Genomic DNA, 57,671 nt, shown 5'->3' with positions numbered 1-57,671 from the left:
AGCTCAAGAGCTCGGTGTCTACATGCCAATTACCCAGGCTATTTACAAGGTTATCTATGACGGCCATGATATCAAAGATGCCATTCATGATATGATGAGCAATGAATTCAAAGCTGAAAATGAGTGGTCTTAAGTTACAGTATTTTTTATAAAGGAGAAAATTATGTCAAAAGTCAGAAAAGCAGTCATCCCTGCAGCCGGTCTCGGTACCCGCTTTTTACCAGCCACTAAGGCACTAGCCAAGGAAATGCTGCCGATCGTTGACAAACCAACTATTCAGTTTATCGTCGAGGAAGCTCTTAAGTCTGGAATCAAAGACATTCTGGTTGTCACAGGAAAGTCAAAACGCTCCATAGAAGACCACTTTGATTCCAACTTTGAACTAGAATACAACCTCAAGGAAAAGGGCAAGAACGACCTGCTCAAGCTGGTGGACGAAACCACTGGTATTGGCTTGCATTTCATCCGTCAGAGCCATCCACGTGGGCTAGGAGATGCCGTCCTTCAAGCTAAGGCTTTCGTCGGAAATGAACCTTTTGTGGTCATGCTAGGTGATGATTTGATGGATATTACCAATGACAAGGCAGTGCCACTCACCAAGCAACTCATGGATGACTATGCGGCAACCCACGCATCTACAATTGCAGTTATGCAGGTTCCTCACGAAGAAGTCTCTGCTTATGGTGTTATTGCACCGCAAGGCGAAGGCGTCAATGGCCTTTACAGCGTTGAAAAATTTGTTGAAAAACCAGCACCAGAAGATGCACCAAGTGATTTGGCAATTATCGGACGCTATCTGCTTACACCAGAAATTTTTGAAATCCTAGAAAAACAAACTCCTGGCGCTGGCAATGAAATTCAACTGACTGATGCCATTGATACCCTCAACAAGACTCAGCGCGTTTTTGCCCGCGAATTTAAAGGCGACCGCTATGATGTCGGCGACAAGTTTGGCTTCATGAAAACTTCTATTGATTATGCCCTCAAACACCCTCAAGTTAAGGATGATTTGAAGCAATACATTATTGATTTGGGCAAAAAATTAGATAAGAAAACAAAAAATAAATAAAGCGCTCGAACAATAGATTAGCTGATGCATCAGCTTTTAACATCGTACAAAAAACACCTAGATTTACTAGGTGTTTTCTTATAAGTTATTCAATTACTTATTGTCTTGGTTGGAAGAGTAGTTAGTGTTAGGGAATGATTCTACATTCTTGAAATTTTTTCCATTATCAGAATTAGCCGCATAACCAAAGCGGTTATTTGGATTGCCTGCTGTATTGACAACTGTGGTTTGTGGAGTTTTTTCTGGCTCTGGACTAGGAGCTTCGCCGTATGATTTTGGTTGCTCAAAGACTTGGACACTTGTTATCTTACCTTTTGTAGCCGCATAGCCAAAGCGGTTATTTGGATTGCCTGCTGCATTTGCAACTGTGGATTCTGGAGTTTTTTCTGGCTCTGGACTAGGAGCTGGATCTTCTGGCTTCTTCTCTGGTTCTTGACCAGGAGCTGGTTTCTCTGATTCCTTTTCAGGTTCTTTTTCTGGAGTAGATGGTTCCTTATAATCATCAGGAAGAGACGCTCTATATGGATCATCTTTACGTCCAGCTGCTGCTAATTGAGCCTGCATTTGAGCCTCATAGTTTTTGAAATATCCAAATAGACGCTCAGATCTAGCTAAAGCTTCATTGGTTACTTCTGATTCTGCAGCCTTCGCAGCTTCTTCATTTCCTTTCAAAGCAGCATATTTATCATCTCTTGCTTTTTGCTCAATAATCCATTGTTTTTCCAACTCTTTCCAATGGTCCTGAACACTTTTTCCAAAGATATCTTGGTTCTTGATAGCCATTTGGTCAATGTGCCATACTGTCCAGTACCATGAGTTTGGATCATAAGTAGCTGTCTGTGGTTTAAAGGCCTTGTAAGTATCCTGAACGTTACCATAGAAAGGTACATATGGTGTGTTGCGTGATGGTCCTAAACCGAGCCAAACTTTACCACCGAAAGATTTTGGTAGTTTCGGATCAATTTGATAGACATGGGCATCGATAACATTTTCATTACCTAAAGCGTATTTGTACTGATCTTTCCGAACAGCATCATTTGCTCCATCATCACCTTGTTTCTTAACGCCAATTTGATCATCTGGTACGAAACGGCCATTCAAATGTTCAAAGCGGTTCCGTTGCATCGCAAAGGCATCTTCAAGAGTGAATTTCTTGTTTGGATCTGTTGGAGAGCGGAAAAGCTCGTACTCCTCATCTTCGTAAGTAATTTTAGATTTTGGATCAAGTAGTGTGATTCCTGCATATGTACGAGAACGGTCGCCTTCTGCATATTTTTCAGGGCCGTATGATTTAGCAATATGGAAATTACCATCTTTATCTGTCTTGTAGTTTCCTGCTTCTTTGGCTACTTTCTCTACATCTTCAGAAGCAATAACATTTTCTTTGTCCTTCAAATCTACATGGCCAAGGTAATAAGTATTAGCAAATACCGCGTATTTATCTTCTGGCACTTTCACGGCTACGTATTGGTGGCCAGACAAGATTTCCATGTACCAAGTCTCTTTTTGATCGGCAACAACCACTGTATTCCCTTCAGCAGAGCCCTTTTCTTGGATGACTTTTCCAAGCAATTCGATTGCTTCACGAGCTGTTTTGGCACGAGGCAAAATCACATCTAGCATAGCAGCTTCTGCCAAGCCATCTGCTTTTAAAGGATCTTTTTCAAGGACCTTTTTATTTGGGATTGCTGTGACTGTGGATGACATAGAAACACCTGCTTCATTAAAGCCATGTTCTCCAAAAGCACCGTTACTACCATCACCACGCGCAGAATCATAGGTTGCAGTATATTTCATTTCGCTGGCTGCACGTGGATAGGTGAAACCATTGGACTCATCCACAATCTGGTCGCCTTCCTTATATTTTTTGGCTTCCACAACAACATAGTTTTTGTTGTGCTTGCCACCATTCGGGTAGTAAGGATAGTCTTCTGTACGACCAAAAAGTGTTGATCCATCCTTGGTCAAATGCCGACCAATAATGAAACCACAGCAAGCTTGCACAGCTTGGACAGGTAAGAGCATGATTGCCATTAATGAAATAGCAATTTTAAAGATTGTCTTCTTCATTATGAACTCCTTTTTATTTTTTGGGGATACCCTTGATGTTTATAGTTCTAGTATAGTCCTTTTTAGATCTTTTTGCAAGCGCTTACAAAAATGTTTTTTTATACCTTTTACAGATAGAAAATAGAGAAAACATACATTGATGAAAAAGTAGAGATAGAAACATTCCCAGTTTATTCCTGATTTATGACTTATTATGAGCCTTTAAAGTAAAATCCCTTACTTCATAAACATCATATTTATAAAAAGAATGAGAGTGGGATAGAAATCGGTAATTCGTTAGAATTCGATTTCGTCGTCCCACCTCCGCACAGTTGAGTAGGGCTGTAAAAGCCGATGAAATCAGCGTAGTAGGGCCCACTCAACCACTGCGTCTTGCTCGACAATCCAAAGACAATTGAGAGGCTAGGACTTTTGTCCCAGACTCTGAGTTCATTTCTTAAAAAATTGGTCGTTGAAAAGTCAGAAAAATCAGGATAGCTGCTAATCCAAGGTAGGCCGCTAATGCTAAAAAACGTTGAGACTTGCTAAAAGCGTAGCGCTCTCCTGAAACTGGTAAGATCACAGCTCCTAAAGCTCCACCGACTAGACCGCCCAAGTGGCCTGCAAGACTAATTCCCGGTAAAAAACTCATGATCAGATTGACAGCCAGCAGGCTCATATAGGACTGACCCAGCTGCTGCAGATAGTAGTTTCGCGTAGCATAACGAAGCACAACAACGGAAGTAAAAAGACCGAAAAGAGCAGTAGAAGCCCCAGCTGCCAAGCTGTCGGGTGAAAAATAGACAACAAATAAGTTCCCCATCACTCCTGACATCAGGTAGAGTATCAAAAATTTCCAAGAGCCGAAGATAGCTTCAATCTGTCGACCAAGAAAGTAGAGCGTCAGCATATTAACCACAAAATGCTCTAAACCAATATGGACAAAAATAGCGGCAAAAACTCGCCAAAATTCTATAGGCATCTCTTGGATTGTATAGCCACGTACTGCCCCAAAGCGATACAAGGCATCCGTACTGCTGTATTGAAAACCGTAGGAAAGAAACATCAAGGCGAAAACAAGGCTCGTTAGGATAAGCAAAATGCTTGTCACGGGATAGTCTCTATCAAAGATTTGTTTCATAAATGAGTAACTCCTTTACTGCAACATCATGTTGAGCTGGTGTAAAATCTGCCTGCTGGGCTGCATAAATAGTGCTGATGGATGCTCCTGCATAATCAGCCAGATAACGGTCATAGTAGCCACCGCCGTAACCGATCCGAAAGCCTTGAGAATTGAAGACCACACCCGGCACATGAATCAGATCAATTTCTGTCTTATCAACAGCCTCTTCACTTATCGGCTCCATAAGTCCAAAAGAGCTTTTTTGCAGGCAACTTTCATCATAATCTACAAATATCATCCGACCCTGGCCATAGGTTTTGGGCACTAAAACACGCTTGCCATCTAACTGAGCCTGCTTGATAAAGGCTGCAGTTGAGACTTCATGCGGCATGGAAAGATAAGTAGCGATGACCTGAGCGTTTTGATAAGCTGCTGAACTGAGCAAGTGCTGGGTCAGCCAGCTATCTGCCAGCTCTTTTTCTTTTCCCGACAGTTTCTTCATTTGCTTTAGTACAGTTTGTCGTAGTTCTTTTTTCATGCGGCTCACCCCACCTTTTTTATCTTTCGTTGATTTTATAATCTAGGAATTTCCCAATCTTTTCAATCGCAAAGGGCAGTGCTGCCTCGTCCGGTGTCATCTTGGGATGATGGAGAGCATAGGGGCTGTCCACTCCCAGCCAGAACATGACGCCCTTGACCTTGCTGAGCAGATAGCCGAAATCCTCGCCTGTCATAGCCGGCGCAATATCAATCAGCTGAACCCCTTCTTCCTTCTGGAAAAAGTCCATCAATTCGTCTGCTAAGCCAGGATGATTTTCTACAGGCAGATAACCGCCTTGCTTGAGTTCCAAGTCCAATTCCAGACCGAAACTTTGAGCCACACCCTCTGCTATTTCCCGTAAGCGCTTCTGAGTCAAGATGTTCATCTCCTGAGTCAGAGTCCGAATGGTGCCATGCAAAAAGGCCGTTTCTGCGATGACATTGTTGGTCGTGCCAGCATGGAGCGAACCAAAGGTCACAACCGCCCCCTCGATAGGATCGACATTGCGGCTGACAATAGTCTGCACCTGGGTGATAAAGTAGCTAGCCGCCACCAAAGCATCATTGGCTTCATGAGGAAAAGCCGCATGCCCCCCCTTCCCCTTAAAAGTCAGCTTGACTTCGCAGGTGCCAGCAAAAAGCGTTCCTCTATTAGTGGCAATATCGCCAACTTTGAGATCTGGCCGCACATGGAGGCCGTAAAATTCATCCGGCAACCAGTCGCCAAAGGCACCGTCTTCGTACATGAGCATACCGCCAGCTTCATTTTCCTCAGCAGGCTGAAAGAGAAAGAGCAAATTGTGGGTAGGCTGAGCCCTCACAGCTTGCTCCAGCAGGCCTAGAGCCACCGTCATGTGCATATCGTGTCCGCAGGCATGCATGCGACCCTCATGAGTGCTGGCAAAGTCCAGACCTGTATCCTCCACAATCGGCAAACCATCAATATCTGTCCGCCAGCCAATCGTCTTATCGGGTGAACTTCCCTTGATAAAGACCAAAATACCAGTCCGCCAAGTTCGGATTTCCACAAAGTCTAGACCTGCTGTCAGGCCATCAATGACCTGCATCAGGTAGGCATGAGTCTTGTATTCTTCCAGACCGATTTCTGGTATCTGGTGTAAATCACGGCGAATGTTCAGATAATCAAGCATTTTTCTTTCCTTTAAAATCTTGTCAGTACAAACAAAGAGTCAGACCGCCCCGATGAAGTTCAAGGGCGGCTATTTTTAACCAATATTAAAGAGTACGCAGAGCGTCTTCCAGAGCTGTCTTCTGCTGGGTCTTCTCGTCAATGGTCTTGATAACTCGTGCTGGAACGCCAGCAACTACTACGTTTTCCGGAACATCCTGGGTCACAATCGCACCAGCCGCAACAACGGAACCACTGCCAATTTGTACACCTTCAATCACAACTGCATTGGCACCAATCAGCACATTGTCTCCAACCCGAACTGGCTCTGCGCTAGCTGGCTCAATGACTCCCGCCAGAACAGCACCAGCACCGACATGACTGTTTTTGCCGACAATCGCTCGGCCACCCAGAATAGCACCCATATCAATCATGGTTCCAGCACCGATTTCTGCACCGATATTGATGACTGCTCCCATCATGATGACAGCATTATCACCAATTTCAACTTGGTCACGGATAATAGCGCCCGGCTCAATACGGGCATTGATATCGCGCTTGTCCAAAAGCGGCACTGCAGAGTTGCGGGCATCCTGCTCTACGACATAGGTCTTATTTTCCTCTAAGTTCACTAGGAGCGGCTTGATTTCTTCCCAGTCTCCAAAAAGAACATTGCCTAATTTCACAACAGACCAAGGAATCGCTCCGTGCAATTCTCCATCGAAGGTTACCTTGACAGGAGTTTTTTTCTTGGCATCAGCGATGAATTTGATAATTTCTTGAGCATTCATTTTCGTAGCAGACATGGTGTCACCTCTTTGTTCTTTCTATTCTTTGTTTGGAGAGGAAAGTCCCCTCTCCTATCTCTTTTATTTCTCTATTATAACATAATTCGACTATGCAGTTGTGACTTTATTAGCAGCTAGTAGCTATTTGGACTCTTGGAGTTTATTCAGATGAAATTGGCCTTCCTTATCTCTTTTTCCCATCCTTCTATCCTTGTCTATTTAAGAAAAAATCCGTGCTCTCAGTCTAGGCTCTCAGACCGTACTTGTCATTATACTGGTGAGGCGGTAAGTCCCATTCACTTCGTCAAAATACAACGAAACAGACATCTTTTCCTTAGTTGGATAGCTCATACTAAAAAAATCAACTTGTTGTTTAAACGGTTTATGAGCATAAATACTCTTAGGCATCCCCAGTTCTTCTATGGCTTGCTTGACTTCCATTCCTTCTCGATCACTTTTGGGAATGAGCGACCGATAATCATCAACTGTCTTCGTAATTGATTCCCCAGCATTCTGGAAGAAAGCTGCAGATACCGTATAGAGCTCCATTCCTCCTCCAGTACTCCTAAGACGCATATTAACAACTCCTTTTCTTCCTGTTAGCTTGTATGAAAGCAGTACCAGTTGACTATTCTCCACACGATTATCCACACTCCCAGAGCTGGCTTTCCCATACTTCTCAACGATATCCTCTGGAGACACATTAGGTTGGTTCATAGTTTTAATCAACTCGAATATCTCTTCGAATGGAAAATCTACCTCTCGATTATCTTCAATAAAAGGTGAACTACTCTCCGTCAGGATCTCTATCTTATTTTCTGATTCTGTCGGAACAGTATTAACAGACGATATAGCCGATTGATTTCCTTCTGACTTAAAAGTTGGTCGCATATACATCATAAAGAAGCTAATCAGTCCCACTAGAACTGCGGCAATCACTAAGAGTGAGGCATAACGAGATAGCACAGACTTTGCTAAAAGCTGGCCATTAGGATTGCCTGCTGACTCTGTTCGCTGCTTTTCTTTCCTTTCTTCTTCCTTTGTCTGTTCGAGGGTGACTCCTCGTTCCCGCTGATTCTTGACCGACGAAGTGTTTCTGGCTTTAAACTTGGATTTATGCTCCCGCCTCAATGCTTCTAAATTTCTATCTTTCACCTTTTCACCTATCAACTAAAAACTTGATTGCTCATTCCCTTTCTACAAACGGCTGATTTTCCTGCTAGGCAAGCACTACTGAGCACTTGCTTCTCCTGCTTCGCTTGCCAAACCTGAGCTGTCTTTCAGTCGATAGCTTTGAGTGTCATCTTTTTCAAAAGAAAAACTAACCTCTTGACCATCCTCCAAACGATAAGAAATCGATAAAGTCGTATAGCTCAAGATTCCCCCATGCCAATCGAGGCGCTCTGGAAGTCCCAACTGACTGACAATCTCTTGATAGGTCTTTCCTTTCTCTATACCAGAAAGATCTTGACGAGTGAGCTGAGCATTTCGGTTAGGCAGTTGCGCACTACTGAGATGCGTACATTTTAGGGATTCCAACTTAAGAGTTTCAGAAGGACCAAGATAGCTCTTAAAAGAGAGCTTAACTTTCGCCTCTGTCCCTGCTTGTGAATAGTTTAAATCTATTGTCTTGATTAGATTATCTTGGTTCGTTTCCCTACCAGACTCAGCTTTCCCTAACTTTGCAACCACCTCGTCGACCTTTGTCAGATTTGGAACCGATGAAGTGAAGTCTGAGAATAAAGAAGTGATATCATCATAGGTGATATGAAACTGGTACTCCTCTTTCTTAGCAATCCATTCTGGACGATTATCAGATTTTAAATCTTGATCCTTTCCATATGAGTCTAACATACGAGAAATAGCTGCGGCTTCTTCCATGCGTTTTAAATCAGCATTCTTTTTCCACTGCTCTACTATGCTATACATTGAGGCTATAATCCCTAAAACGAAAAGTATCACCATCCATATCTTAGAAAAGATTCCTAGTTTTTTCTTCTTAAACTCTACTTTATCTATCTCTCTAGCAAGCTCATTAGAAGATATTCGCGGAGAAAGCTTGGTCTGTTTTGCTTCAGTTATAAGGCCTGACATCGACTGGCTAACTTGATTTCCACGAAAAACTTGATTTTGTTTTTTAGCTTTCAGTGATTCTAAACTAGAAATGAGACGCTTCAGCTCCCTCTGCTTTAATTCCAACAAATTCTGTGATAGAAGCGACAGAGGCTCCTTTACCTGCTGAACTCCTTCTAACTGCTCAGAAAACACCGGCTGGTCTTGAGAACTTGTTTTAGCCCCATAGCCGTTTTTGTCCTCTATCGAAGAGACGGCAGACGGCTCATTGCTTGAGCTCTCTATTGGAAATGCCACTTTTGATGGAGACGAAACGGAAGGACGAGCTTGATTTTCTTCCGGGCTCCCCTGCGCTTCTTGCAATCCAGTAGATGATTTGATATGTTGGTCTCCCTTGGTTTTCCATTTAGATAGAAAGAATGGTTGGCTATTTGCTGGCTTTTTCGTTTGAGACTTCTTGAATTTCGATTGATGCTTCTGCCTCAAAGCTTCCAGATTTCTCTTTCCCATAACTCCTCCTCTATTGGCTCTTCTATCATTGAAAAGACGATTCGTCTAATAGTTAACAATTCTTGCTCGCTGAATACTGCTATTCTATTTTCTATAACCATACCGGTCAAATAGCTGCACAAACTGTCAGGATGGCTACCTTTTATAAAATAACTATTTGAAGACAGTAGCCTAGCGTGAAACTTGTCATGCTAATATAACTTTATTCCAGTATATCATATTTTGAACTGGCTTAGCTTGAAAGCACACAAGCAAAAAGGCACGAACTCTCTTCCGTGCCCACAAAACCAACTATATATGACTATTTTTGTTTCACTTTTTCAGCCAAAAATAACTTCATCCGAACTCCTTTCCGATCTTGGTCCTCTGCTTTTCTAGAACCGTCCAAATAGCAGCCAGCTCAACTTTCTGGATAAAAGCCTATCCCATTGCTCCTGCATCTTCTCTGACTGTAACATATAATCAGGGAAAGGAAAACTGCTGCTGAATAGAGCTGAATAGATAAGTAAGTAAAAGACAAGCTAGATAGCGAGCTAACTAACAAAACATGATAAAATCTATTTTTTAAAATAGCAAAAAACCTCCTAGAAGGGAGGTTGTACCTAGTTTTAGACTTTTATTTTTCTAAATTGCTTGATTTGAAATTTTATTATGGTCAAGCAGTTTCGAAAATCTGAATGGTAGAGCTCTTTTCAATTACTACTGCTTGGTCTGCTGCAACATGGAGAGTGCCCGGCAGGCTGCCCTCTTTTGAACCATCAAAAGAAATCGTGATATGGCCCAGTCCAGTTAGATTTTTTTCTACTACATTTCCTACGGCAGTAATCGAATATTCCTGACTATCTACGACTAGCTTTCCACCTTCTAGTATTGCACCTAGAAGATTTTTGTTATCGATTTTAAAACAATACTCTGCTAAGTCTTCCGGAGCTTCTTCTCCAAACAAAATGAGCATATTGGCATCTTGAATCATATTCTGAGCTTCAGGCCCCACTTGAATTACTTTAGCTTCAAAAATTTTCTTCATCTAATTCCTATTCATCCTTTCTCAAATCTGTCATAAACTTATGCTTATAGATAAGTTTAACATAATAGTTGCTATGTTTACGTGCATCTATCAAAGGTCTACTGATAAAGACCAATACTAGCTATCCAAGCTACTAGCACCCGCGGAACACCATTGAGGAAGCGTGAATAAAGCACAGAAGGGACACCAACCTCAACTGTTTCAGACTTGGCTTCAGATAGACCGAGTGCTACAGGAATGAAATCACAACCGTTTTGAGTGTTGATAGCAAATATAGCTGGCAGAGCCATTTGGGGCGGAATATTCCCTTTGCCGATTTCAACTCCAATTAAGGTTCCAATAATCTGACTGATAACAGCTCCGGGGCCTAACAAAGGAGAAAGGAATGGCAAGGAACAGATAAAGCCAATCAAAATGAGTCCCCAGATGTTCCCTGCTAGGGGAACCATTAATTTTGCCAGCCAATTTCCAACACCGGAACCTTGAATAACCCCAATCAGCAAGGAAACAAAGGCCATGAAAGGAATGATTGTGTTGAGCATTGTTTGGATGGCTTCACGAGCAGCCTGGTTGAAAGTCGCAACGACCTTCCCAGCGCCCATCCCAATTCGTGCTACAATACTTGTTTCAGCTTTTTGCTCTGTAATTTTTTTAGTAGTATCGTAAGTTGGCTTTTCTGTTACCACAGTTGTCTCTTTTTCATCTTCATTAGCAGCAGAAATTTGATTAAGGCCAACTGCTGACACATAGATTTCCTCAGTGATATATTGAGCTAGAGGGCCACTTTTCCCTGTAGCGACAATATTGATTGTAGGGATCCCCTTTTTAGGATAAATACCGCAGCGAAGAGTACCGCCACAATCCACGATTGCTAAAGCAATTTCCTCATCAGGGATAGAAGTTTTAAACCCGTTAACAGCTTCCATACCGGTCAAATCAGCAATTTTATCTACAATATCTGGCTTTTCTCCGCCGCCAGTGATATAGATAAATTTGTGCTTAGCCTCACTAGGTGTAATGACCAAAGGTCCTCCGAAGCCGCCATTTCCTTTAACAACTTTTATACTCTTATATGACATAATTTCACTCTTTCTATCAATCAAATGTTTTACTCAAGGTAACACCTTGCTGTTTTGCTACATAAGCAGTTGTAAAATCGGTCACCCAACCGCCTACAAAGTTCATGACAAGCCCAACAAGCATGTAACGAATGGCTAAGTCCATTTGACTTAAACCTAAAGTTTGAATTCCTGTTGCAATTCCCATCCATACAAACAATTCCCCAGGATTGATATGCGGAAATACACCATTTGAAGTGTGGCAGAACTGCATCTGAGCTGCTACAAAACTAGGTTTATAATATTCTGGTAAGAAACGTCCCATACTGATTGCCATCGGATTCCCCAGCATAAAGGCTGAAATGAAAGGTAAAATCATATACCGGCTAATAGGATTTTTGGCAGAAATCTTAGCCAGAGAATTGACCTTCTCTTCTCCCAAGAAAGCGATAAGTGTATTCATTGCAATCAATAGCATTAAGACAAGCGGCACAATATTTGTCATCCAGCTAATAAAGGTTTCTCCACCTAATTGGAAGAGTTTCATAAAACTCTCTGCAAAATTTGTAATGTGATTCATAAGGAACTCCCTTTCTTATTTTTTTTAAATAACTGTTTAATAGATAATTGTAAGTAATTCGCATAAAAGCCGAATCCCAGAAAAGAATCAGATGAACCTGTCTCTTTCTCAATACCTGCCTCATGCCAAAGATAGACTTTTCTAGCATCTTCTATGGCTGATTGCATCAACTTATTTTCTTTTCTCACAAGAGGATTATACTTGTCAAAATAATGGATGTCTTCTCCAACATAATCGTCCATATTTTGAAAACGTGCTAAGATTGTGACTCCTTGCATTTTGCTAGCTTTAAGAACCCGACCGTTTTCATCAACCGCGAACATGACAATCGTACCGGATTTGATTCTTCCGGACTCCCTGCCAATCGCTACGCGCCCCAGTTTTCGGAGCATCGTGTAGGTCTTATTGAAGTCTTTAAGTTGCTGCCAGCCGAGGAACATTTGAAATACATAAGCTGCCATGACAAATACAGCGAAAATTATTAGCGAACTCATTAAAATACTCCTTTACTCTTAGAAAATGATAGAAACTCTGTCTCTGTTTCTACAGCCCTCAATGCTTCTTTTAGAGAAGGCTCTCCTGCAATTCGAAAAATGTCGTCATACAATTCCAGCAATTCACTTTCCATTTTTCTTTCAATTTCTGAGGGAATGGCGACTAGAAAGATAAATTCAATCCATTCATCTTCTTTTTGATAAGGCTCTTCTAGTTTTCCGAACATTAAAATAGTCTTTGCATAACCCTGGTTAATTGTATGGGGGAAGGCAATTCCTCCACCAAAAATGGTTGATTGCTTTTTCTCCCTATCAATTATCCGATTTCTAAACCCTTCATCAATCATCTGAAGTTTCTCTAACTCTGCAACCATATTTAGCAAGTATTGCTGATAGGTTTTTTGGGGGCTCAACCGAAGAAAGCGTAAGCTGACTGTTTCTAGATTTTTTTGATGAAAAGCATTGGCCCTCTGCCATTCTTCCTGCAGCCATTGATCATCAAAAAGATGATTAACTTGAATGACTGGAGATTTGGAATTTTTATATTTCAGAGGCACCGTCGTAAAAATTGCAAAATATTCCTGGTTCAGCTCTACATTAAAATCCTCTTCAGAATGTTGGGTAATGTCTATATCATTTCCAAGGACTCGCCTGAGTTGCTGAATAATCATCGCAGCAGTTCCTCTTCCTGTTGTGCAAACTACAGCTATCTGCTTGCGAGAACCCTTAACAGCAGAATTTTGCTTTCTTAAAATCATTTCAAAATACAAAGCCAGATATCCGATTTCAGATAATTCCAATTCAGAACCAAAAATTACAGATAGTTCTTCTCCAGCTATTTTTGCCATTTCAAAAGCAAAAGGATATTGAGTTTGAACCTCGCCATGAAATATATCATTAGCTTGCACATGGAAAATCAGTCGATTGATTAAGGGGCCTAGATGAGATTTGATTTCTTCAAATAACTCTTCATCATCAAAGTGAACCAACATTGTTTCTTTGACTTTCTTGACAATCCCTTGAAAAATGTTTGAAAGCTGTTCAGATTGATAAGACGGCTTGCTTAAAGTGTCAATAAAACGGACATTAAACGGAAAACACAAAAAGTCTATCTCAAACTGACTGAGGGAAATCTTATAAGTCATCTCAATATGATAGATTAATTTCTCAGCCAAATGTGTCTCTGTTAAATCATTCCTATAGTAAGGAATAGGACAATTCAACACTCTAGATGTATGAATACGCTCCACCATAATTGAAATGGTCTTTCGAAGGAGTTCCTGTGTTTCTTTAGGGATTTTATAGTCCTGAACTAGCGTCTCCAGAAAAGAAGATGTTGCCTCAGTGAGTGTCCTTCCTTCAAAGTAAGGAGCCACTTGGTGAATATAGAGTAAGCGCAAATTCAGCTCGCTCCCCAAGACCTCCAGCCCACGGTTGGGCTTTCCTGAAATAGTGATAGAGTAACTCTCTGCCAAAGATTTTACTTGTTTCAAATCCTTATTAAGGGTACTTCTACTAACACCTACTTCCTCAGCCAAGTCGTCAATAAGAAGAGGGGAGGTTGACTCAATTAAACGTTTTAGCAAATAGGCAATTCTTTTACTGGAAGAATTGAAGTCACTCTCCTGTTTTAAACTACCAGATAAAATCCTTTCCAACTCTGTATAGTCATACACTTCTAACATTAACTGATCATCTTGTGTGATAATCTGGATATTAGGAGCCAAAACATCATTTAATTGTTGGATACTCTTTTGCAAGGTTTGCAAGCTAATATCCAGTTCTGAGCGCATATCTACCAAGGAATAAGTTGGCTGCGAGACCATTTTATCTAAAATATTATACCACCGATTTACTAAGGTCAACTCTCTTCCCCACCTTCATTGTTTTAACCGCGAGTTTTACCTCCGGCAATATTTGTAGTGACACCTGTTATATAGCTAGAACGGTCTGAAATATAGAACGCTACAAGATCAGCTACTTCCCGTAGTTTCCCACTCCGTCCCAATGGAGTCGTTGAAGTTGAAGCATAACCAGCTCGAATATCTTCTACCGTCTTTCCACGAGTATAAGCAAGAGCTTCCTCATAAGAAAGAGTTCGAAGTCCCGTAGCTTCCATAATTCCTGGAGCAATTCCAACCACACGTACACCATGTTTACCAAGCTCTTTCGCCCATGAACGAGTGTAACTATAGACTGCCGCTTTCGTTGCAGCATAGGCACTTTGTCCTTCAGAACCTTCCAAGCCTGCTTCTGAAGCCATATTCACAATTACACCTTTTCCGTTTTGAACCAGAATCCGGCCTACTGCCTGACTAACCAAATACAGACCTTTTTGGTTAATCATTGTTACTTTTTCAAACGTTTCATCGTCTAACTCGTAAGGACCTTTAGGATTTTCTGCATCAATTAATAATCTAGGAACATTAATCCCTGCATTATTGACTACCGCATCAATATTGCCAAATCTTTCAACTATTTTGGCAACACCCTCTTCTACTTCAGAGCGAGAAGTTACATCAACTTTTACAAATAATAGATTCGGGTGACGTAAATCGTTGTCGCTAAGATCAAAATTCGCTACATTGACTCCTAATTCCAACAATTCTTCGACGATTGCCTTACCAATCCCAGATGACGCACCCGTCACAAGAACTGTTTTGCCTTTAATGTCTAACCAATCATTCATTTTGATACCTCTCAAATTTTATTTACAAGGCAATTATACAGCGCTTTCATAAAAGAATTAAGACACTCTTTTTTACACTGTTCAAAAAAATAATAAACTAATTAAGAGGCTTGTACTAAAAAATCCACAAGAAATGAACCTGTGGATCTTTTTATATCCTGAATGAACTCAAAGCATATGAGAATCAAAGGCGTGCATTCAACTCAGCACCCAGCTCTTCAAAGCCTGGTTTCCCAAGAAGAGCAAACATGTTTTTCTTATAAGCCTCAACTCCAGGCTGATCAAATGGATTGATACCATTCAGGTAGCCAGAAAGAGCAATAGCTAACTCAAAGAAGTAAATAGTATAGCCCAAAGTGAACTCATCTTGCTCAGGCAGGGTCACAAACATATTTGGCACTCCGCCGTCTGTGTGAGCTAACAGCACTCCATCTGTTGCTTTCTTATTGACAAAGTCAACATCTTTTCCTTGCAGATAACCAAGGCCATCCAAGTCTTCTGCTAATTCAGGAATCAACACATTTTTGCGAGGCTTATCTACACGAATAACTGTTTCAAAGAGGATACGAGTTCCTTCTTGAATAAATTGCCCCAAAGAGTGCAGGTCTGTTGAGAAGTTGGCTGAAGTTGGGTAGATACCTTTTTGGTCTTTACCTTCTGACTCACCAGCCAGTTGCTTCCACCATTCTGAGAAGTATTGCAAAGATGGTTCGTAGTTAGCTAGAACTTCTGTCAGATAACCTTTACGGTACAAGATATTGCGTACAACTGCATATTGATATGCTTCATTTTCAGCCAACTTATCAGAAGCATAAGCCTTGCGAGCAGCATTTGCTCCTTCCATCAACTTGCTGATATCAGCCCCTGCAGCTGCGATTGGCAAGAGTCCCACTGCTGTCAATACTGTAAAACGACCACCAACACTATCAGGCACTACAAAAGTATCCCAGCCATTAGCATCTGCTTCAACCTTAACTGCACCTTTAGCGCGGTCTGTAGTTGCATAAATCCGTTTATTTGCTTCTTCCTGACCATACTTCTTAACCAAGAGTTCTTTGAAGACACGGAAAGCAATAGCAGGCTCTGTAGTTGTTCCTGACTTAGAAATAACGTTGACAGAGAAATCTTTGTCTGATACATAATCTATCAAATCAGCCAAATAGCTTGAAGAGATAGAATTACCAGCATAGAGGATTTGAGGTGCCTTACGTTCTTCCTTGCTTTGTAGATTTACAAAAGAATTATTCAAGAAATCAATCGCTGCACGTGCCCCTAAATAAGATCCTCCAATACCGATGACGATTAACACTTCACTATCAGATTGGATTTTAGCAGCCACCTTTTGAATACGAGCAAATTCATCTTTATCATATTCTTCAGGCAAATTCAACCAGCCTGTCATTTCTGCTCCAGGACCTGTTCCGTTTCGTAGAGCATTATCTGCTGCAGTCACTTGAGGCTGCATATAATCTAATTCATGTGGTGCTACAAACTTATCCAGTACCTTTGAATAGTCAAATTTAATATGTGTCATGTTTATCCTCCAATTGTTCTTTTCTTTTATGATAACGCTTTAAGAAAAAATAAGCAAGTACTTTTACTATTTTAAAACGTTTACATTTTTATTCTATACTATTTTTCTAAATAAGCTAACCCTAGGGCATAACTGAGAGCAATCGTTTGCGCAAGTCAACAAATCTTAGGCCTATTGAGAAGAACAGTTTTGATTGACAAGAAAACCAATATGCTTCTTAAGATTGGATGTCAGCTGAATTCATTTCAGGTCCGTTCAAACTAGATTCACTGCTCCAATATTCATCTGCGCCTTACACAGGCTTGATTCTTAAATATCGGAACCTAGTTCTCACTTTGCTCAAACTGCGTCAATGTCTCTAAACTCATCTTCCTCCTTCGGAGTTGATTTGTTAAGAGGCATAGAAAAAGAGCACACAGTTCAAATCGCTTAGGGCTGCTGGATTCCTCCCCTGACCCGCTTCACGCAGAACTGTTGCTCCACTAATTAGTATAACACAAACTTTCTTTTTTGGCTAATTTTCTCTACTTTTTCCTGCGATTTCTGAAAAAGTTCTGCATAATCGCCGCACATTCTTCTTCTAAAAGGCCGCTTTCAACCTCTACGCGGTGATTCAAGCGCTCATCCGTCAGGATATCGTAGAGACTGCCCCCAGCCCCGAATTTCTGGTTTTTCGCTCCATAGATCACCTTTGGAATCCGAGCCAGACCGATAGCCCCGCTACACATGACACAGGGCTCAATGGTGACAAAAAGCGTCGTATCCAGCAGGCGCCAGCTATTTTCACGCTGATTGGCCTCTTCAATCGCCATGATTTCCGCATGCATGACCGCCCGCTGCAGCTCCTCACGTGCATTATGCCCGCGTCCGATAATCTGACCATCCTTGACCAAAACACAGCCAATCGGTATTTCATCATTGGCGAGGGCAATCTCTGCCTCCTTCAAAGCTTCCCGCATAAATATCTCTTTTTCCTCTATCGTGTAGTCCATCTCTTCCCTCTTCCTTTTAGTTTCTTTGTTCATTATACCACAGGCAACTTATGACTCACAAAAAAGCCGCCGATTGGGCGACTCTTATGGGAGATTATTATGAAAAAGTTTAGGAGGTTTAAACAAAGTTAGGAGGTCTTTGTTTATGTTTCTAGTATAGCTGGCCTATCTTAAATAAAACTTAAGCTTTTTGAATATTGATAATTTTAGCAATATCGCTAACTTTTTGGGCAATATAAGTGGCTCCGGCTTCTTCCAATTCTTCCCTGCTACCAAAGCCATAAAGGACGCCGATAGAATCAAGCTTTTGCGCTTGAGCGCCAAGCACATCGTGCTCCCTGTCTCCAATCATGATGGTATGCGCCAAATCTGTAATCCCATTTTGCTCTAAGGCATACTGGATAACATCGCATTTTTTACTACGTTTTCTATCCATGGTTGCACCAGCGACAAAATCAAAATAGTCATACAAACCAAAATGCTTGAGAATTTGAATGGAAAATTCTTCAGGTTTTGACGTAGCTACAATCAACTGTTTTCCAGCCTGCTTCAAAGACGCCAACAAGTCAGGGATACCTGGATAGACCTCATTTTCATAAAGACCTTTTTCAGAAAAATACTCATGATAGTAGTCAATGGCCTTTAAACATTCTTCCTTAGAAAATCCATAAAAGCGCTCAAAAGACTCCTGCAAGGGCGGACCGATGAAGACTCTTAAGGCTTTCTTGTCTGGCACTTGGATCCCATATTTTCCTAAGGCATAGGCCACCGAGTTGGTAATCCCTAGTTCTGAATTGGTCAAGGTACCGTCTAGGTCAAATAAAATCGTTTGATACATTTTTTCCTCTTTCTGCTTTCAAAAAGAGGCTGGGACAAAAGTCCTAGCCTCTCAATTGTCTTTGGATTGTCGAGCAAGACGCAGTGGTTGAGTGGGCTCTACTAGGCTGATTCCATCAGCTTTTACAGCCCTACTCAACTGTGCGGAGGTGGGACGACGAAATCGAATTCTAACGAATTACCGATTTCTGTCCCACTCTCTTGTCTTCATTTGCTTATAAACTTGACCAAACACTTTCCAAGATATTGGTTTGCTCGCGACCTGGTCCGACTGAGAAGGTCGAAATGCGGACTCCAACCAGTTCGCTGACACGGCGAACATAATTGCGGGCATTTTCTGGGAGGTCTTCTAGACTGCGGACACCAGTGATGTCTTCTGACCAACCTGGCAATTCTTCATAGATTGGCTTGCAGCGCTTGAGCTGCTCCAGACTTGCTGGATAATGGTCGATTCTCTCCCCATCCAAATCGTAGGCTACACAGATTTTGACTGTATCCAGACCACTCAAAACGTCAATGGAGTTGAGAGAAAGGTTGGTAATTCCTGATACACGGCGGCTGTGGCGCATCACAACGGAGTCAAACCAGCCCACTCGACGCGGACGGCCCGTCGTTGTACCGTATTCATGGCCCACTTCGCGGATACGTTCGCCCACTTCATCAAACAATTCAGTTGGGAATGGTCCATCACCGACACGGCTCGTATAGGCCTTGCAGACACCAACTACCTTGTCAATCTTGCTTGGACCAACACCTGAACCAATCGTCACCCCACCAGCAACTGGGTTAGATGACGTTACAAATGGATAGGTACCTTGGTCAATATCCAGCATGACGCCTTGAGCCCCTTCAAAGAGGACACGCTTGCCTTGATCCAGCGCATCGTTAAGGATGACAGATGTGTCAGTCACATACTGCTTGATTTGCTGACCGTATTCATAATATTCTTCAAAAATATCGTCAACGCTCATCGCTTGGCTATCGTACAATTTCTCAAAGAGGCGGTTTTTCTCAGTAAGATTCCGTTCCAAGCGCTCTCTGAAAATGTCTTTATCCAAGAGGTCAGCGATACGGATACCAACACGCGCAGCCTTGTCCATGTAGGCAGGACCGATTCCCTTGATCGTCGTTCCGATTTTATTGTCGCCTTTAGCTTCCTCTTGCAGACGATCCAGCTCGATATGGTAAGGCAGAATGACATGGGCACGGTCTGAAATGCGTAAATTATCTGTGGTAACACCTTCTTGGTGCAGATAAGCCAACTCCTTGACCAGAGATTTAGGATTGACCACCATCCCATTTCCGATCACTGAGATCTTTTCTGGGAAGAAAATTCCTGACGGAATCAAGTGCAATTTATATTTTTTCCCGTCAATCACAATCGTATGTCCAGCATTGTCACCGCCTTGGTAGCGGGCAATCACTTCAGCATTGGCCGAAAGGAAATCCGTAATTTTCCCTTTTCCTTCATCTCCCCATTGGGTTCCTACAACAACAACTGATGTCATAATTTCGTCTGAGCCACAAGAGCTCTTCCTTTCTTAATCTACAAGGCAGGAGTTTCACCTGCAAACGTATCTTACACTTTATTATAAGAAAATTTTGAATTTTTTTCAAGATCAGGTATCTTTTAAATTTGGATTTTCACTTTTGAAAGCGAATAATTCTTTTTGGATTTTTCTATTTTAACGAAATATATCCAACAAATGGCGATAAAAGTTCGGAAATTCATTAAAAACGTAGTGAATAGTTGTTTTCTGGCCTTTTTTATAATAAACTGAAAGTACTATACTAAGGACGGAAAAAATAATGACTATTGATCGTTTACTCGAAAAGCTAGACCCTGCCAGCCCGATCTTACAGGCGACTTTTGGACTGGAGAGAGAATCCCTACGCGTGACAGAGGCTGGGACACTGGCATCAACTCCCCATCCCAGCTCTCTGGGTTCTCGGAGTTTTCATCCCTATATCCAGACAGATTTTAGCGAGCAACAGCTCGAATTGATTACGCCCATTTCCTCTTCAACTCAGGAGGCTCGTCGCCTGCTGGGTGCCATCACCGATGTAGCTGGACGCTCCATTCCCAAAGATGAACTCATGTGGCCCTTGTCCATGCCTCCCCAACTCCGAGAAGACGAGATTGAAATTGCCCACCTCGAAAATACCTACGAACTCCATTATCGGCAAGGTTTAGCGGAAAAATATGGCAAACGCCTCCAGACCATTTCCGGCATTCATTACAATATCGAGTTAGGAAAAGATTTGATGACGGCTCTCTTTGAGGCTAGTGGCTTCGCATCGCTCAAAGATTTCAAAAATGCCCTCTATCTCAAATTGGCTCGTAATTTCCTCCGTTTCCGCTGGTTCTTGACCTATCTTTATGGTGCGGCTCCACTGGCAGAAGCTGGCTTTTACGATGAGCCAGTTGAGGCTCCTGTTCGCTCACTCCGCAATAGCCATCACGGCTACGTCAATGACGAGCATATCCATGTATCATTTCGCTCGCTGGAAAGCTATGTTTCGGACATCGAATCCTATGTCAAGTCTGGCGACCTAAGTGCGGAAAAGGAATTCTACTCGCCCGTGCGCTTTCGCGGTCAAAAACGAAATCGAGATTACCTAGAACAAGGCATTACTTACTTGGAACTGCGCTGTTTCGACCTCAATCCTTTCGACGTTTTGGGCATCAGTCAAGAAACCTTGGACACGGTCCATCTCTTTCTCTTGGCTCTATTGTGGCTGGATGATGTGACAGATAGCGATACACAGCTACAAGCGGCTCATGCTCTCAACGATGCCGTTGCTCTGGCTCACCCCTTGACGCCTCTACCTGCAGAGGCCGACAGCTCTGCTATTCTCCAAGCTATGGAAAATGTGATTCAGCATTTCAATCTCCCTGAGGCCTACCGCCAATTGCTAGCGCAAGTCAGAGCTACGCTGGCTGAGCCCAAGCTGACTCTGGCAGGGCAATTATTGCCCCATATTGAAAAGAATTCCCTATCAGCATTTGGACTGGCAAAAGCACGGAAATATCGAGATTACGCCTGGACTGCACCCTACGCCCTCAAGGGCTACGAAAAGATGGAGCTGTCCACTCAAATGCTGATGTTTGACGCTCTCCAGAAAGGACTCCACCTCGAAATTTTAGATGAAAACGATCAATTTCTCAAGCTCTGGCATGGTCAGCATGTGGAGTATGTCAAAAACGGAAACATGACCTCTAAGGATAACTATGTCATCCCTCTGGCCATGGCCAATAAAACAGTCACCAAAAAGATTTTGGCAGCAGCTGATTTTCCTGTTCCGGCTGGGGCAGAGTTTTCTTCTCTTGAAGAAGGACTGGCCTACTATCCTTTGATTAAAAACCGACAAATTGTTGTCAAACCTAAGTCAACTAACTTCGGACTGGGCATCTCTATCTTCCAAGAACCAGCTAGCCTGGAAGCCTATCGCAAGGCTTTGGAGATTGCTTTTTCAGAAGACGCTGCCGTCTTGGTGGAGGAATTCATCTCTGGAACGGAATACCGCTTCTTTGTCTTAGACGGTCAATGTGAGGCAGTCCTCTTGCGCGTGGCAGCTAATGTCGTTGGAGACGGTCAACACACCGTGAGAGAATTGGTTGCCATCAAAAACGACAATCCCCTGCGCGGTCGAGACCATCGATCACCGCTCGAAATCATTGAACTGGGAGACATTGAGTTGCTCATGCTGGACCAGCAAGGCTATGGAGCAGATGGTATCTTGCCTGCTGGAGTTAAAGTTAACTTGCGGCGCAATTCCAATATTTCTACTGGCGGAGACTCGATTGACGTCACAGACAGCATGCACCCATCTTATAAAGAACTAGCTGCGGACATGGCAAAGGCTATGGGAGCTTGGGCTTGTGGCGTTGACCTAATCATCCCTGACAGCTCTGCTATTTCCACAAAGGAAAATCCCAACTGTACCTGCATCGAGCTCAACTTCAACCCCTCTATGTATATGCACACCTATTGCGCTGAGGGGCCGGGGCAAAGTATCACACCTAAAATACTGGCCAAACTTTTCCCAGAAATGGACTGATAAAACAAGAATCGCAGGGGATTCCTTGCGATTCTTGTTTGCCCACTTGTGATAAAAAAGAACTCTTGCGCTTGCTTGCAGGAAAGGAAGCAAAGCTCTTTCTTGATGAGGCAAACATTCTCATCAAATCTAAAAGTGCGATTGAATATATCAATCTTTCTCCTTCAAAAACCAGCTTTTATGTTAAAATAGAGATATCATATTGAGAAGAAAGAGAAAGGTTCATGTCAAGAAGAAAGAATTATTCTAACCAGCAGCCGGAATGGTTTAGCTGGATTTGGATACTTGCAATTATTTTTGGTTCTGGAGTGGTAGCCAGCTATCTGATCCCCATTGCTATTTTGGGAGGTATTGGCTACGGAATCTATCGCTACCAAAGGCAGAAAAGAGTTCGTATTGAAGCTAAACAAGCCAGCATTGGCCGTATTGAAGATTTAAAAGCAGAGATTGGGCAGGCTGACCGCCGTATTAAAGAATTAGAAAGCTACCAAGAATACGGCAAGAAGGAAGATTACCAGGATTTAGCTCTGCAAATTCTTCCCCAACTCACCTATATCAAAAACGTTGCTAAAGAATTGCGAGATGAAATCCCTGCCTCTGTCTACCAGCGCATTCAGACTAAAATTGCTACTGTAACCGAAGAAATTGATAAACAACTGCAAAAGATTGAACGTGAGAAAAGGCAAAAAGAAGCGCAGCCTAAGAAAACTAGTCTAGAAGAGCTAGCCCCAGAATTGGTCGCTACGGTTCACAATATTCAGATTGACCACGAGGCCATTCTGCAAAAAATCTCTCAATCCGAAAGCAACAACAAGGAAGAACTGACTGCCATCCATCAGTCCCAGATGGAGCACTACGAAGATATTTTAGAAGGCTACCTCAAAATCAAAGCTTCTCCCAAAGATTTTTACAATGCAGAGGAGCGACTAGCCAAAGCCAAAGCAGCTATCGAGCAGTTTGACTTGGACCTAGACGAGGCGCTGCGCCAATTAAATGAAGCTGATTTGAGAGATTTTGACATTAGCCTGCGTATCTTAGACAAAGAAAAGCAAACAGACACTGGCTTTTAAGCTAGATAAACCAAAGGAGAAACTATGAGCCAAGAATTTAATTTTGACATTGATAAAATTGCCAACAATGCCATTAGCAAAAGCGACAAAACAACAGAAATCATCGAAGCCAACACAATCCAAGAAAACGGACAGCTCACTTTTCTGGAAAAGCTGACTCCTGAGCAACAGAGCGCGATTACGGCTAAAGCGCCTCAGCTTGTGGATAATTTCGTGTCAGACCAAAATGCCTTGCTGGACTTTGGCCAATCTGCTGTAGAAGAGGTCAACGGTACTGTCAATCGTATCTTAGCCGAACAGAAAAAATTACAAATTCCTCAGGTAGATGAGCTCTTAAAAAACACTAACAAAGAACTCAATGGCTTTGTCGCAAAATACAAGGACGCTCAAGTAGCAGAACTAGACAAGAAGCCTAATTTCCTGGAAAAACTTTTCAAACAGAGCAAAAACACCCTTCAAGAATTCTATTTCGACTCACAAAATATTGAGCAGAAAATGGACGGCATGGCTGCAACGGTCGTCAAGCAAGAGGACGTTCTGGCTCGCAATATTGTTTCTGCTGAAATGCTGATTGAGGACAATACCAAATCAATTGAAAACCTCGTCGGAGTCATTTCCTTTATCGAAGCTGCTCAGCAAGAAGCTGGCAATCGAGCACTCAAGCTGCAGGCTGAAGTCGCTCAGCTAGATATGACAACCGTTGATTACCAAGTCAAATCGCAAGAATTAGCCCGAATGACAGAGGTGGTCAATACCCTAGAGCAGCAACACACTGAATATGTCAGCCGTCTCTATGTGGCTTGGGCAACCACGCCTCAAATGCGCAATCTGGTCAAGGTTTCTTCTGATATGCGACAAAAGCTTGGAATGCTCCGCCGCAATACCATTCCAACGATGAAGCTGTCTATCGCCCAGTTAGGCATTCTCCAGCAATCCATGAAGTCTGGTCAGGTGGCTGACGCCATCTCTAATGCCAATAACGCTGCCCTGCAAATGCTCGCTGAGACCAGCAAGGAAGTTATCCCTCAGCTGGAGCGGATTTCCCAAAGCCCTACTATCGCTGTCGAGTCTGTCACCAAGCTAGCAGAAAGCCTCGTCGCACAAAACCAAGGCATTATCGAAGCCATTGATAAGGGACGGGAAAAACGCGCTCTGCTAGAAGCGGCCGTCATCCAATCCGCAGAGACTATCAACAACTCTGTCAAACTGCGTGATCAAAAGATTATCCAAGCCCTGCTGGATCAAGGCAAGGAAGCCCAGAAAGAATTAACTTTAGAATAAGTAAAAGAGCCATCCAAGCTCTTTCAACTCGTAGACAAACGTCAAAATTGATGTTTGTCTTTTTATATTCTCCAAATTTTTTAGTCAAGAAGACAAAAATACACTCAACTCTTATGAAGAATTAAGTGCATTTTTTGGAAAAGTATAATTCTTTACAGACTTTTGACTGCCGCAATGGCTGCATCATAATCTGGCTCGGTGTTGATGTTATCCACATATTCAGCGTAAGTCACAGTGTTGTTTTCGTCCAAGACAAGGACTGCACGGGCTAAAAGGTGCCATTCATTGATGAGGACAGCATAGTCACGGCCGAAAGAATGGTCGAAGTAGTCAGATAACATGACAGCATTTTCGATGCCTTCAGCAGCACACCATTTGCCTTGGGCGAAAGGTAGGTCAACTGAAACCGTGATAACAACGGTATTATCCAAGTCAGAGAGTTCTTGATTGAAACGACGAGTCTGAGTTGAGCAGACACCAGTATCGATAGACGGTACGATGCTGAGGACTTTCTTTTTACCAGCAAAATCAGCCAGAGTTTTCTTTGAAAGGTCAGTAGCTGTCAGGCTAAAATCGTGGGCTGTGTCGCCGACTTGAAGTTGCTGACCCGTAAAGGTTACAGGATTTCCGAGAAAAGTTGTCATAGGAAGTCTCCATTCATGTTTGATAGCTCCATTGTACTGCGAATTGTGATTTTTTTCGAATAATTTGACCGAAAATTTGAGAGCGACTCCATGTGAAACTTGTTCTTCAGAAATAAAGAGGTTAGGATTTTATCTTCCCAACCTCTTATTATTATTTAGACAGACCTTCTGCAATCTTTTCTAAGTTGTATTTCATCATGCTGTAGTAGCTATCACCCTCTTCGCCTTTATCAGCGATTGAGTCAGTAAAGATTTTAGCGTAGATCGGAATGTTGGTGTCTTTAGAAACGGTCTTCATCGGACGGTCGTCTACACTTGATTCCACAAAGAGAGATGGCACTTTCGTCTTGCGTAGTTTTTCAACCAAAGTTTTAATTTGGTCTGGAGTCCCTTCTTCTTCAGTGTTGATTTCCCAAATATAGGCAGATGGCACATTGTAGGCCTTAGAAAAGTATTTGAAGCAACCTTCGCTGGTTACAATCATTTTCTTTTCTTCAGGAATGTTGTTGAATTTCTCTTTGGCTTCCTTGTCCAAAGCGCTTAATTTTTCCACATAAGCTTTAAGATTTTTCTCGTAAGTTTCTTTGTTAGCTGGGTCTTTTTCGCTCAAACGCTTAGCAATGTTTTGAGCATAGATGATCCCATTTTCCAAGTTGAGCCAAGCATGAGGGTCTTCTTTCCCTTTTTCACTTTGGCCTTCCAAGTAAATCACGTCCACACCTTCGCTGACAGCATAATAGTCCTTGTTTTCTTTCTTCTTAGCATTTTCTACTAATTTTGTGAACCAAGCATTACCGCCTGTTTCCAAGTTGATCCCATTGTAGAAGATCAGATCCGCTTGGGAAGTCTTTTTGACATCTTCAGGCAGAGGCTCGTATTCATGTGGGTCTTGGCCGACAGGTACGATACTGTGCAAATTGATCTTATCGCCAGCGATATTCTTTGTAATATCCGCAATAATCGAGTTGGTCGCAACAACATTCAATTTTGAAGAACCAGTCTCGGTACTGCTTTTTTGACTAGAGCAGGCTGCTAGGCCGACAAAAGCCAGCAAAAGCAGAACTAAGAAACGACATTTTTTCATTGGAAATCCTCCATAAATATATTATTTTACTTTTCTTTTTAAATACCGCTGTTTTGGTGCGATAAAAAATGAAACCAAAAAGATCAGGGCAGAGGTTAGAACGATACTAGAACCTGCTGCAACATTAAAACTATAACCGATGAAGAGACCTAAAACAGATGCACCAGCCCCCAAGACAGATGACAATAAAATCATGGTCTTGAGACTCTTGGCATAGAGATAGGCTGTCGCAGCTGGTGTAATCAGCATGGCCACAATCAGAATCGTTCCGACACTTTGCATGGCTGTGACAGATACCAGAGTCAATAGAATCATCAGCAAATAGTGGTAAAAATTCACCTTCATTCCCATAGCTTGGGCTAAGAGCGGGTCAAAGGACGTCAGCAAAAGTTGCTTGAAGAAAATACTAATGACCAGCAGCACTAAAATACCCACGCCAATACTAATCCACATATCAAGGTCTTGTACCGCCAAGATATTCCCAAAGAGAATATGGAAGAGGTCGGTCGAACTCTTGGCAACGCTAATCAAAATGATCCCCAGAGCCAAGAAGGAAGAAAAAGTAATCCCGATAGCCGTGTCACTTTTGATAATAGAATTGCCCTTGATGTAAGTGATAATGATGGAAGCTAGTAAGCCAAAGGTAATGGCACCGATGAAGAAATTAATCCCCAAAATATAAGACAGAGCCACACCGGGCAGCACCGCGTGAGAGATGGCATCCCCCATGAGTGACATGCCTCGCAGAATGATAAAACATCCAACGGCACCGGCCACCACTCCAATCACAATGGCTGTAATCAAAGCATTTTGCAGGAAATGAAAGTCATGTAAGCCTTGAATAAATTCCTGAATCATCCTAGGCACCTCCATTCATAAAGAGCTGAGAGCCGTAGGTCTGCTGCATATTTTCTTTGGTGAAGGTACTCTCAGTTGATCCGAAAGCGACGACTTTTTTGTTAAGTAGCAAGACCTGATCAAAATAAGCGACCACCTTGCCCAAGTCATGGTGGACAATCAAAATCGTCTTCCCGTCTTTTCTTAGCTGACGGAGTGTTTTCATAATAATCTCTTCGCTGACCGAGTCAATCCCAACAAAAGGCTCATCTAGGAAAATATAGTCCGCCTCCTGAACCAAGCAACGGGCAATCAAGACCCGTTGAAATTGCCCACCAGACAACTGGCTAATCTGCCGCTCAGCAAAATCTTCTAAACCAACGATTTTCAAAGCCTGAGCAACCTTTTCCCAGTCAGACGCTTTGAGGCGTTGAAAGAGCTTGATCTTAGGATATAAGCCCAGAGACACACACTCCTTAACCTTGATGGGGAAATTATAATCAATGTGAATCTTCTGCTCTACATAAGCAATCTTGTTTAATTCTTGCTTCATGGGTTTTCTGTCTAGAAAGGTCTGCCCCTCACTATCAACAATTCCTAACATACCTTTTATGAGAGTTGACTTTCCAGCCCCGTTTGGTCCGATAATCCCTGTGATAGTCGGTCCTTTTATTGTCAAAGAAGTTGGTTCTAAGGCCAGCTGTCCTTGATAACTGACACTTAAATTTTTCATTTCAATCATTGTTACACCTCTTTTGTTTTAATATACATTAAAATGAAAATTAAGTCAAGTTAATTTTTAAAAAATCCTTAAAATCAATATAGGAAATATTTGAAAAAAAAAGCTAATTTTGATAAGGTTATATCAAAAGCAGGAAAGCGAGAAAAACATGACACGTTTACAAGATGATTTTTATGACGCCATTAATGGCGAATGGGCCAAAACGGCCGTTATCCCAGATGACAAGCCTGTAACCGGCGGCTTCACAGATTTATCAGATGAGATTGAAAAGCTGATGCTCTCCACTACCGATAAATGGTTGCAGGGTGAGGAAGTTCCTGACGATGCTATTTTGCAAAACTTTATCAAGTACCACCGTTTAGCAGCTGACTATGACAAGCGGGAAAAACTCGGTATCAAGCCTGTTTTGCCTTTGATTGCGGAATACCAAGCACTCAACTCCTTTGCAGAATTTACCACAAAGATTGCCGAGTTTGAACTGGCTGGTAAGCCCAATTTCTTTCCTTTTGGTGTAGCGCCTGACTTTATGGACGCCCGTATCAATGTCCTCTGGGCAGATGCGCCAGGTACTATTCTCCCAGATACAACCTACTATGCTGATGGGCATCCTCAAAAGGATAAACTCTTGAAAAAATGGCGCGAATCTTCCGAAGCTTTGCTGCAAAAATTCGAATTTTCAGCAGAAGAAATCCAAGATTTACTGGATAAGGTTTTAGAACTGGATGCTCGAATTGCCAAAGTCGTTCTGTCACGGGAGGAAAGTTCAGAATATGCCAAGCTTTACCACCCTTACAAGTGGGAAGATTTCAAAGCCTTAGCACCGAATCTGCCTTTAGATGCGATCTTCACCCAACTCATCGGGCAAATTCCTGACCAGATTATCGTACCAGAGGAGCGTTTCTGGCAGGCTGCCGACCAATTCTACTGCGAGGAGACTTGGCCCCTGCTCAAGGCCGTGCTTATCTTTAACGCTATCGCGTCAGCTGAAGCCTACTTGACTGACGAAATCCGTGTCCTAGCAGGCGCTTATCGTCGCGCCCTGTCTGGAACACCTCAGGCGCAAGACAAGAAAAAAGCTGCCTTTTACCTAGCTCAAGCGCCTTTCAATCAAGCCATCGGGCTCTGGTATGCTGGACAAAAATTCTCCCCTGAAGCCAAGGCCGATGTGGAGCAAAAAGTAGCCAACATGATCCAAGTCTACAAGGAACGCCTCGCAAGCAATGACTGGCTAACACCAGAAACTCGGGACAAGGCCATTGTCAAACTCAATGTCATCAAGCCTTATATCGGCTACCCAGAGGAGTTGCCTGAGCGCTACGCAGACAAGATTGTGGATGAAAATCTCAGCCTCTTCGAAAATGCTCAGAAGCTTCGACAAGTGGAAATCAAGCATGGTTGGAGCAAGTGGAACCAGCCAGTGGATTACAAAGAATGGGGAATGCCAGCCCATATGGTCAATGCCTACTACAATCCTCAGAAAAACCTGATTGTCTTCCCAGCGGCTATCCTGCAGGCACCTTTCTATGACCTGTACCAGTCTTCTTCAGCCAATTATGGCGGTATCGGAGCGGTCATTGCCCATGAGATTTCCCATGCCTTTGATACCAATGGCGCTTCCTTTGATGAAAACGGCAGCCTCAACAACTGGTGGACGGAGCATGACTACCAAGCCTTTACTGAGCGGACTCAGAAAGTCATCGACCAGTTTGAAGGTCTAGATTCTTACGGTGCCAAGGTCAATGGCAAGCTGACCGTTTCAGAAAATGTAGCGGACTTGGGCGGTATTGCAGCCGCTCTCGAAGCAGCCAAGAAAGAAGACGATTTCTCTGCGGAGGAATTCTTCACCAACTTTGCCCGCATCTGGCGGATGAAGGGACGCGAAGAGTACATGAAGCTTCTAGCCAGCGTCGATGTCCATGCACCCGCTAAACTTCGGACCAATGTCCAGCTACCAAACTTTGACGACTTCTTTACGACCTTTGATGTCCAAGAAGGAGACGGCATGTGGCGCAGTCCAGAAGAGCGCGTGGTGATTTGGTAACAAACAAGTCATAAGAAGACATAATAACCTGACTAAAGGAGCTTCAGATAAAGTTCTTTGGTCAGGTTTTTATTTGTAGCTACAGAGATAAATTTTGATGATCAAATTATGCTATAATAGGAGATATCTGGAAGAAGGAGATCCTGATGTGGAATTCAAGGAAGAGCTAGGACAGAGAATTCAATCTCTAAGAGAAGAAAAAGGCTTGAGTCGTCAGGCCATTTGTGGGGAAGAAGACATTTTGACAACGCGGCAGCTACAGCGAATTGAGAAAGGCCAGTCTCTGCCTACCATCGCAACAGCTCTCTATATTGCTGAGCAACTGGAGGTATCACTGGATAGGCTAGCAAATAGAGAGCGATTCGAATTGCCATCAGGCTATCTTGAATTGAAGTATCGCTTGGAAAAGCTTTATCACTATGGCGATGGAGAACGTCTTCAACAGAGAGAAGAGATGATCGAGGAAATCTATCGGAAGTATTTCGATCAGCTCCCTGAGGAAGAACAACTTTATCTTCAGATTAAGCAGGCCAAGAATGATATGGTTTTAACGGAAAATATTGCCTATGATCAAGGCTTAATAGATGAATATCTGGATCAGGCTTTGGCCAAAGAAAAATTAACGGAAATGGATCTAGAAATCATTGATTTACGTCTGTTGGCGCTTGGTTTGAAAGATTTTGACAAGAAGGAGTTTACTTGTTTGCTAAACAAGTTACTTGTGGCAGTAGTTGATTATCCGACCAATGGATTGGAAAAAATCCAGGCCAGAATCATTTTTGCTGCGGGCGTCTTGTCACATTATCAAGAATATGACCTCCTACCTAAAATATTACGAGCCCTGGAAGAGCTGATGACTAGGAGAAATGATTTTCAAGATCGAGTCTTTAGCTATGCGCTTCAGTGGAAAATCGCTCTCTTCTTGGAAAACAATCGTGAAGAAGCTGAGGATAACTATCAAAAGATCAAGCTAATGCTAGAGCTATTGCCAGAAGATGTCCTTAAGGAGAATATGAGACTGGACTGGGAGCAGGATATAAGACGTTATAGTAAAATTGATGAATAAACAACTGAACTCTGTGAGTATAGGAACTCATAGAGTTTTTTTAATAGGACATGAATGTCCTCACACCTCTGTTTATTAATTTCTTATAATAGTGGGAGTATAAAAAAGAAGTTACTTCTTCTTGAGGAAGGAATTTGGTCATAAAAAATGGAAATTAGATTAAAAAATATTAAGAAAAACTATGGCTCCTTTGAAGCCTTGAAGGGAATTGATTTAGTTTTGGAAGAAGGCAAGTTCTATGGTCTTCTTGGGCCCAATGGTGCGGGTAAAACGACTCTCTTTAATCTCCTTATTCAAAATTTCAAACAAAGCTCAGGAGATATTAGCTGGGAAGTTGACGGACATTCTCTATCCACAAAAGATTTTTATCGCCATATCGGATTCGTTTTTCAAAGCAATCGTTTGGATGAAAATTTAACAGTAGAGGAAAATTTGGTATCTAGAGGTGCCTTGTATGGCTTATCTAAGGCCAAGGTCTTGGAGAGGATTAGGGATTTACAAAACTATCTAGATGTTGCATCTATTAAAAATAAAAAATACGGAAGTTTGTCAGGAGGGCAGAAACGCAAAGTAGATATTGCTCGTGCTCTGCTACCTAAACCATCACTTCTATTACTGGATGAGCCAACCACTGGTCTAGATCCACAATCTCGACATGATTTATGGGATGCTATCAATCAGTTGAATAAGAAAGATAATATGACGGTAGTTCTCATCACTCATTATTTAGAAGAGATGGCTGGATGTGATATTCTTCATGTTTTAATTTCTGGTAATCTTTATTACTCAGGAGATATTGCTACTTTTATCGAAAAGCATTCGACAACTAACTTGAATTTGCGCTTAAAAGAAGGTCAGTCTGTAACCTCACTGTCGGTATCGCAATTTATGAACAAATGTCAAGTTTTGTCAGAAAGAGAGATTGTTTTTAAAGATGTTTCTGTTGAAGAAATGATGGAAATTATTTCTGAAAACCAAGATAAGTCTATCATTGAAGCATTTAATGTGGAATATTCAAACTTGGAAGCAGCTTATTTGAACTTATTAAAAGAAACAGGAGGAGAAATGAATGTTTGAACTAATTTCTAGAAATAGGAAAGTATACACGCGAGATCGTTTGGCGTTTTTCATGTCATTCTTGTCAGTTATTATCTTAATTTTAGTCTATCAAGTCTTTATAGGCCAAATCCAGATTGATGCCATTAGGGAGGCGTTAGGTAGTGACACTGCTTCGAGCGATACGATTAAGATGGTAAACTATTGGTTGATATCAGGTTTGACGACGATTATTTCTATGACCAGTACTTTAGGAGCGTTTGGAGTAATGGTCTCAGATAAAGAAAAGAAACTGAGTGAAGATTTCAAGGTTAGTCCCATTTCTAATTTCAAGGTTGAACTATCCTATGCTATTTTTGCAATCCTATTTGGGATTATCCTCACCATGTTCTCTTGTGTCTTTGCGATTGGGATTTTCAATGGTTTTAGTTCACTTCTAGATTATTCGGCTATGGACTATCTAAAGATTTTTGGAATTGTTAGCTTATCAACAGTCCTATCAGCTACTATTGTTCTTCCTGTATTAGCCTTTATTCGAACAAGTTCAGCTTTTACCACTTTAAGTACGATCGTCGGTACCTTTATCGGATTTATTTCAGGAGTTTATCTTTCTATCGGATCGGTTGGGGAAACTTTGCGGCAGGTTATGACTTGGTTTCCTATGACACAAGTGAATGCACTTTTAAAACAAGTTTTGATGAAAGACTCAATTGCTCAAGTATTTGAGAGTGCTCCAAGTTCGGTGGTAAATGAATACAAGGAATCCTATGGAGTAGTATTGCAGAATGCTGGTGGGGATCATCTTTCTAATCAATTCATGCTAGTTTATATTTCACTTATTATTGTTGCTCTATTAACACTCCACTTTTTTATTAAAAAGGTTACGAAATGAAAGGAACCCTGGCTAAAGTTGTAGAAAAGTGAAGGCATATGCAAAAACCTGTTTAGGGATCCCTAAACAGGTTTTGTAGTTCTTTGATTTCTTTCATATAGCCGGCCGTGATGATACCAGCGGACAGAGCCACAATGGCGATTCCTAAAAAGGAAGAAATCATAGTAATAATTTTTCCAGTCGTTGAAACTGCATAAATATCACCATAACCAACTGTCGTCAGGGAAATGGTTGCCCAGTAGAGAGCGTCAAAAAAATTAGGAAACGTGCTGGATTCTACATTAAAAATGATAAGGGCAGAGATGAAGATATAGCCGAAAGCCAAAAGGCCCACGATCATCAAACTGTCCTTCTGCTTTTTTAAGACATTGGTCAGTATTTGGATATTTTTAGAATAGCGAATAAACTTGAAGACGCGCAAGATACGAAGCATGCGCAAAATCTTAAAGAGCCGCAAACTATTATTCAACAAAAAGAGAGAAGGTAAAATGCAGAGCAAGTCAGCCAGCGCCAGAAAGGTAAATGGATAGAGGAAAAAAGAAAACTTCCCCTTTTCCAATTTATAATCGGCCGTTACAAGCCGAAGGATATAGTCAATAATAAAAATAATCGTTGACACAAAATCCAATCACATGAAGATTCCGGTGTGACTCTTGGTGGTCAGGGGGATCAGGCTGACAATAATAGTCAGGAACATAAGCACATCATAGGCTTTTTCAATCGCATTTTCCTTTTGATGGGGCTCAACAATCTGAAATAAAATCTTCCTTGTCATCCTCAACCTCACTTTTTTAAACTTGCTTTCATTCTATCTTTTTTAAAAATAAGTCAAGGTCAAGCCGCAAAGATTTTCTTCATTCTCCTTCGCCGGTTGCTTTCAAAATCCCTTGAAAATGGTATAATAGATAGAAACGTGTCTAGAACACAGAAAAGATCGTTGGAGAGTAAATGATTATGGCAACTTACAATCACAAAGAAATCGAGCCCAAGTGGCAGAAATACTGGGCTGAGCACCATACATTCAAGACAGGTACTGACAAGGAGAAGCCTAACTTTTATGCGCTGGATATGTTTCCTTATCCATCAGGAGCGGGGCTCCATGTAGGACATCCTGAGGGCTACACGGCGACAGATATCCTCAGCCGCTACAAGCGGGCTCAGGGCTATAATGTCCTGCATCCTATGGGTTGGGATGCCTTTGGACTGCCAGCTGAGCAGTACGCTATGGATACAGGAAATGACCCAGCTGACTTTACAGCAGAAAATATTGCCAACTTTAAGCGTCAAATCAATGCTCTGGGATTTTCTTATGACTGGGACCGGGAAGTTAATACCACTGACCCCAACTACTACAAGTGGACCCAGTGGATTTTCACCAAGCTTTACGAAAAAGGCCTGGCTTATGAAGCTGAAGTCCCAGTAAACTGGGTGGAAGAGCTAGGAACGGCTATCGCCAATGAGGAAGTTCTGCCAGATGGCACATCTGAGCGCGGTGGCTATCCAGTCGTCCGCAAGCCTATGCGCCAGTGGATGCTGAAAATCACAGCCTATGCAGAGCGTTTGCTCAATGACTTGGAGGAACTGGATTGGCCAGAGTCTATCAAGGACATGCAGCGCAACTGGATCGGTAAATCAACCGGTGCTAATGTAACCTTCAAGATTAAGGACACAGACAAGGACTTCACCGTCTTTACCACTCGTCCGGATACTCTTTTTGGTGCGACCTATGCTGTTTTGGCTCCAGAGCATGCTCTCGTTGATGCTATTACAAGTGCAGAACAAGCTCAAGCAGTAGCAGACTACAAACATTCAGCCAGCCTCAAATCAGACCTTGCTCGGACTGATTTGGCTAAGGATAAGACCGGTGTCTGGACAGGAGCTTATGCCATCAATCCTGTCAATGGCAAGGAAATCCCAATCTGGATTGCCGACTATGTGCTTGCAAGCTACGGAACTGGTGCCATCATGGCCGTTCCTGCGCACGACGAGCGCGACTGGGAGTTTGCTAAGCAGTTTGATTTAGAGATTATTCCGGTTCTAGAGGGTGGCAATGTTGCTGAAGCTGCTTATACAGAGGACGGTCCGCATATCAACTCGGGCTTCCTAGATGGCTTGGACAAGGCTGCCGCTATTGAGAAGATGGTTGCTTGGCTGGAAGCAGAAGGTGTCGGAAATGAAAAAGTCACCTATCGCCTGCGCGACTGGCTCTTTAGTCGTCAACGCTACTGGGGTGAGCCGATTCCAATCATTCATTGGGAAGATGGCACTTCAACAGCTGTCCCTGAAAATGAACTGCCGCTTGTCCTGCCTGTAACCAAGGATATCCGTCCTTCTGGTACTGGTGAAAGCCCTCTGGCCAATCTGACTGACTGGCTGGAAGTGACTCGCGAAGACGGTGTCAAAGGTCGTCGTGAAACAAACACCATGCCTCAATGGGCAGGTTCTAGCTGGTATTACCTGCGTTACATTGACCCGCATAACAATGAGAAATTAGCAGACGAAGACTTGCTCAAGGCTTGGCTGCCAGTTGATATTTACATCGGTGGTGCAGAACATGCCGTACTCCACCTCCTCTACGCTCGCTTCTGGCATAAATTCCTTTATGACCTCGGTGTCGTTCCAACAAAAGAGCCTTTCCAAAAACTCTTTAACCAAGGAATGATCTTGGGAACAAGCTACCGTGACCACCGCGGTGCTCTGGTAGCGACAGACAAGGTGGAAAAACGCGATGGTTCTTTCTTCAACATCGAAACGGGTGAAGAACTGGAGCAGGCGCCTGCTAAGATGTCTAAGTCTCTGAAGAATGTGGTCAATCCAGACGATGTAGTGGAGCAATACGGTGCTGATACACTTCGTGTCTATGAAATGTTCATGGGGCCGTTGGATGCATCCATCGCTTGGAGCGAAGAAGGTCTGGAAGGAAGTCGTAAGTTCCTCGACCGTGTTTACCGTTTGATTACAAGTAAAGAAATCGTTGCGGATAACAATGGTCCTCTTGACAAGGTATATAACGAAACAGTCAAGGCTGTCACAGAGCAGATTGAGGAGCTCAAGTTTAACACAGCTATTGCTCAACTCATGATCTTTGTCAATGCTGCCAACAAGGAAGAAAAACTCTATGTCGAATATGCCAAAGGCTTTATCCAATTGCTGGCGCCTTTTGCACCGCACTTGGCTGAGGAACTCTGGCAGGCAGTTGGCCAAACTGGCGAGAGCATCTCCTATGTAGCTTGGCCAACTTATGACGAAAGCAAACTGGTCGAAGCAGAAGTCGAAATCGTAGTTCAAATCAAGGGTAAGGTTCGTGCGAAGCTAGTCGTAGCCAAGGATCTGAGCCGTGAGGAACTGCAAGAAATAGCTCTGGCAGATGAGAAAATCAAGTCTGAAATCGCTGGTAAAGAAATCGTGAAAGTTATTAGTGTGCCGAATAAATTGGTTAATATCGTAGTAAAATAAGCAGTTTGGGGTAGCCTTATGGTGATTATAAAATAGGAGGCTGGGACAAAAGTCCTAGCCTCTCAATTATCTTTGGATTGTTGAGCAAGACGCAGTGGTTGAGTGGGCTCTACTACGCTGATTTCATCAGCTTTTACAGCCCTACTCAACTGTGCGGAGGTGGGATGACGAAATCGAATTCTAACGAATTACCGATTTCTATCCCACTCTCTTTTTTGATAGGAATTTTCCCTTAAATCGTTGGACTTTTCTCATTTTCCGACTTTCACTTGCCTTCATTATTCTTTTTATTTATAATCATTATAAATAAAAAGAAAAGAGAAAAGTTTCAGAATGGAAGAACATAAGATTGACAAAAATTTTAGCGGACGCCTGAATATTTTGCGGGCTGGAGTTTTGGGGGCCAACGACGGTATTATTTCTATCGCAGGGGTGGTCATCGGGGTGGCCAGTGCGACGGAAGATGTTTGGATTATCTTTCTATCTGGTCTGGCTGCTGTCTTTGCTGGTGCCTTTTCTATGGCAGGCGGGGAGTATGTATCCGTCTCCACTCAGAAGGACACTGAGGAGGCTGCAGTGGCTAGAGAGCGAGAACTCTTGGAAAAGAATCCCGATATTGCCAGACAGTCCCTCTACGCCTCCTACGTCCAAAATGGTGAGTGCGAGACTTCTGCCCAACTCTTGACCAATCGCACCTTCTTACAAGATCCGCTCAAGGCCTTGGTGGAGGAAAAGTATGGCATTGAGGTCGAAGAGTTCACTAATCCTTGGCATGCTGCTATATCCAGCTTTCTAGCCTTTGCCATAGGTGCAATTTTCCCCATGTTGACCATCGTTTTGCTTCCGGCTATCTATCGGATTCCAGCGACCGTCCTTGTTGTAGCTCTTTCTCTCTTGGGAACTGGCTATACCAGTGCAAAATTGGGACAGGCACCCATTAAAAATGCCATGATCCGTAACCTCACTATCGGACTTTTGACCATGACTGTTACCTATCTTATAGGCCAGTTCTTCTCAATTTAAAAGAAGAACTATTCAGGCAAACATAATAAAAAGATTGAAAAGAAATTATTTTCTCTTCAATCTTTTTTGTTTTAAACTTAGATTAGTTTTGGCCAAGAGCAGCTGCCATTGTTGCTGCAACTTCTGATTCGAAGTCGTTAGCTGCTTTTTCAATACCTTCACCAACTTCAAAGCGAACAAACTCAACTACTGAAGCATTCACTGATTCAAGGTAAGCTTCAACTGTCTTGCTGTCATCCATGATGTACACTTGGGCAAGAAGTGTGTAAGCTTGGTCAACTTTGGTGTTGTCAAGCAAGAAGCGATCCATTTTACCTGGGATGATTTTGTCCCAGATCTTTTCAGGTTTGCCTTCTGCAGCCAATTCAGCTTTGATATCAGCTTCAGCTTGTGCAATCACTTCGTCAGTCAATTGAGCTTTAGAACCATATTTCAAGTGTGGAAGTGCTGGCTTGTCAACCATAGCGCGGCTTTCATTGTCTTGATCGATAGCGTGGTTCAATTGTGCCAATTCATCTTTAACAAATTGCTCATCCAATTCTTTGTATGAAAGAACAGTTGGTTTCATAGCAGCGATGTGCATAGAAATTTGTTTCGCAAGAGCGTCATCGCCACCGTCAATCACTGAAACAACACCGATACGGCCACCGTTGTGTTGGTAAGCACCGAAGTGTTGAGCATCAGTCTTTTCAACCAAAGCAAAACGACGGAATGAGATTTTTTCTCCGATAGTTGCAGTTGCAGATACATATGCAGCTTCAAGGGTTTCACCTGAAGGCATTGTCAATGCAAACGCTTCTTCGTTGTTAGCTGGCTTACCTTCTGCGATAACTTTTGCAGTAGCATTTACCAATTCAACGAATTGAGCATTTTTCGCAACAAAGTCAGTTTCAGCGTTGACTTCAACGATAGCTGCAACGTTACCATCCACGTAAACGCCTGTCAAACCTTCAGCGGCAACACGATCAGCCTTCTTAGCTGCTTTTGCCATACCTTTTTCGCGAAGCAATTCAATCGCTTTTTCGATGTCTCCATCTGTTTCAACCAATGCTTTCTTAGCGTCCATGACACCAGCACCAGATTTTTCGCGCAATTCTTTTACAAGCTTAGCTGTAATTTCTGCCATTTTTCTTCTCCTATGTTTACTATTTTTAAATAAAGGGGCCGGGCTGAGCCCCGCCCCTTTAGGTTAATTGACTTATGAAAATTATGCGTTGTCGCCTTCTACAACTTCAACGATTTCTTCGATTGAGTCTGCTTGAGTTTCAGTTGCAGCAAATTCTGCTTCAACAGTCGCTACAGCGTCCTCACCTTGACGACCTTCGATAACAGCGTCAGCCATTTTCGCAGTGATCAATTTAACGGCACGGATAGCGTCGTCGTTAGCAGGGATAATCACATCGATATCGTCTGGATCAGTATTTGTGTCAACCATCGCAACTACTGGAATACCAAGTTTCTTAGCTTCCTTAACAGCGATTTGCTCTTTATGAGGGTCAACAATGTACATTACATCTGGGATGCGAGGCATATCTTCGATACCACCCAAGAATTTTTCAAGACGAGCACGTTGTTTGTTCAAAAGTGCTACTTCTTTCTTAGGAAGAACTTCGAAGATTCCTTCTTCTTCCATACGTTTGATTTCTTTCAAACGAGCAACACGTTTTTGGATAGTTGTCCAGTTTGTAAGAGTTCCACCCAACCAACGGTGGTTGATGTAGTATTGACCAGCACGTTCTGCTTCTTCTTTTACAGCTTCAGCAGCTTGCTTTTTAGTACCAACAAACAAGATAACTGCATCGTTTGCAGCTGCATCACGCATGAAGTCATAAGCTTGATCTGCGTATTTTACAGTTTGTTGAAGGTCGATAACGTGGATACCGTTACGCTCAGTGAAGATGTACTTAGCCATCTTAGGGTTCCAGCGACGAGTTTGGTGACCAAAGTGAACACCAGCCTCAAGAAGTTGTTTCATTGAAATTACTGCCATGAGTAAATTCTCCTTTTTGTTTTTTTCCTCTTTTAGATTTCAGCTCGCAGAGCTACCAATCGGCAACGGCTCCACAATTCATCTAAAATGAGTATTTCTGCCGTTTAAACGGCATCTACTATCATATCAAATTTTCTAGCTTTTGACAAGTCTTTGGACACTATTTTCTCGCTTTGATTCAGCCCATCTGCTAGCCATCCTTCAAGAAATTCTCACTTAAGTCGGGTCAGGCTCTTGACGAACAGGCCGTTTTAAGGTAGAATAGTAAGAGTTGTGGCGGTATAGCCAAGTGGTAAGGCACGGCTCTGCAAAAGCTTGATCGTCGGTTCAAATCCGTCTACCGCCTTTTTTATCGGTTTAAAGCCGACTTTATACTGACCAAAAGCCTGAAAAATCAGGCTTTTTTTGTTTTGTTACGTTATTGGTCAAGTTTAATGAATTGCAAAGATGCCAGAAGCACCAGTCTTTATCTAAGATCTCAGCGCTGCTAACAAAAAAGAGCGGAAAATGCTTTCCGGCTCCTTTTAGTGCATTCCAAAATTATAATTCAGCAATTTGGCTAAGGTTGACTTCGGCAACCGTGTCATTTCCAAACATAGAGATAATCATCTTGACCTTATTATTGTCAATTTCTGTGATTTTGCCAGTATAGTTAGCAAAGGCACCGTCAATGATGCGAACTGTATCGCCCACTTTGACATCCAAGTCAAATTCTTGAACCGTTTGTCCCATAGAAATCAGAATGCTGCGGATTTCTTCCTCCAAGAGCGGCGTTGGTTTCGAACGGTTTCCGTGTGAACCTACAAATCCAGTTACATTTGGTGTATTCCGCACGACAAACCAAGCTTCGTCCGTCATGACCATCTCAACCAATACATAACCTGGGAAGCGGTTTTCTTCGACTTCCTTGCTCTTGCCGTTTTTCTCGACTTGCACGGTCTGAGTCGGAATTTCCACGCGCAGGATATTTTCCAACATATTATAGGTCTGAGCGCGCTGCAAGAGATTTTCCTTTACCTTATTTTCATAGCCTGAGTAGGTTTGCAGTACAAACCAGCCTTTATCAAAACTGTCCATGTTTTGTCCTTTCCTAAATAAAAAAGCCTAGGGCTTCTGCTTGATATTCTAGCCTTATTATACCATAAAATCTAAAATTACAAAGCATTTTGGTAAATATTTTACAGACAAATGAGAGTGGGACAGAAATCGGTAATTCATTAGAATTCGATTTCGTCGTCCCACCTCCGCACAGTTGAGTAGGGCTGTAAAAGCTGATGAGATCAGCGTAGTAGAGCCCACTCAACCACTGCGTCTTGCTCGACATTCCAAAGACAATTGAGAGGCTAGGACTTTTGTCCCAGCCTCATCTTTCTTATGAAAACATGTTGATTATGCGGAAGAGACCGCTGGCAACTACCTTATCAAAAATATAGATCACAATAGCAAAGAATGCTGTATATTCCATTACGGAAAGGAAATCAGTCCATCTTTCTTTACGGGTAGGCCAAGTTGTATCTCTCAATAATCCAAAAACATCTTTAATGAATTTCACAACTATCTCCTATCTGGTTTCTTTATGCAGTGTATATTTACTGCAGTGTTTACAATATTTATTCACTTCTAGACGCGTAGGTTTTGGAGTGCTACTAAGTTTGATTGAGTAGTTTCGTGACCCACAAACTGTACACGCTAGACTCGCTTTTTTTAATGCCATGACGCCTCCATTCCCCTTATTATAGCAGTTTTCTACTTCTTTGACAAGCCGTTTAGACGATTAATGGAACCAGCCAGTAATGGTATCCCATAGATTTTTGGCTTTTTCAGTAATCCCAGACTCATCGATAGCTTTCTTGGCATCATCTACCAGATTTTGCGCCCGCTCCTGGACATCTTTCAGGAAGTCTTTATTTTCGCTAGTCGTATTCGTTTGACCAGTACCGTAGGTATCGACTGGGGAAATTCCATTTTCAGCATAAGCATTTTTCTCACCCGAGAAGGAAGTTCCTTCTGTATAAGGCAGGATGGTGTTGGCGACATTGCGGAAAATAGCCGAAGCTTCATTGGCACTTGTACCAGTCAGATAGTGAGTTTCATCCGTCTTAGGGAAGCCCAGCCATTGGCTGATAACCACATCTGGTGTGTAACCGATGACCCACTGGTCTCCTGACAAATCAGGGTTAAAATCAGTCTCTGTCGTTCCTGTCTTTCCAGCCATTGTATAGCCATACGGAGCTGCATAGACTCCCGTCCCGTTTGAGAAGGTTCCCAGCATCATACTAGTCATCTTTTCTGTGGTTGAGCGATTGAGAACGCGGGTAGAAGTCTGCCGGTGGGTTTTGACAACCTGACCACTAGCATTTTCTATCTTGGTGATAAGATGGGCGTCATTCATAACTCCATCATTCGCAAAGACTGAATAGGCTTGGGCCATCTGAAGTGGATTGGTCGTCACGCCACTTCCCAGAGCCACACCTAGATTCTGTTCTACCTTATCCATATTAAGGCCAAACTTTTTACCGTACTCGAAGGCCTTGCTCACGCCTAATTCATCCACTGTTGAAACCGCGGGAATATTGAGGGATTCAGCCAAGGCTTGATACATTGGAACCGTCGGTGAACTTTGGATATTGCCGTAGTTATTGACCTTATAGTCACCAAAAACTGTCCGACTATTATCTAACTCCTTATCCGTTGACCAGCCGGCTGCTATAGCTGGGCTGTAGGCCACCAAAGGCTTGATGGTCGATCCTGGACTACGAGCAGACTGAGTCGCGTAGTTGAAAGTCCGAAAAGCAGAGCCATCAGCGCTGTTGACACGGCCAACCAGAGCCCGAACACCACCCGTCTTAGGATCCAGCGCTACGCTTCCGGACTCGGCCCGGGTCCCGTCTTCAGCCAGTGGGAAGAGATCGACATTGCTATAAATAACCTGCATGCTAGCTTGGTAATTTTGATCCAATTCGGTGTAAATCCGATAACCGTTGTTAACGATTTCTTCTTCCGTCAGACCGTAATCATTGACCGCTTCATTGATAACCGCATCAAAATAGGATGGATAGCGATAATCTTCTGACTTACCTTCGTAGGCATCGACTAGCTGGCCTCCAATGCCAACCGTCGCAGCCTGATCCGCCGTCGCCTGATCAATGTAACCTGCCGCTACCATATTTTGAAGAACGGTGTCACGACGGTTGGTCGCATTTTCGACTGAATACAGGGGATTATATAGCTCTGGTCCTTTGAGCATGCCAGCTAGGACCGCTGATTGATCTAGGCTGAGCTGACTGGCAGATACACCAAAATATTTCTTGCTGGCATCTTCCACGCCCCAAACCCCATTTCCAAAATAAGAATTATTGAGGTACATGGTCAGGATTTCCTGCTTGCTGTATTTTTTGTTAATTTCTAAAGCTAGGAAAAATTCCTTAGCCTTCCGCTCAATGGTCTGATCCTGAGAGAGATAGGCATTCTTGGCCAGCTGCTGCGTGATGGTCGAACCACCACCAGAGCGCCCCGCAGTTAAAATGGCCAGAAAGAAGCGACTGTAGTTAATCCCGCCATTCTTATAAAAAGAACGGTCTTCTGTCGCAATAACAGCGTTCTGTAAGTCCTGACTAATCGCGTCTAATTCGACATAAGTTCCCTTTTGCCCAGACAAGCTACCCGCTTCGTTTCCATCCTTATCATAGATCAAAGTCGTGGCTTTCAGAGCATTCTGCAAATCTTTGACATTAGTCGTCTTGGCTACATAAAAAAGATAGCCACCGACCACCAGACCAAAGGTCAAGCCGAGAATCAAGAATATCTTGGTCAGATGGAACCTGCGCCAAAAGCGGCGGAAGGGATGTTGAGACAGGGGCTTCTTCCGATTCTTACCAGAGCGGCTATAGCTAGGCTCAGGCGTCTCGCCCTCCAGCTCCTCAGCAACTTTTTTCTGAGGATGATCCGTTTTAAACATATTGACTAATTTTTCAAATATATCATTTAATTTCTTCATAAAACATATTTTATCACCTTATCCATGCAGACACAAGGCGCGACTCCGCTACTTGCTATTTCTTTTAGCTTTCTTTAAGGAAATAGCAGAGCTTCTTTCCATTTTCCAGCTAAGCATTTCCAAATAGGCTAGTTTTTGCTACAATGAAAACATGAAATTTACCATTACTATCCCCGCAAGTTTACCTTTAATGACCGTCAAAGAATTACTAGAAGGCCAACTGCTCATCCCACGAAAGATTCGTCACTTTCTCCGAACCAAGAAACACGTCTTGGTCAACGGTGAGTCCATCCATTGGCAAACTTTGGTCAAGCCTGGCGACAGCATTCAACTAACTTTTGACAAAGAGGACTATCCAGAAAAAGAAATCTTAGCTGGCCAGCCTAGTCGAGTCGAGGTGCTTTATCAGGACGAGCATCTCATTATCGTCAACAAGCCAAACGGCATGAAAAGTCACGGCAATGAACCGACAGAAGTCGCTCTGCTCAACCATGTGTCAAGCTATGTCGGACAAACCTGCTATGTAGTCCACCGACTGGACAAAGAAACCAGCGGCGCCATCCTGTTTGCTAAAAATCCCTTTGTCCTCCCCATTCTCAACCGCCTCTTGGAAAACAAAGAAATCTCCCGCGAATATTGGGCCCTTGCCCAAGGGAAATTTCCCAGCAAGACCATCGTTTACAAAGATAAAATTGGACGCGACCGCCATGACCGACGGAAACGTCTCGTTGATCCAAAAAAGGGAGTCTACGCTAAAACTCATGTAACCCGACTCAAGGAGTTTGGCAAGGCAACCTTGGTCAAATGCCAATTGAAAACAGGACGGACTCACCAAATTCGTGTCCATCTTGCCCATCACGGCCATCCCATCATTGGTGATCCCCTCTACCATCCCCAACCTCAAGGCCGTCTCATGCTCCATGCCCATCGTCTGACATTGACTCATCCATTCACCCTAGAAACCATCAGCGTGGAAGCACCGTCAGAGAGTTTTGAAGCAGAAATCAAACGGCACAGAAGCAAGGCTAGAAGTCGATAGCTTACCTGATTGCCGAGTCTCCAAGGCTAGCACTCCAGACACTCAACTAGCTGCAGCCTCTGGAAGAGTCAGATTTTTTACCAAAAAATATAAGTAGCTTCAAAGACGATTCCCTACCGGACATCGTCTTTTTCTTCTCCTCTAGTTAGCAACTTAGCACGCCAGATACAAACAAGTAGCAATCTAATCTTGATAAGTCATCTACCTTGTGCCAAATTGATGTTCAGTCAATGCGTGATTATTTACACTGATTGGAACATGCCCCATCTAGCTTTGGATCAATATCTTAGTAAATAGAAATCATAAAGTCACAAGAAAAGAGAGTGGGACAGAAATCGGTAATTCGTTAGAATTCGATTTCGTCGTCCCACCTCCGCACAGTTGAGTAGGGCTGTAAAAGCTGATGAAATCAGCGTAATAGAGTCCACTCAACCACTGCGTCTTGCTCGACAATCCAAAGACAATTGAGAGGCTAGGACTTTTGTCCCAGCCTCTTTTGATTATTGATTTTTAAAGCGTTCTACATCACGCGCAATGACTAACTCTTCATCTGTCGGGATAACCAGAACTCTGACTTTAGCAGCTTCTGTTGAAATATCTCCTGTAGCACCAAAGAAATTCTTCTCTGGATCGACATCGCAGCCAAACCAAGAGATACCTTCGATAACCATGCGACGGATAGTCACAGAGTTTTCACCGATACCAGCTGTGAAGATAATTGCGTCTGCTCCATTTAAAACAGCTAAATACTGACCAATGTATTTTTGAATGCGATCCACAAAAATTTCATTTGCCAATCGTGCCTTTTCATCACCCGCACGCATAGCTTCATGAATATCGCGCATATCGCTTGATTTCTCTGAAACACCCAACAGTCCAGATTCACGGTTCAGAATTCGACTAATATCTTCTGGCGTGTTAAAGTCATCTGTATGCTGCATCAAGTATGGAATAATCGCTGGATCAATGTCACCCGTACGTGTTCCCATCATAACTCCACCAAGAGGAGTGAAGCCCATAGAAGTATCCACTGAGCGCCCTTTATCAACTGCTGTGATAGAAGCACCGTTTCCGATGTGGCAAGTGATGAGTTTTAATTCTTCAATCGGTTTACCCAAAAGTTTCGCAGCTTCGTGGGCTACATACTCATGGCTGGTTCCATGTGCTCCGTATTTACGGACCTGATTTTCAGTATAGTACTTGGTTGGCAATGGATAGCGATAAGCTTTTTCTGGCATAGTTGTGTGGAATGATGTATCAAAAACAGCCACACTGGTAATGTCTGGAAGAAGTTGCTTGAAAGCACGGATACCGTCAGCATTGGCAGGATTGTGCAAAGGAGCCAATAGAGACAACTCTTCAATTTTTTCCAATACATCGTCAGTCACAAGAGCTGATTCTTTGAAATACTCGCCTCCAGCTACGACACGGTGCCCAACACCTGTGATTTCATCGTAAGATTGAATAATTTCAAATCGTTTCAAATCATCCAATAAAATTTTCACAGCTTGTGTATGATCAGCAATATCTAAGGTTTGGCGTTCAGAACGACCATCAAATTTAACCGTAGAGATTGAGTCCTTGAGACCAATCCGCTCAATCAAACCTTTAGCCAGCACCTTTTCTTCTGGCATTGAATAAAGTTGCCATTTTACACTCGAACTTCCAGCATTGATAGAAATAGTTTTTGACATCTCGTCACCTCTTTAAGCGTTTTCAAACTATTATATCAGAAATTTGTTCGAATTTCACTAACTTTGACCCAGTTTTGAAAACTTTCACGAAACTTTAAGATTTCATCCTGACTCTGCAAGTCCTGCAAAGGGTAGATAAACGGCTGGATATCTGATTCGCCTTGTTTTCTCAGGACAAAGATCGTCTTAGCGTTCTGCCGGCTCGCGAAAATCTTCTCTGGCAGAGAAATCATTGCCAAGAGCTGAGCGCTAGACAGTAGCCATTTTTTCAGCAGATGACTTTGAGGGCTCGTCAGCAGATTATTTGGCGCGAGAAAGATAGCATAGCCCCCCGGTTTCAAATATTTTAGCGATTGCTCCATCAAGAGATGATGGGCGTAAGTATGCTCGTCTGGACTGGCAACCTCATAACGAGCCGCCACTGCATCATCTGGATAATAGCCCACTGGCAAATCACTGACAATCAAGTCGCTTTCTTTCAGAACCTGAGGCCGTACCGCGTCTCCTTGAGCAAAGTGTGCCTTGGAATTCATGACTTCGGCAATGCTGGCAGACAAATCAATCAGCAAGTCGTCAATTTCTAGGCCTAGATAATCCATATTTTTTTGTGTGTGGTTGAGTAGAGTCTCCGCCAAATTCCCTGTCCCACTGCCGATCTCCAGCAAATCAATGCTCTTGTCTTGGGCCAACTGGTCAATCAAAAAACTCAGTAAGAAGCCGACCGAATCAGGTGTGAACTGATGATTGGCTTGGAGTGGCTCTGTCTGAGAAGCCTTCATGAAAATAAACTGATAAGCCCGACGCCACTCCTCCTTGGTCAAATGCAGGGCACGAAGTTTCTCATTATTTTTCAGAATTTCTTGTAATTCTGTATCTCCGTCCAGATAAATTCCATTCTGCTCAATCAAGGCATCGTAGAAATTGGTCCCCAGTGTATTTTGGATATTTTGCACGTTTTCTAAAAGTAGATGAAAAGCTCGTTCTATTTTTTCAAATTTCATGGCATCCTCCGTTGTCTTATGATACCAAAAAGAAGCCCTCTTTCCAAGGGCTATCGGATTACAAATCTTTTACATTTATATTAGTCGCTTCTCTTGCCAGTTGAAGGAGAGGGCACTTTAGTTTTTTTAGTATCTTTGGAGTCTTTAGCTTCTTTGTCCTTCTTCTCTGGCTCCTTTTTGCTCTCAAAATAGAAAGAATAGCTCTTCTGATTGGCGAGTTGGCTGCTGACTTCCAGCATGTTTCCCTGCCTGCGATAATGGGTGCTCCCTTGGTCGAAGGCTAATTGCCCGTTCTCCTCTGTGGCAGTCTCCTTGGTCAAAACAGCCAAGGCATAGGCTTCTGTCCGCTCCCGATTGGCTTGAAAGAGACGCTGATTGGCCACCTGCCGATTCAGATAAAATTGCAAGAGCAAGCTAAAGACAGCTGCCATGAAGAGGGCATAGAGCAAAATGCCTGCCTTAACTTTTATCTTGAACACGATAGATGTACTCTCTTTCTAAATTATTTTCAAACCGGAAGCGAAAGCGAACAAGGTCCCCCTCCTGACTGACCGGAGCAGCTTTAAGTCCATAGATCATGGGTTGATAGCCACGTCCCGAAGCATCCGTCTTGCGAAAATCATCACTCCGAGATTTGCCCAAAGCTATATGTTTGCCATCCTGTTTGACATAGATTTTGTCGTTTTCGACTCGGTCAAATTGGCTGCGCGATAGCTCCGTCTCCAACTGATCGACAAATAAGAGCCATTCCTGCTGCTTATTTTCCTGTTGATGTCGCAGTTCAAAAGCCAGAAGCTTGGTCATCGACTGAAAGACCAATATACCACCGCTCAAGACCAGCAGGGCGACTAGAGTCTCTAAAAGTGTAAAAGCTTTGATTTTAACGTTTTTTAACACTGAGCACCTTCTCCTCTTGGTGATAGACGGTTAATTGCTGGTCTGTTTTAACCTGGCGGACTGTAATGCCGTTGACCGTCAGATTTTCCTGTCCCGTCTGCATGGCCATCCGAGCAACCCGTAGGACTTCCTCCTCCTTCAATAAGCGAGTCTGTTCCTGCCGCGACTGACTAATCTGGCCAAGCAGGAGGCTGGCAATAGCCGCAAAAACCGCCATTGCCACCAAGGCCTCCAGCAAAATGCTAGCCTTCATTCGTCGTCTTTTTAAACTTTCCATTGCCCATATAAAGCTGGTAAACAACCTTTTTATCCTCCGTTTGAAAAACAATCTTACTGAGCGAAGAATTCCCGCCAGCCTGGTCAAACTGAATGGTCTGGGGAGCATGTTCCTGCAAAGTCTTGGGAAATTCTACTTGCTGATAGCCGTTGGAGATGTTGCGCTCCGAAATGGTCAATTTTATCTTTTCATGTCCAGCCACACTTAGCTTTTGGCTCTCCTGATAAAGATGCTCAAATTCCATGAAAAACAGCTGCTCCTGCACTTGATTGAAACCAGCCTGAACAGAGCCAGATAGACCTAATAAAATGAAACTGACCACAAATAAAGCCAAGAGACTTTCTAACAGCGTAAAAGCCTTAATCCGCAACTGTACGAGCTTCACTGCTGTTTTTTCCATAGTAGGCCTTATAGGATGCTACCTGCTTATCGGTAATCCGACCATCAGCAACCAATTTCCCTAGAGTGGCTTTTTCATTAACATTCTTCAATTCATAAAGCTCAGCCTGACTTTCTACGACCTTGACTACGGCCGCATTGCCCGTATCTGAAACAGCATCCTTCTGCTTAGTCAAATTCGGGACAAACAAGAGCATCAAGACGCTAATGATTAAAAGAACGACTAACATTTCCACCAGAGTGAAGGCTTTAACCTTCAAAGTTTTTAATTTTTTCATAATTGAATCTCCATATTCTGATAAATTGGCAGCAACATGGCTGCATAAAGTAAAACGATAACAAGGGCGACAAAGACAAAGACGAGAGGCTGAATCAAATTCATGGCACGATTGATTCTCAGGAAAAACTCTTCCCAAGTCTTTTCGGCATACAATTCCAATTCGTCACCCAACTTGGACTTGACCTCACCATATTCGATGATCAAGGCCAACTCTTTCTTAAAGAAGGGATAAGTGCCGACCTTCTCGGCATAGCCTTGACCCGCACCTAGAGCCATCTCCAAGTCTCGCCCCAGCTCCTGAAAGAGCTGAGAAGGCTGGTCCTGCATGATGAGGAAGATCTGGCTCAATTCCAGCCCTTGCCCAATCATATTGCCCCATTCACGCGCATAGTAGGCCGTCAGATAGGCCCGCACTAAGGCGCCAACAAAAGGAAACTTGGCCAAACGGCTGAAAAATCTCATCTTAGAGCTCTTGCGATAATAGAACCAGCCACCGCAAATCAGCAAGCAAATCACCAGAACGCCTCCCAGAAAGATCTGCGGTAGATAATGAATGAACTGAGTGGCCATATTTTGACTATCCAACTGAGGCAGGAGATAGTTACGCAAGCCCAGCATAATCAGCACTAGAAATCCAAGCAGCATCAAGGGATAAGTCCCCACCTCAATCAATTTCTTACGGACCTTGGATAGATTTTCCAGATAATCCTCGATTTTACCCAAACTAAGATTTAGATTTCCATGCAACTCTGACAAAGATAGCTGGGTGACCACATTATCTGAAAAGCCCAAACGCTTCATAATCTGAGAAAATGACTGGCCGTCAGCCAAACCCGAACGCATTTCGGCGACATAGGCCTCTTCTAAAAGGGCACTCCGCCGTAGAAAATCGACAATCTCTGCCAGATGAAAACCGCTGGTAAAGAGATTGCGAAACAGCTCGATAATCTTCTTTTGCTTAGGCGTAGATAATTTTTTCCGCCTGCCTTTGATCAGCTGTGATATGTCCATCTGCAAAAAGCTGGTCAATCTGCTGGTTCCAGAGACTGGCTTCGTGCTGTTGATAGTCTTGATTGACAAAGTCGATCACACCTCCTCCCCCGATTAAACGCTGGTAACAAACGCCCTGTAGTACCATACGCAGCTCGTCTTCACTGACACCCAGCTCTAGCAGGCGCTCATACACTCCGCGAATGCTCTTAGCATGGATGGTTGAAAAGACCGTGGCTCCTGTCAAACTAGCCCTTACCACCGCTCGGGCCGTTTCTTGGTCGCGGATTTCTCCGATAATCAAGAGATCCGGCCTGTGGCGCAGAGACAGCTTGATGAGGCTATCGTAGGTCATGCCGATGGTTTCATTCAGCTGAAGCTGGAGCATATTTTCCTGCTTGATTTCCACAGGGTCTTCGATAGACATGACCTGTTGCTGCCCAAATCTCATCTGGGCCAGCTGGTGCATCAGCGTCGTCTTTCCACTGCCAACTGGCCCTGAAAACAGATAAAGGCCGCGAGAATTTACTTTTTTACGAAGATCAGGCAGATTGTCAAACCAGAAACGCAGCTCACGCTCCTCATCATGTAAAAGCCGAATCACCAAACTCTCATAGCCACGGTAATCGCCGACAGTTGATAGACGAAGCGAGACCGTTACATCCCCACAATCATAATCACAGGAGCCTAGCTGACTACGCCTCTTCTCCCCGACATTCATGCCTGAGACAAACTTAAAATGGCTGATGACTGACGATAATAAATCAAAATCATAGGTCTGAATGAAGCGCCGCTCATCACCCACCCGCATATAAAGCTCATAGCAGGTGCTCTTGGGAATCAAATAGACATCTTGAGCTGCTTCCTGCCTGGCCAATTGAATCATTTCCTTTGCAATTTTTTGAACCATAAGTCCTCCTCACCTTACTATTCGCACAAAATGAGAAAAAATAAAAAAAGAATGAAGAAATTTTCTCCATTCTTTGACTTTTATTCTATCTAGCCCGCACCTTAATTTTGCAAATACGGTGTTTTTCAGTAGCATTTTGCTTGCGGTAGCCTGGACGATACTTGCTCTTGGGGATCTTACGTTCATTTTCTAACAAAAGTAGGGAGTGGTATTGCTGAATATCTTCATTGCACTCCTCACACCAACGTTGATCGGTCGGATCCCAGAAAATGGTCATAAGATCACTGCGGCTTTTATAAAGTGGCGATGCTTCAGACATCTCTAACCAGCGGTGCTTATAGTATTTGAGGGCGGTATAATAATCATCGAAATACCTTTTTTCAATGATATCGTCCTCCCAACCGTCTAAAAACCACCAGGGCTCATAATCGCCATACATTTCTATTACGCTGTACATACCTGTCCCCTTTTGTATCCTATATTATATATAAAATTCTTTGATAATGAAACTATTTTGCTCGTCGGCTCTATAATGGTTCGTTTTTCATCAAAGAAAGCAAAGAAACAAAAGGGAGTGTCGTTTTTGTGCTTATTTCCAATTCAGATGCACATGCTCTTTCATTTCCTTATAGGCCGTATCAATCCGATCTTTGGTCGCCTGATCCAGCTGATTGCGATATTTTCCACCCTCAATGAAGTCTTCTAAGATAAGGGTTTGATAAGTGTAAAGCGGATAACCCTCTGGTGAATAAGTTCCCTTTTCCACACGACTGACCCAGCTTGGATGTGCCTGAGCTTTTTTGATAATGGTCCCCTTATCCGTCTTTTCAATAGTCACATCCATCAAAACACCACGCTCGGTCCACTCAGCCGTATCCACACCAGCCATGGTTTCAATCCGCTGATTGGAGATAAAATTCCCCATGGAGTAGATAATCAACTTCTTCTGACCATCTTTTTCAAGGATTTCTGAAGGCTGCACTACGTGCGGATGTCCACCAAAAATGATGTCCGCTCCCCAATCCACCATCTTATGATAGAGCTCGACCTGCTCCTCATTTGGTTCCAGCTGGTATTCGACCCCCGTCTGCGGCATGACTACTGTAATGTCCGCTTCTTTCTCCGCCTGCTCAATCTCCGCCTTCATCTTATCCTCATCAAAGGTAGACAGGTGATGATCAATCTCCTTCTGGCTGAGATTGGACTCCAAGCCATTAAAACCATAGGAGTAAGCCAGAATCGCAATCTTGATACCTTTTACTTCTTTGATCAGGATGGGCGATTTATCCCTATTTTTGTGAGTATAGACACCGACTGGACTAATTCCGTGATCTTCAAAGGCTTTAGCAGTCGTAAAGACTCCCTCAAGCCCTGAGTCTAGGATGTGATTATGGGCCAGATCCACTACTTGGTAGCCGGCGTCTTTAATAGCGGGCACAACAGCCTCCGGAGCATTGAAAAGCGGATAGCCTCCCAAAGGATAGTCAGATCGAATGGTTCCTTCAAAATCCCCTAAGACCAAGTCGCCTTGCTGGAGCCAGTCCTTGACATAGGTGAAATTTTCCGAAAAATCATAGCTGCCATCGGCCTTTTGAGCGCTCATATAAAGCCCATCGTGGTACAAAAGGTCGCCATTAGCCATAATGCGAACCGTTTTCGAGTCGGTCTTCTCTCCCGCTACCGAGGAGGATTTAGAAGCATCTTTAGCAGCATTCCTACCGCTTTCCTTAGGCACCCCCATGATGCTTTGGAAAAATAAAATTGCTGCCGCTGATACAAATACTGCTCCCAACAGAGCAAGGATAAAGGCACGGTTGCTTAATACTACTTGTCGCTTGGTTCCAGATCTTTTCTCCATTTTGCCAACCTCCGTATTACTTATATTTTATCATAAATTATCCTCCCAAGGGAATAAAAAAGAGAGTGGGACAGAAATCGGTAATTCGTTAGAATTCGATTTCGTCGTCCCACCTCCGCACAGTTGAGTAGGGCTGTAAAAGATGATGAAATCAGCCTAGTAGAGCCCACTCAACCACTGCGTCTTGCTCGACAATCCAAAGACAATTGAGAGGCTAGGACTTTTGTCCCAGCCTCAAATATCAGATTGAGCTCAACATCAAGGACTGTAAATACCAGCGATAAGCTGCCCGATAATGATAGGCATTAAAAAACTTCATCTCCCCGATACCGTAGCGCATCAAATAGTAAATCAGATAGCGCAGATGCAGGCTTTCCCACTCCAGGCTCGTCTTTTGACAATGAGCATACTCAGCCTCAAGCTCCCCATAGTAATCTCTGAATTGATTATAAATTTCTTGAATTTCCATCATAACTCCAATCTTTTTACTTTAACACTAGTTTAACGCAAAAAGGAGGGGATTAGGGACAAGAAAGGTATCTGGTCTCATTTTAGAGCCAAAAGGTAGGGGTAGTCACTAGAAAATGACATTTCAGGGAATATTTTTGACATTTGGGGGTTGGGGACAGTCTGCTTTTTACTATATTTTCTATATCAAGTCGATTAAGATAGAACTTTAAATTTTGAAAAAATGACTCAAATTTAAAAATTCAGGCTATTTTTCAAGTTCATCTGCCACGACCTCAAGCGCCCGTTCAATCACCACATGCATATCGTAATATTTATAATCTGCTAAACGTCCACAAAAGATAACTTTATCATTCTTTGAAGCTTCCTCTTGATACTTAGCAAACATAGCATTATTTTTCTCATCGTTAATCGGATAGTAAGGCTCATCCCCACGCTTCCAGTCAGCCGGATATTCACGCGTGATAACTGTCTTTGGCTGCGTGCCATACTCGAAATGCTTGTGTTCGATAATACGAGTATAAGGGATCTCACGCTCTGTATAGTTCACTACAGCATTCCCTTGATAATTTTCCTCGTCCAAGGTTTCATGCTCAAAACGGAGGCTACGGTATTCTAACTCTCCGTGCTTATAGTCAAAATACTGGTCGATCATTCCTGTGAAGACAACTTTATTAGCAGATGCTTCCAACTCTTCACGATGAGCAAAGAAATCTACTCCAAGTTCAACTTCTACGTCTTTAAGCATGTTTTCAATAATCACATTATAACCACCAATAGGAATCCCTTGGTAACGGTCGTTAAAATAGTTATTATCAAAAGTTAAACGAACTGGAAGGCGTTTAATGATAAATGGAGGAAGTTCTGTCGCTGAGCGTCCCCATTGCTTTTCAGTATAACCCTTGATCAACTTTTGATAGATATCCGGACCAATCAACTTGATAGCTTGTTCTTCCAGATTTTTTGGCTCAACATCCTTCATATGAGCAGTTTGTTCTGCAATCTTATCCTTCACTTCCTGTGGAGTTTTTGTCCCCCACATAGCATAGAAAGTATTCATATTGAAAGGAAGATTATAAAGACTTCCCTTATAGTTTGCGACAGGTGAGTTAATATAGTTGTTAAACTCAGCAAATTGATTGACATAGTCCCAAATTTTTTTATTAGACGTATGGAAGATATGGGCACCATATTTATGGACATTGATTCCTTCTACATTCTCACAGTAAATATTTCCACCAATATGATCGCGTTTATCAATCACTTTTACTTTTTTTCCACGTTTTGTAGCTTCGTGCGCGAAAATTGCTCCAGACAAACCAGCTCCAACGATTAGATAGTCGTACATATTATTCTCCTTTTTATAATTTAACGATTCTTTTCACATATGGAATTCTCATTAGAATTCCAGTTAAAGTAAAACTTACTATTAGTATAATTAAAGGAAATAGTAGAGAATATCCTATAAAACTAGTAGTCACAAGTTTTTCCCACAATTTTATAACATATGTATGGATAATAAATACTCCCATTGTTAAAGAAGAAATTTGAGTAATCATTTTATTATTTAACTCTTTTTCCTGTGTTATAAATGAGAGAAAAACTCCTATACTAATAACCTTCACTAATAGACTATCATAAAAGTATTCTGCAAATAAATTATGATGAACAAAACTAGCCATTAAATAAAGATAACATGGAGATAGAAATAGTAATAAGTAACTTAAATATTTTCCCCATGATTTTATGAATAATGTCAATCTTGCATAATCTAACGAACCAATGTAACCACCTACAAGGTAGTAAAAATACCATGTCCATAGTCTAAATGTTTGTGGGATATATGATTGAAAAGTTCTTTGACCTAAAATATTAGCCAACTCAAATAGAAGACCTATTGAAGTTAAAAACAACAAAATAATTATATATCTCTTCTGATTTACTAAATATTTCTTGATATATGGCAAAGTGACATAAATAATTAATAACGCTCCAAAGAACCAGAATTGAAAAAAATACCCTTTTTGTACCAGAGAACCTATTACCTTCTTAATCGGATTGATAGAAAAATCTCTTCGACATATCCAAATAATAAGATTCCATACAGCAACTGTTAACAAAATTCCTTTAACCTTTTTTAAAATATATGAAAAGTCAATTGTCTTTCTATTTAAAAGTAGAAATCCATTTACCATAAAAAACAAAGGGATTGAATAGGTCCCAAGATAATATAAATAGGCCGAAATATTCCAGGCGCCTGTTTCTTTAAATCCAGGCATTGTAGTATGAAGCAAGACAACACCAATACAAGCTATAACTTTTAACAAATCTAAATTACTATTACGCACAGTCTCATCTTCCCTCTTTCTTTACCATATCTTTCAATTCACCAATATTAACTACCTTTAGAATTATAATACCGATTGAGTAGATCAGCGCTCCCAAAATTGCATAAACTACCACATTTATAATTGGGGTAAAAACTAAAAATCCCTTTATGAATACTAATACTCCATACATCAAAGCTGATGCTCCAACAATCTTGAACATTGATCCCAATATAGGTACCTCCTTGAGATATGATCGTGTAAAGAACAATTGAAATCCCCATACAAGAGACTCTGTCAAGACTGAAACTATTGCTGCTCCTATATAACCAAGTTTAGGAAGAAAAAATAGATTCAAACCAACACTGATAATAGCAGGAGCAGTTGTTGAAATCATAAATTCCTTATTTTTATTATGGGGAATCAACATTTGAATTCCCATAATATTGGTCCAACCGATAAAGAACATGCGGAAAATCATAATAGCAATCGCATAGCGTGCATCCTGAAAGTCTCTTCCAAGGAAAAGTTGAACAAAATCATCATTAACAATTAACATTCCAGCTACAATCGGAAAAATAACCAAGTTATAAATCAAGAAAGCCATCTCATGCATCCTATTTACAGCTTTATGATCACCTGTTGCTAATAGGCTGGATACTCGTGGCAACATGACACTTCCCAATGAAGTTACCAAAGTCAGTAAAATATTAATAAGCTTCAAAGCCTGATCATAAATCCCCACATCTCTTATAGAAGATAGCGCTCCTAACATCGTACGATCTAAAGACACATAAAGCGAGATAGCAATCTGCGGTAAGAATAGCAAAATAATGGGCTTCAAATGACGTTTGGCATATACTAAATCAAAATGCGGTTTTCCAATAAATTCACGAGCTGGGAGCCACATACTTAACTGCCCCAACAATTCAAATGCTGTTAGAAGAAAAACATACAAGTATAGATCACTCGCTGATTTTACAAACAAGAAAATGGCAGTTACGCCAACAAGCTTCACTGTGATATTCCTTGCCGTAATCTTACGGAAATCTTCTAACCCTTGAAACAGCCATGAAATATCTAGTCCTTTAGAAACCAAACTCAAGCCCAATATATACGCCACTGGATTTTGCATTGTAGAGATTCCCATGCACAAGAGAATATATAAGAGAATCGATAATAATGCTGCGCTAAGTTGCAGAGTATATATCCCCCAGAAATTTTTTTGAATTTTCTCTCGATTACCCGATATCTCCTTAGTCCCATAATTGGCAACACCCAACGTAGCTAGTAAAATAAAATAAGTGACGATTGAACTAAAATAGCCATATTCTCCTAGTTGATTAGAATTAAATATTCTTGTAATGTAAGGTGTAGTTATAATTGGTAAAATAATTATTAAAAGTTGATAAGATAAATTATAAATATAATTCTTTAATACTTTCAATATTCTATACTCCTAAATAAAACGACTTAAATAACCAGACATTATGAGTTTTAGTAAACTTATTTTAAAGAATATTCCGTAAAAGTCACTATTGCATTTATGGCACTTACAAAATACTAATATAATTACCGAAAAAATCATTAAAAGCATAAGATCTCAATATAACTAAATTTTTAGTCTATTTTTTATTTTATACTTCAAATATGACCTACAAATAAAATCAAAAATGAAATGAGTCTTAAAATTAAGCAAAATTATTTTTGATACTTTTGATACATAATGTTCAGGAACTAATCCAAATTTTCTATACACTGCTAAGAGTTCAGATATAGAATGTGGACTGTATAAGTA

At 42.3% G+C, this 57,671-nt stretch carries 54 protein-coding genes, 1 tRNA gene, 1 other RNA gene and 1 pseudogene (1 of these 57 running past the window's edge); 13 read left to right on the top strand and 44 right to left on the bottom strand.

The window, feature by feature from the left end:
* Both FZ941_RS03810 and galU read left to right on the top strand, forming a co-directional pair.
* Positions 1-133, top strand: the 3' portion of a protein-coding gene (locus FZ941_RS03810) for an NAD(P)H-dependent glycerol-3-phosphate dehydrogenase (RefSeq protein ID WP_148886903.1). Its footprint begins 884 nt before the window's first position; the window shows 133 of its 1,017 coding nt (coding positions 885-1,017); the start codon falls outside the window, past its left edge; it ends in the stop codon at positions 131-133.
* Between the two features lie 30 nt (positions 134-163).
* A complete protein-coding gene (gene galU / locus FZ941_RS03805) occupies positions 164-1,069 on the top strand; it encodes a UTP--glucose-1-phosphate uridylyltransferase GalU (RefSeq protein ID WP_125404926.1) in 906 nt (301 codons plus the stop codon).
* A 93-nt stretch (positions 1,070-1,162) separates the two neighbouring features.
* Here galU and FZ941_RS03800 read toward each other — a convergent pair whose 3' ends face one another.
* The 18 genes from FZ941_RS03800 to FZ941_RS03710 all read right to left on the bottom strand — a co-directional run bounded on the left by FZ941_RS03800 (position 1,163) and on the right by FZ941_RS03710 (position 20,000).
* On the bottom strand, positions 1,163-3,139 hold the full coding sequence (locus tag FZ941_RS03800; protein ID WP_148886902.1) for a C69 family dipeptidase: 1,977 nt from the start codon (positions 3,137-3,139) through the stop codon (positions 1,163-1,165).
* 436 nt (positions 3,140-3,575) lie between these two features.
* Complete coding sequence (locus FZ941_RS03790) at positions 3,576-4,259, bottom strand: rhomboid family intramembrane serine protease (protein WP_148886901.1); 684 nt, start codon at positions 4,257-4,259, stop codon at positions 3,576-3,578.
* A complete protein-coding gene (locus tag FZ941_RS03785; protein ID WP_148886900.1) occupies positions 4,243-4,779 on the bottom strand; it encodes a 5-formyltetrahydrofolate cyclo-ligase in 537 nt (178 codons plus the stop codon). Before FZ941_RS03785 ends, FZ941_RS03790 begins: the two co-directional genes overlap by 17 nt.
* Positions 4,780-4,798: 19 nt before the next feature.
* Complete coding sequence (locus FZ941_RS03780; protein ID WP_148886899.1) at positions 4,799-5,932, bottom strand: N-acetyldiaminopimelate deacetylase; 1,134 nt, start codon at positions 5,930-5,932, stop codon at positions 4,799-4,801.
* Between the two features lie 85 nt (positions 5,933-6,017).
* Positions 6,018-6,716 carry a 2,3,4,5-tetrahydropyridine-2,6-dicarboxylate N-acetyltransferase gene (dapD, locus tag FZ941_RS03775; RefSeq protein WP_125387234.1) on the bottom strand — a complete coding sequence of 233 codons (699 nt, stop codon included), beginning with the start codon at positions 6,714-6,716 and terminating at the stop codon, positions 6,018-6,020.
* Between the two features lie 234 nt (positions 6,717-6,950).
* The gene (locus FZ941_RS03770) at positions 6,951-7,853 is read right to left on the bottom strand and encodes a hypothetical protein (RefSeq protein ID WP_262366267.1); all 903 of its coding nucleotides are present in this window, start codon (positions 7,851-7,853) and stop codon (positions 6,951-6,953) included.
* A 75-nt stretch (positions 7,854-7,928) separates the two neighbouring features.
* Positions 7,929-9,134: a hypothetical protein gene (locus FZ941_RS03765; protein WP_247950987.1), complete on the bottom strand. Its 1,206-nt coding sequence runs from the start codon at positions 9,132-9,134 to the stop codon at positions 7,929-7,931.
* An 802-nt stretch (positions 9,135-9,936) separates the two neighbouring features.
* Entirely contained in the window at positions 9,937-10,308 is a 372-nt protein-coding gene (locus FZ941_RS03760; protein WP_048766068.1) for a PTS glucitol/sorbitol transporter subunit IIA, read from the bottom strand.
* A 98-nt stretch (positions 10,309-10,406) separates the two neighbouring features.
* The gene (locus FZ941_RS03755; RefSeq protein ID WP_048766067.1) at positions 10,407-11,387 is read right to left on the bottom strand and encodes a PTS glucitol/sorbitol transporter subunit IIB; all 981 of its coding nucleotides are present in this window, start codon (positions 11,385-11,387) and stop codon (positions 10,407-10,409) included.
* A gap of 16 nt (positions 11,388-11,403) precedes the next feature.
* Positions 11,404-11,946, bottom strand: coding sequence for a PTS glucitol/sorbitol transporter subunit IIC (locus tag FZ941_RS03750; RefSeq protein WP_125382865.1), 543 nt, complete (start codon positions 11,944-11,946; stop codon positions 11,404-11,406).
* Positions 11,943-12,440, bottom strand: coding sequence for a transcriptional regulator GutM (locus tag FZ941_RS03745; RefSeq protein WP_125382868.1), 498 nt, complete (start codon positions 12,438-12,440; stop codon positions 11,943-11,945). The genes FZ941_RS03750 and FZ941_RS03745 overlap by 4 nt, the downstream gene beginning before the upstream one ends.
* Positions 12,440-14,266: a PTS sugar transporter subunit IIA gene (locus FZ941_RS03740; RefSeq protein WP_125383175.1), complete on the bottom strand. Its 1,827-nt coding sequence runs from the start codon at positions 14,264-14,266 to the stop codon at positions 12,440-12,442. Before FZ941_RS03740 ends, FZ941_RS03745 begins: the two co-directional genes overlap by 1 nt.
* 62 nt (positions 14,267-14,328) lie before the next feature.
* The gene (locus FZ941_RS03735) at positions 14,329-15,129 is read right to left on the bottom strand and encodes an SDR family oxidoreductase (protein ID WP_048766056.1); all 801 of its coding nucleotides are present in this window, start codon (positions 15,127-15,129) and stop codon (positions 14,329-14,331) included.
* Between the two features lie 184 nt (positions 15,130-15,313).
* Positions 15,314-16,663 carry a glucose-6-phosphate isomerase gene (locus FZ941_RS03730; protein ID WP_125382871.1) on the bottom strand — a complete coding sequence of 450 codons (1,350 nt, stop codon included), beginning with the start codon at positions 16,661-16,663 and terminating at the stop codon, positions 15,314-15,316.
* 400 nt (positions 16,664-17,063) lie between these two features.
* Positions 17,064-17,149: signal recognition particle sRNA small type (ffs, locus tag FZ941_RS03725), an RNA gene on the bottom strand.
* A 38-nt stretch (positions 17,150-17,187) separates the two neighbouring features.
* The gene (gene tadA / locus FZ941_RS03720) at positions 17,188-17,655 is read right to left on the bottom strand and encodes a tRNA adenosine(34) deaminase TadA (RefSeq protein ID WP_179856637.1); all 468 of its coding nucleotides are present in this window, start codon (positions 17,653-17,655) and stop codon (positions 17,188-17,190) included.
* Positions 17,656-17,836: 181 nt separating this feature from the next.
* Entirely contained in the window at positions 17,837-18,493 is a 657-nt protein-coding gene (locus FZ941_RS03715) for an HAD family hydrolase (RefSeq protein WP_148886898.1), read from the bottom strand.
* Positions 18,494-18,707: 214 nt separating this feature from the next.
* Positions 18,708-20,000: an adenylosuccinate synthase gene (locus FZ941_RS03710; RefSeq protein WP_148886897.1), complete on the bottom strand. Its 1,293-nt coding sequence runs from the start codon at positions 19,998-20,000 to the stop codon at positions 18,708-18,710.
* 301 nt (positions 20,001-20,301) lie between these two features.
* Between FZ941_RS03710 and gshAB the strand changes: the two genes are divergently transcribed.
* The 3 genes from gshAB (at position 20,302) to FZ941_RS03695 (ending at position 24,905) form a co-directional block, all read left to right on the top strand.
* Positions 20,302-22,554 (top strand): bifunctional glutamate--cysteine ligase GshA/glutathione synthetase GshB, encoded by a 2,253-nt coding sequence (gshAB, locus tag FZ941_RS03705; protein WP_148886896.1) that lies wholly within the window; start codon positions 20,302-20,304, stop codon positions 22,552-22,554.
* Between the two features lie 224 nt (positions 22,555-22,778).
* Positions 22,779-23,624, top strand: a complete 846-nt coding sequence (locus FZ941_RS03700) for a hypothetical protein (RefSeq protein WP_148886895.1) — start codon at positions 22,779-22,781, stop codon at positions 23,622-23,624.
* A 24-nt stretch (positions 23,625-23,648) separates the two neighbouring features.
* The gene (locus tag FZ941_RS03695; protein ID WP_148886894.1) at positions 23,649-24,905 is read left to right on the top strand and encodes a toxic anion resistance protein; all 1,257 of its coding nucleotides are present in this window, start codon (positions 23,649-23,651) and stop codon (positions 24,903-24,905) included.
* A 152-nt stretch (positions 24,906-25,057) separates the two neighbouring features.
* On the opposite strand, the gene tpx is transcribed toward FZ941_RS03695, so the two are convergent.
* The 4 genes from tpx to FZ941_RS03675 all read right to left on the bottom strand — a co-directional run bounded on the left by tpx (position 25,058) and on the right by FZ941_RS03675 (position 28,212).
* Positions 25,058-25,549, bottom strand: a complete 492-nt coding sequence (gene tpx, locus FZ941_RS03690) for a thiol peroxidase (protein ID WP_048766040.1) — start codon at positions 25,547-25,549, stop codon at positions 25,058-25,060.
* 151 nt (positions 25,550-25,700) lie between these two features.
* Entirely contained in the window at positions 25,701-26,633 is a 933-nt protein-coding gene (scbA, locus tag FZ941_RS03685; RefSeq protein WP_125372645.1) for a metal ABC transporter substrate-binding lipoprotein/adhesin ScbA, read from the bottom strand.
* A gap of 21 nt (positions 26,634-26,654) precedes the next feature.
* Positions 26,655-27,491, bottom strand: coding sequence for a metal ABC transporter permease (locus FZ941_RS03680; protein ID WP_285874285.1), 837 nt, complete (start codon positions 27,489-27,491; stop codon positions 26,655-26,657).
* A gap of 1 nt (position 27,492) precedes the next feature.
* Complete coding sequence (locus tag FZ941_RS03675; protein WP_148886892.1) at positions 27,493-28,212, bottom strand: metal ABC transporter ATP-binding protein; 720 nt, start codon at positions 28,210-28,212, stop codon at positions 27,493-27,495.
* Positions 28,213-28,360: 148 nt separating this feature from the next.
* Here FZ941_RS03675 and FZ941_RS03670 point away from each other — a divergent pair, with 148 nt between their 5' ends.
* The 4 genes from FZ941_RS03670 (at position 28,361) to FZ941_RS03655 (ending at position 33,267) form a co-directional block, all read left to right on the top strand.
* The gene (locus tag FZ941_RS03670) at positions 28,361-30,253 is read left to right on the top strand and encodes a M13 family metallopeptidase (RefSeq protein WP_148886891.1); all 1,893 of its coding nucleotides are present in this window, start codon (positions 28,361-28,363) and stop codon (positions 30,251-30,253) included.
* A gap of 148 nt (positions 30,254-30,401) precedes the next feature.
* Positions 30,402-31,319, top strand: coding sequence for an XRE family transcriptional regulator (locus FZ941_RS03665; RefSeq protein ID WP_148886890.1), 918 nt, complete (start codon positions 30,402-30,404; stop codon positions 31,317-31,319).
* A 147-nt stretch (positions 31,320-31,466) separates the two neighbouring features.
* Complete coding sequence (locus FZ941_RS03660; protein ID WP_148886889.1) at positions 31,467-32,396, top strand: ABC transporter ATP-binding protein; 930 nt, start codon at positions 31,467-31,469, stop codon at positions 32,394-32,396.
* Positions 32,389-33,267, top strand: coding sequence for an ABC transporter permease (locus FZ941_RS03655; protein WP_148886888.1), 879 nt, complete (start codon positions 32,389-32,391; stop codon positions 33,265-33,267). Before FZ941_RS03660 ends, FZ941_RS03655 begins: the two co-directional genes overlap by 8 nt.
* 52 nt (positions 33,268-33,319) lie before the next feature.
* Here FZ941_RS03655 and FZ941_RS03650 read toward each other — a convergent pair.
* A pseudogene (locus tag FZ941_RS03650) lies at positions 33,320-34,042 on the bottom strand (ion transporter).
* 179 nt (positions 34,043-34,221) lie between these two features.
* On the opposite strand from FZ941_RS03650, the gene leuS reads away from it, so the two are divergent.
* Both leuS and FZ941_RS03635 read left to right on the top strand, forming a co-directional pair.
* The gene (gene leuS / locus FZ941_RS03645) at positions 34,222-36,723 is read left to right on the top strand and encodes a leucine--tRNA ligase (protein ID WP_148886887.1); all 2,502 of its coding nucleotides are present in this window, start codon (positions 34,222-34,224) and stop codon (positions 36,721-36,723) included.
* A 333-nt stretch (positions 36,724-37,056) separates the two neighbouring features.
* Positions 37,057-37,746, top strand: a complete 690-nt coding sequence (locus FZ941_RS03635) for a VIT family protein (protein ID WP_148886886.1) — start codon at positions 37,057-37,059, stop codon at positions 37,744-37,746.
* An 82-nt stretch (positions 37,747-37,828) separates the two neighbouring features.
* Here the strand turns inward: FZ941_RS03635 and tsf are convergent, their stop codons facing one another.
* Positions 37,829-38,872, bottom strand: coding sequence for a translation elongation factor Ts (gene tsf / locus FZ941_RS03630; protein ID WP_005591546.1), 1,044 nt, complete (start codon positions 38,870-38,872; stop codon positions 37,829-37,831).
* A gap of 81 nt (positions 38,873-38,953) precedes the next feature.
* Positions 38,954-39,736 carry a 30S ribosomal protein S2 gene (gene rpsB / locus FZ941_RS03625; RefSeq protein WP_015605907.1) on the bottom strand — a complete coding sequence of 261 codons (783 nt, stop codon included), beginning with the start codon at positions 39,734-39,736 and terminating at the stop codon, positions 38,954-38,956.
* 275 nt (positions 39,737-40,011) lie between these two features.
* On the opposite strand from rpsB, the gene FZ941_RS03620 reads away from it, so the two are divergent.
* Positions 40,012-40,082: transfer RNA gene (locus FZ941_RS03620), tRNA-Cys, on the top strand.
* A 194-nt stretch (positions 40,083-40,276) separates the two neighbouring features.
* Here FZ941_RS03620 and nusG read toward each other — a convergent pair.
* From nusG to pbp2a, 4 genes are all read right to left on the bottom strand, one after another.
* Positions 40,277-40,813: a transcription termination/antitermination protein NusG gene (nusG, locus tag FZ941_RS03615; RefSeq protein ID WP_005591544.1), complete on the bottom strand. Its 537-nt coding sequence runs from the start codon at positions 40,811-40,813 to the stop codon at positions 40,277-40,279.
* Positions 40,814-41,108: 295 nt separating this feature from the next.
* Positions 41,109-41,288: a preprotein translocase subunit SecE gene (gene secE / locus FZ941_RS03605; protein ID WP_148886885.1), complete on the bottom strand. Its 180-nt coding sequence runs from the start codon at positions 41,286-41,288 to the stop codon at positions 41,109-41,111.
* Positions 41,289-41,297: 9 nt separating this feature from the next.
* Entirely contained in the window at positions 41,298-41,450 is a 153-nt protein-coding gene (gene rpmG, locus FZ941_RS03600; RefSeq protein ID WP_015605910.1) for a 50S ribosomal protein L33, read from the bottom strand.
* A gap of 60 nt (positions 41,451-41,510) precedes the next feature.
* Positions 41,511-43,733 carry a penicillin-binding protein PBP2A gene (pbp2a, locus tag FZ941_RS03595; protein ID WP_148886884.1) on the bottom strand — a complete coding sequence of 741 codons (2,223 nt, stop codon included), beginning with the start codon at positions 43,731-43,733 and terminating at the stop codon, positions 41,511-41,513.
* Between the two features lie 151 nt (positions 43,734-43,884).
* Between pbp2a and FZ941_RS03590 the strand changes: the two genes are divergently transcribed.
* Complete coding sequence (locus FZ941_RS03590; RefSeq protein WP_148886883.1) at positions 43,885-44,772, top strand: RluA family pseudouridine synthase; 888 nt, start codon at positions 43,885-43,887, stop codon at positions 44,770-44,772.
* A gap of 500 nt (positions 44,773-45,272) precedes the next feature.
* Here FZ941_RS03590 and FZ941_RS03580 read toward each other — a convergent pair whose 3' ends face one another.
* The 15 genes from FZ941_RS03580 to FZ941_RS03505 all read right to left on the bottom strand — a co-directional run bounded on the left by FZ941_RS03580 (position 45,273) and on the right by FZ941_RS03505 (position 57,320).
* Positions 45,273-46,466, bottom strand: coding sequence for an acetate kinase (locus FZ941_RS03580; RefSeq protein ID WP_148886882.1), 1,194 nt, complete (start codon positions 46,464-46,466; stop codon positions 45,273-45,275).
* A gap of 35 nt (positions 46,467-46,501) precedes the next feature.
* Positions 46,502-47,467: a class I SAM-dependent methyltransferase gene (locus FZ941_RS03575; RefSeq protein WP_148878224.1), complete on the bottom strand. Its 966-nt coding sequence runs from the start codon at positions 47,465-47,467 to the stop codon at positions 46,502-46,504.
* Between the two features lie 80 nt (positions 47,468-47,547).
* Positions 47,548-47,946, bottom strand: a complete 399-nt coding sequence (gene comGG, locus FZ941_RS03570) for a competence type IV pilus minor pilin ComGG (protein ID WP_148878223.1) — start codon at positions 47,944-47,946, stop codon at positions 47,548-47,550.
* Positions 47,927-48,364 (bottom strand): competence type IV pilus minor pilin ComGF, encoded by a 438-nt coding sequence (comGF, locus tag FZ941_RS03565; RefSeq protein ID WP_148878222.1) that lies wholly within the window; start codon positions 48,362-48,364, stop codon positions 47,927-47,929. Before comGF ends, comGG begins: the two co-directional genes overlap by 20 nt.
* Positions 48,348-48,641, bottom strand: a complete 294-nt coding sequence (comGE, locus tag FZ941_RS03560) for a competence type IV pilus minor pilin ComGE (RefSeq protein WP_187418375.1) — start codon at positions 48,639-48,641, stop codon at positions 48,348-48,350. Before comGE ends, comGF begins: the two co-directional genes overlap by 17 nt.
* Positions 48,607-49,041 (bottom strand): competence type IV pilus minor pilin ComGD, encoded by a 435-nt coding sequence (gene comGD / locus FZ941_RS03555; RefSeq protein WP_037586086.1) that lies wholly within the window; start codon positions 49,039-49,041, stop codon positions 48,607-48,609. Before comGD ends, comGE begins: the two co-directional genes overlap by 35 nt.
* Entirely contained in the window at positions 49,001-49,318 is a 318-nt protein-coding gene (gene comGC / locus FZ941_RS03550) for a competence type IV pilus major pilin ComGC (protein ID WP_005591535.1), read from the bottom strand. The genes comGD and comGC overlap by 41 nt, the downstream gene beginning before the upstream one ends.
* On the bottom strand, positions 49,315-50,331 hold the full coding sequence (comGB, locus tag FZ941_RS03545; protein ID WP_148887050.1) for a competence type IV pilus assembly protein ComGB: 1,017 nt from the start codon (positions 50,329-50,331) through the stop codon (positions 49,315-49,317). The genes comGC and comGB overlap by 4 nt, the downstream gene beginning before the upstream one ends.
* Complete coding sequence (gene comGA / locus FZ941_RS03540) at positions 50,279-51,220, bottom strand: competence type IV pilus ATPase ComGA (protein WP_148886881.1); 942 nt, start codon at positions 51,218-51,220, stop codon at positions 50,279-50,281. Before comGA ends, comGB begins: the two co-directional genes overlap by 53 nt.
* Positions 51,221-51,305: 85 nt before the next feature.
* The gene (locus tag FZ941_RS03535) at positions 51,306-51,677 is read right to left on the bottom strand and encodes a DUF1033 family protein (RefSeq protein ID WP_148886880.1); all 372 of its coding nucleotides are present in this window, start codon (positions 51,675-51,677) and stop codon (positions 51,306-51,308) included.
* A 132-nt stretch (positions 51,678-51,809) separates the two neighbouring features.
* Positions 51,810-53,078, bottom strand: a complete 1,269-nt coding sequence (locus FZ941_RS03530; protein WP_148886879.1) for a CapA family protein — start codon at positions 53,076-53,078, stop codon at positions 51,810-51,812.
* Positions 53,079-53,319: 241 nt separating this feature from the next.
* Positions 53,320-53,547, bottom strand: coding sequence for a sigma(X)-activator ComW (comW, locus tag FZ941_RS03520; RefSeq protein ID WP_187418378.1), 228 nt, complete (start codon positions 53,545-53,547; stop codon positions 53,320-53,322).
* A gap of 246 nt (positions 53,548-53,793) precedes the next feature.
* Positions 53,794-54,894 (bottom strand): UDP-galactopyranose mutase, encoded by a 1,101-nt coding sequence (gene glf / locus FZ941_RS03515; RefSeq protein WP_148886877.1) that lies wholly within the window; start codon positions 54,892-54,894, stop codon positions 53,794-53,796.
* A 13-nt stretch (positions 54,895-54,907) separates the two neighbouring features.
* Positions 54,908-55,894, bottom strand: a complete 987-nt coding sequence (locus tag FZ941_RS03510; RefSeq protein ID WP_148886876.1) for an acyltransferase — start codon at positions 55,892-55,894, stop codon at positions 54,908-54,910.
* 4 nt (positions 55,895-55,898) lie between these two features.
* Positions 55,899-57,320, bottom strand: a complete 1,422-nt coding sequence (locus FZ941_RS03505) for a flippase (protein ID WP_148886875.1) — start codon at positions 57,318-57,320, stop codon at positions 55,899-55,901.
* Positions 57,321-57,671 lie beyond the last annotated feature (351 nt).

Source organism: Streptococcus sp. Marseille-P6264, assembly GCF_902460355.1.
Lineage (GTDB): Bacteria > Bacillota > Bacilli > Lactobacillales > Streptococcaceae > Streptococcus.
The sequence above is the reverse complement of the archived record's forward strand: the minus strand, read 5'-3'. Positions and strand labels throughout refer to the sequence as shown.

What these genes read in the sequence shown, in the direction of transcription:
- FZ941_RS03785 (WP_148886900.1), bottom strand. Translation starts at nt 4,779, where the DNA reads ATGAAAAAAGAACTACGACAAACTGTACTAAAGCAAATGAAGAAACTG.
- FZ941_RS03530 (WP_148886879.1), bottom strand. Translation starts at nt 53,078, where the DNA reads ATGGAGAAAAGATCTGGAACCAAGCGACAAGTAGTATTAAGCAACCGT.
- comGB (WP_148887050.1), bottom strand. Translation starts at nt 50,331, where the DNA reads ATGGACATATCACAGCTGATCAAAGGCAGGCGGAAAAAATTATCTACG.
- FZ941_RS03755 (WP_048766067.1), bottom strand. Translation starts at nt 11,387, where the DNA reads ATGTCATATAAGAGTATAAAAGTTGTTAAAGGAAATGGCGGCTTCGGA.
- FZ941_RS03745 (WP_125382868.1), bottom strand. Translation starts at nt 12,440, where the DNA reads ATGAGTTCGCTAATAATTTTCGCTGTATTTGTCATGGCAGCTTATGTA.
- comGE (WP_187418375.1), bottom strand. Translation starts at nt 48,641, where the DNA reads ATGGAAAGTTTAAAAAGACGACGAATGAAGGCTAGCATTTTGCTGGAG.
- FZ941_RS03700 (WP_148886895.1), top strand. Translation starts at nt 22,779, where the DNA reads ATGTCAAGAAGAAAGAATTATTCTAACCAGCAGCCGGAATGGTTTAGC.
- glf (WP_148886877.1), bottom strand. Translation starts at nt 54,894, where the DNA reads ATGTACGACTATCTAATCGTTGGAGCTGGTTTGTCTGGAGCAATTTTC.
- galU (WP_125404926.1), top strand. Translation starts at nt 164, where the DNA reads ATGTCAAAAGTCAGAAAAGCAGTCATCCCTGCAGCCGGTCTCGGTACC.
- rpmG (WP_015605910.1), bottom strand. Translation starts at nt 41,450, where the DNA reads ATGGCATTAAAAAAAGCGAGTCTAGCGTGTACAGTTTGTGGGTCACGA.
- leuS (WP_148886887.1), top strand. Translation starts at nt 34,222, where the DNA reads ATGGCAACTTACAATCACAAAGAAATCGAGCCCAAGTGGCAGAAATAC.
- FZ941_RS03800 (WP_148886902.1), bottom strand. Translation starts at nt 3,139, where the DNA reads ATGAAGAAGACAATCTTTAAAATTGCTATTTCATTAATGGCAATCATG.
- FZ941_RS03740 (WP_125383175.1), bottom strand. Translation starts at nt 14,266, where the DNA reads ATGGTCTCGCAGCCAACTTATTCCTTGGTAGATATGCGCTCAGAACTG.
- tsf (WP_005591546.1), bottom strand. Translation starts at nt 38,872, where the DNA reads ATGGCAGAAATTACAGCTAAGCTTGTAAAAGAATTGCGCGAAAAATCT.
- FZ941_RS03590 (WP_148886883.1), top strand. Translation starts at nt 43,885, where the DNA reads ATGAAATTTACCATTACTATCCCCGCAAGTTTACCTTTAATGACCGTC.
- FZ941_RS03760 (WP_048766068.1), bottom strand. Translation starts at nt 10,308, where the DNA reads ATGAAGAAAATTTTTGAAGCTAAAGTAATTCAAGTGGGGCCTGAAGCT.
- FZ941_RS03655 (WP_148886888.1), top strand. Translation starts at nt 32,389, where the DNA reads ATGTTTGAACTAATTTCTAGAAATAGGAAAGTATACACGCGAGATCGT.
- pbp2a (WP_148886884.1), bottom strand. Translation starts at nt 43,733, where the DNA reads ATGAAGAAATTAAATGATATATTTGAAAAATTAGTCAATATGTTTAAA.
- scbA (WP_125372645.1), bottom strand. Translation starts at nt 26,633, where the DNA reads ATGAAAAAATGTCGTTTCTTAGTTCTGCTTTTGCTGGCTTTTGTCGGC.
- FZ941_RS03680 (WP_285874285.1), bottom strand. Translation starts at nt 27,491, where the DNA reads ATGATTCAGGAATTTATTCAAGGCTTACATGACTTTCATTTCCTGCAA.
- FZ941_RS03660 (WP_148886889.1), top strand. Translation starts at nt 31,467, where the DNA reads ATGGAAATTAGATTAAAAAATATTAAGAAAAACTATGGCTCCTTTGAA.
- FZ941_RS03710 (WP_148886897.1), bottom strand. Translation starts at nt 20,000, where the DNA reads ATGACATCAGTTGTTGTTGTAGGAACCCAATGGGGAGATGAAGGAAAA.
- FZ941_RS03635 (WP_148886886.1), top strand. Translation starts at nt 37,057, where the DNA reads ATGGAAGAACATAAGATTGACAAAAATTTTAGCGGACGCCTGAATATT.
- FZ941_RS03715 (WP_148886898.1), bottom strand. Translation starts at nt 18,493, where the DNA reads ATGTATCAAACGATTTTATTTGACCTAGACGGTACCTTGACCAATTCA.
- comGC (WP_005591535.1), bottom strand. Translation starts at nt 49,318, where the DNA reads ATGAAAAAATTAAAAACTTTGAAGGTTAAAGCCTTCACTCTGGTGGAA.
- FZ941_RS03675 (WP_148886892.1), bottom strand. Translation starts at nt 28,212, where the DNA reads ATGATTGAAATGAAAAATTTAAGTGTCAGTTATCAAGGACAGCTGGCC.
- rpsB (WP_015605907.1), bottom strand. Translation starts at nt 39,736, where the DNA reads ATGGCAGTAATTTCAATGAAACAACTTCTTGAGGCTGGTGTTCACTTT.
- FZ941_RS03750 (WP_125382865.1), bottom strand. Translation starts at nt 11,946, where the DNA reads ATGAATCACATTACAAATTTTGCAGAGAGTTTTATGAAACTCTTCCAA.
- tadA (WP_179856637.1), bottom strand. Translation starts at nt 17,655, where the DNA reads ATGGACTACACGATAGAGGAAAAAGAGATATTTATGCGGGAAGCTTTG.
- FZ941_RS03580 (WP_148886882.1), bottom strand. Translation starts at nt 46,466, where the DNA reads ATGTCAAAAACTATTTCTATCAATGCTGGAAGTTCGAGTGTAAAATGG.
- gshAB (WP_148886896.1), top strand. Translation starts at nt 20,302, where the DNA reads ATGACTATTGATCGTTTACTCGAAAAGCTAGACCCTGCCAGCCCGATC.
- tpx (WP_048766040.1), bottom strand. Translation starts at nt 25,549, where the DNA reads ATGACAACTTTTCTCGGAAATCCTGTAACCTTTACGGGTCAGCAACTT.
- FZ941_RS03735 (WP_048766056.1), bottom strand. Translation starts at nt 15,129, where the DNA reads ATGAATGATTGGTTAGACATTAAAGGCAAAACAGTTCTTGTGACGGGT.
- dapD (WP_125387234.1), bottom strand. Translation starts at nt 6,716, where the DNA reads ATGTCTGCTACGAAAATGAATGCTCAAGAAATTATCAAATTCATCGCT.
- FZ941_RS03695 (WP_148886894.1), top strand. Translation starts at nt 23,649, where the DNA reads ATGAGCCAAGAATTTAATTTTGACATTGATAAAATTGCCAACAATGCC.
- comGD (WP_037586086.1), bottom strand. Translation starts at nt 49,041, where the DNA reads ATGGAAAAAACAGCAGTGAAGCTCGTACAGTTGCGGATTAAGGCTTTT.
- FZ941_RS03790 (WP_148886901.1), bottom strand. Translation starts at nt 4,259, where the DNA reads ATGAAACAAATCTTTGATAGAGACTATCCCGTGACAAGCATTTTGCTT.
- comGA (WP_148886881.1), bottom strand. Translation starts at nt 51,220, where the DNA reads ATGGTTCAAAAAATTGCAAAGGAAATGATTCAATTGGCCAGGCAGGAA.
- nusG (WP_005591544.1), bottom strand. Translation starts at nt 40,813, where the DNA reads ATGGACAGTTTTGATAAAGGCTGGTTTGTACTGCAAACCTACTCAGGC.
- FZ941_RS03535 (WP_148886880.1), bottom strand. Translation starts at nt 51,677, where the DNA reads ATGTACAGCGTAATAGAAATGTATGGCGATTATGAGCCCTGGTGGTTT.
- FZ941_RS03730 (WP_125382871.1), bottom strand. Translation starts at nt 16,663, where the DNA reads ATGACACATATTAAATTTGACTATTCAAAGGTACTGGATAAGTTTGTA.
- FZ941_RS03670 (WP_148886891.1), top strand. Translation starts at nt 28,361, where the DNA reads ATGACACGTTTACAAGATGATTTTTATGACGCCATTAATGGCGAATGG.
- comW (WP_187418378.1), bottom strand. Translation starts at nt 53,547, where the DNA reads ATGGAAATTCAAGAAATTTATAATCAATTCAGAGATTACTATGGGGAG.
- FZ941_RS03780 (WP_148886899.1), bottom strand. Translation starts at nt 5,932, where the DNA reads ATGCTTGATTATCTGAACATTCGCCGTGATTTACACCAGATACCAGAA.
- FZ941_RS03575 (WP_148878224.1), bottom strand. Translation starts at nt 47,467, where the DNA reads ATGAAATTTGAAAAAATAGAACGAGCTTTTCATCTACTTTTAGAAAAC.